The organism is Desulfatitalea tepidiphila (assembly GCF_001293685.1).
GTDB classification, from domain to species: Bacteria; Desulfobacterota; Desulfobacteria; order Desulfobacterales; family Desulfosarcinaceae; genus Desulfatitalea; species Desulfatitalea tepidiphila.
Window position 1 is genome coordinate 2272501 of sequence record NZ_BCAG01000003.1, and the last position, 57671, is coordinate 2330171.

51 protein-coding genes, 1 tRNA gene, 1 rRNA gene and 1 other RNA gene (2 of these 54 only partly in view) are annotated in these 57671 nt (G+C 53.3%); 13 read left to right on the plus strand and 41 right to left on the minus strand.

Going from position 1 to position 57671, the window contains the following annotated elements:
* The 25 genes from DFT_RS14690 to DFT_RS14805 form a co-directional block, all read right to left on the minus strand.
* A 16S ribosomal RNA gene (locus DFT_RS14690) occupies nt 1–367 on the minus strand; it reaches 1197 nt to the left of the window's first position.
* Nucleotides 368–791: 424 nt separating this feature from the next.
* Nucleotides 792–2087, minus strand: coding sequence for a tyrosine--tRNA ligase (gene tyrS / locus DFT_RS14695; protein ID WP_054031905.1), 1296 nt, complete (start codon nt 2085–2087; stop codon nt 792–794).
* Nucleotides 2088–2213: 126 nt separating this feature from the next.
* Nucleotides 2214–3776, minus strand: coding sequence for a ribonuclease Y (gene rny, locus DFT_RS14700; protein WP_054031906.1), 1563 nt, complete (start codon nt 3774–3776; stop codon nt 2214–2216).
* Nucleotides 3777–4106: 330 nt separating this feature from the next.
* Nucleotides 4107–4286, minus strand: a non-coding RNA gene (ssrS, locus tag DFT_RS25140) — 6S RNA.
* A 110-nt stretch (nt 4287–4396) separates the two neighbouring features.
* Nucleotides 4397–4708 (minus strand): cell division protein ZapA, encoded by a 312-nt coding sequence (locus tag DFT_RS14705; protein ID WP_054031907.1) that lies wholly within the window; start codon nt 4706–4708, stop codon nt 4397–4399.
* Between the two features lie 49 nt (nt 4709–4757).
* A complete protein-coding gene (gene zapB / locus DFT_RS14710) occupies nt 4758–4997 on the minus strand; it encodes a cell division protein ZapB (RefSeq protein WP_054031908.1) in 240 nt (79 codons plus the stop codon).
* A gap of 49 nt (nt 4998–5046) precedes the next feature.
* Nucleotides 5047–5802 (minus strand): sugar phosphate nucleotidyltransferase, encoded by a 756-nt coding sequence (locus DFT_RS14715; RefSeq protein ID WP_054031909.1) that lies wholly within the window; start codon nt 5800–5802, stop codon nt 5047–5049.
* Nucleotides 5803–5930: 128 nt separating this feature from the next.
* Nucleotides 5931–6347, minus strand: a complete 417-nt coding sequence (locus DFT_RS14720; protein ID WP_054031910.1) for a F0F1 ATP synthase subunit epsilon — start codon at nt 6345–6347, stop codon at nt 5931–5933.
* Nucleotides 6348–6364: 17 nt separating this feature from the next.
* Complete coding sequence (atpD, locus tag DFT_RS14725) at nt 6365–7786, minus strand: F0F1 ATP synthase subunit beta (protein ID WP_054031911.1); 1422 nt, start codon at nt 7784–7786, stop codon at nt 6365–6367.
* A gap of 38 nt (nt 7787–7824) precedes the next feature.
* Nucleotides 7825–8712 (minus strand): ATP synthase F1 subunit gamma, encoded by an 888-nt coding sequence (atpG, locus tag DFT_RS14730; protein WP_054031912.1) that lies wholly within the window; start codon nt 8710–8712, stop codon nt 7825–7827.
* Between the two features lie 56 nt (nt 8713–8768).
* Nucleotides 8769–10286, minus strand: a complete 1518-nt coding sequence (atpA, locus tag DFT_RS14735) for a F0F1 ATP synthase subunit alpha (protein WP_054031913.1) — start codon at nt 10284–10286, stop codon at nt 8769–8771.
* Nucleotides 10286–10837, minus strand: a complete 552-nt coding sequence (atpH, locus tag DFT_RS14740; protein ID WP_054031914.1) for an ATP synthase F1 subunit delta — start codon at nt 10835–10837, stop codon at nt 10286–10288. The genes atpA and atpH overlap by 1 nt, the downstream gene beginning before the upstream one ends.
* Entirely contained in the window at nt 10837–11451 is a 615-nt protein-coding gene (locus DFT_RS14745; RefSeq protein WP_054031915.1) for a F0F1 ATP synthase subunit B, read from the minus strand. Before DFT_RS14745 ends, atpH begins: the two co-directional genes overlap by 1 nt.
* Entirely contained in the window at nt 11451–11879 is a 429-nt protein-coding gene (locus DFT_RS14750; protein ID WP_054031916.1) for a F0F1 ATP synthase subunit B family protein, read from the minus strand. The genes DFT_RS14745 and DFT_RS14750 overlap by 1 nt, the downstream gene beginning before the upstream one ends.
* Before the next feature lie 150 nt (nt 11880–12029).
* On the minus strand, nt 12030–12467 hold the full coding sequence (locus DFT_RS14755; protein WP_054031917.1) for a bactofilin family protein: 438 nt from the start codon (nt 12465–12467) through the stop codon (nt 12030–12032).
* Between the two features lie 75 nt (nt 12468–12542).
* Nucleotides 12543–13649 (minus strand): rod shape-determining protein RodA, encoded by a 1107-nt coding sequence (gene rodA, locus DFT_RS14760; protein WP_054032480.1) that lies wholly within the window; start codon nt 13647–13649, stop codon nt 12543–12545.
* A complete protein-coding gene (mrdA, locus tag DFT_RS14765; RefSeq protein ID WP_054031918.1) occupies nt 13649–15475 on the minus strand; it encodes a penicillin-binding protein 2 in 1827 nt (608 codons plus the stop codon). The genes rodA and mrdA overlap by 1 nt, the downstream gene beginning before the upstream one ends.
* A 202-nt stretch (nt 15476–15677) precedes the next feature.
* Nucleotides 15678–16190 carry a hypothetical protein gene (locus tag DFT_RS14770; RefSeq protein ID WP_054031919.1) on the minus strand — a complete coding sequence of 171 codons (513 nt, stop codon included), beginning with the start codon at nt 16188–16190 and terminating at the stop codon, nt 15678–15680.
* Nucleotides 16187–16999 carry a rod shape-determining protein MreC gene (mreC, locus tag DFT_RS14775; RefSeq protein ID WP_076750732.1) on the minus strand — a complete coding sequence of 271 codons (813 nt, stop codon included), beginning with the start codon at nt 16997–16999 and terminating at the stop codon, nt 16187–16189. The genes DFT_RS14770 and mreC overlap by 4 nt, the downstream gene beginning before the upstream one ends.
* A 19-nt stretch (nt 17000–17018) precedes the next feature.
* A complete protein-coding gene (locus tag DFT_RS14780; RefSeq protein ID WP_054031921.1) occupies nt 17019–18062 on the minus strand; it encodes a rod shape-determining protein in 1044 nt (347 codons plus the stop codon).
* Between the two features lie 303 nt (nt 18063–18365).
* On the minus strand, nt 18366–19454 hold the full coding sequence (locus tag DFT_RS14785) for a serine hydrolase domain-containing protein (protein ID WP_054031922.1): 1089 nt from the start codon (nt 19452–19454) through the stop codon (nt 18366–18368).
* A 28-nt stretch (nt 19455–19482) separates the two neighbouring features.
* Nucleotides 19483–20418, minus strand: a complete 936-nt coding sequence (locus DFT_RS14790; protein WP_076750577.1) for a S66 peptidase family protein — start codon at nt 20416–20418, stop codon at nt 19483–19485.
* A 243-nt stretch (nt 20419–20661) separates the two neighbouring features.
* Complete coding sequence (locus DFT_RS14795) at nt 20662–22443, minus strand: acyl-CoA dehydrogenase (protein WP_054031924.1); 1782 nt, start codon at nt 22441–22443, stop codon at nt 20662–20664.
* A gap of 343 nt (nt 22444–22786) precedes the next feature.
* Nucleotides 22787–24166, minus strand: a complete 1380-nt coding sequence (locus DFT_RS14800; RefSeq protein ID WP_054031925.1) for a sigma-54 interaction domain-containing protein — start codon at nt 24164–24166, stop codon at nt 22787–22789.
* Between the two features lie 208 nt (nt 24167–24374).
* A complete protein-coding gene (locus DFT_RS14805) occupies nt 24375–24773 on the minus strand; it encodes a hypothetical protein (RefSeq protein ID WP_054031926.1) in 399 nt (132 codons plus the stop codon).
* 365 nt (nt 24774–25138) lie between these two features.
* Here DFT_RS14805 and DFT_RS14810 point away from each other — a divergent pair.
* The 3 genes from DFT_RS14810 to DFT_RS14820 all read left to right on the plus strand — a co-directional run bounded on the left by DFT_RS14810 (nt 25139) and on the right by DFT_RS14820 (nt 27589).
* Nucleotides 25139–25215: transfer RNA gene (locus DFT_RS14810), tRNA-Pro, on the plus strand.
* A 189-nt stretch (nt 25216–25404) separates the two neighbouring features.
* Nucleotides 25405–26412 carry a CsgG/HfaB family protein gene (locus DFT_RS14815; protein ID WP_054031927.1) on the plus strand — a complete coding sequence of 336 codons (1008 nt, stop codon included), beginning with the start codon at nt 25405–25407 and terminating at the stop codon, nt 26410–26412.
* Between the two features lie 52 nt (nt 26413–26464).
* Nucleotides 26465–27589: a hypothetical protein gene (locus DFT_RS14820; protein WP_054031928.1), complete on the plus strand. Its 1125-nt coding sequence runs from the start codon at nt 26465–26467 to the stop codon at nt 27587–27589.
* Between the two features lie 260 nt (nt 27590–27849).
* Here the strand turns inward: DFT_RS14820 and DFT_RS14825 are convergent, their stop codons facing one another.
* The 3 genes from DFT_RS14825 to DFT_RS25910 all read right to left on the minus strand — a co-directional run bounded on the left by DFT_RS14825 (nt 27850) and on the right by DFT_RS25910 (nt 30691).
* A complete protein-coding gene (locus tag DFT_RS14825) occupies nt 27850–28221 on the minus strand; it encodes a CsgG/HfaB family protein (RefSeq protein WP_152972004.1) in 372 nt (123 codons plus the stop codon).
* Nucleotides 28222–28369: 148 nt separating this feature from the next.
* Nucleotides 28370–30334 (minus strand): tetratricopeptide repeat protein, encoded by a 1965-nt coding sequence (locus tag DFT_RS14830; RefSeq protein WP_152972005.1) that lies wholly within the window; start codon nt 30332–30334, stop codon nt 28370–28372.
* 105 nt (nt 30335–30439) lie between these two features.
* Nucleotides 30440–30691 carry a hypothetical protein gene (locus DFT_RS25910; RefSeq protein ID WP_152972006.1) on the minus strand — a complete coding sequence of 84 codons (252 nt, stop codon included), beginning with the start codon at nt 30689–30691 and terminating at the stop codon, nt 30440–30442.
* A 287-nt stretch (nt 30692–30978) separates the two neighbouring features.
* On the opposite strand from DFT_RS25910, the gene DFT_RS14835 reads away from it, so the two are divergent.
* From DFT_RS14835 to DFT_RS14845, 3 genes are read left to right on the plus strand one after another with little or no spacing between them, the layout of a single operon-like run.
* Complete coding sequence (locus tag DFT_RS14835) at nt 30979–32019, plus strand: heterodisulfide reductase-related iron-sulfur binding cluster (RefSeq protein WP_076750734.1); 1041 nt, start codon at nt 30979–30981, stop codon at nt 32017–32019.
* An 11-nt stretch (nt 32020–32030) separates the two neighbouring features.
* Nucleotides 32031–33389 carry an FAD-binding oxidoreductase gene (locus DFT_RS14840; RefSeq protein WP_054031932.1) on the plus strand — a complete coding sequence of 453 codons (1359 nt, stop codon included), beginning with the start codon at nt 32031–32033 and terminating at the stop codon, nt 33387–33389.
* Nucleotides 33389–34567 (plus strand): (Fe-S)-binding protein, encoded by a 1179-nt coding sequence (locus DFT_RS14845; RefSeq protein WP_054031933.1) that lies wholly within the window; start codon nt 33389–33391, stop codon nt 34565–34567. Before DFT_RS14840 ends, DFT_RS14845 begins: the two co-directional genes overlap by 1 nt.
* Before the next feature lie 18 nt (nt 34568–34585).
* On the opposite strand, the gene DFT_RS14850 is transcribed toward DFT_RS14845, so the two are convergent.
* The gene (locus DFT_RS14850) at nt 34586–36055 is read right to left on the minus strand and encodes an adenylate/guanylate cyclase domain-containing protein (protein WP_161807171.1); all 1470 of its coding nucleotides are present in this window, start codon (nt 36053–36055) and stop codon (nt 34586–34588) included.
* A gap of 517 nt (nt 36056–36572) precedes the next feature.
* Here DFT_RS14850 and DFT_RS14855 point away from each other — a divergent pair.
* Both DFT_RS14855 and dtd read left to right on the plus strand, forming a co-directional pair.
* Nucleotides 36573–38885: a Tex family protein gene (locus DFT_RS14855; RefSeq protein WP_054031935.1), complete on the plus strand. Its 2313-nt coding sequence runs from the start codon at nt 36573–36575 to the stop codon at nt 38883–38885.
* A 46-nt stretch (nt 38886–38931) separates the two neighbouring features.
* Nucleotides 38932–39372, plus strand: coding sequence for a D-aminoacyl-tRNA deacylase (dtd, locus tag DFT_RS14860; protein WP_054031936.1), 441 nt, complete (start codon nt 38932–38934; stop codon nt 39370–39372).
* A gap of 47 nt (nt 39373–39419) precedes the next feature.
* Here dtd and DFT_RS14865 read toward each other — a convergent pair whose 3' ends face one another.
* Nucleotides 39420–40793 (minus strand): sigma-54-dependent transcriptional regulator, encoded by a 1374-nt coding sequence (locus DFT_RS14865; protein WP_076750736.1) that lies wholly within the window; start codon nt 40791–40793, stop codon nt 39420–39422.
* Nucleotides 40794–41027: 234 nt separating this feature from the next.
* On the opposite strand from DFT_RS14865, the gene DFT_RS14870 reads away from it, so the two are divergent.
* A complete protein-coding gene (locus DFT_RS14870) occupies nt 41028–42212 on the plus strand; it encodes a D-alanyl-D-alanine carboxypeptidase/D-alanyl-D-alanine-endopeptidase (RefSeq protein WP_161807172.1) in 1185 nt (394 codons plus the stop codon).
* 1 nt (nt 42213) lies between these two features.
* Here DFT_RS14870 and folE2 read toward each other — a convergent pair whose 3' ends face one another.
* The 6 genes from folE2 to lon all read right to left on the minus strand — a co-directional run bounded on the left by folE2 (nt 42214) and on the right by lon (nt 47975).
* Complete coding sequence (folE2, locus tag DFT_RS14875; protein WP_054031939.1) at nt 42214–43002, minus strand: GTP cyclohydrolase FolE2; 789 nt, start codon at nt 43000–43002, stop codon at nt 42214–42216.
* 453 nt (nt 43003–43455) lie between these two features.
* Complete coding sequence (locus DFT_RS26795; protein WP_235506238.1) at nt 43456–43899, minus strand: PP-loop family protein; 444 nt, start codon at nt 43897–43899, stop codon at nt 43456–43458.
* 17 nt (nt 43900–43916) lie between these two features.
* The gene (rpoZ, locus tag DFT_RS14885; RefSeq protein ID WP_054031940.1) at nt 43917–44123 is read right to left on the minus strand and encodes a DNA-directed RNA polymerase subunit omega; all 207 of its coding nucleotides are present in this window, start codon (nt 44121–44123) and stop codon (nt 43917–43919) included.
* 33 nt (nt 44124–44156) lie between these two features.
* Nucleotides 44157–44624: a transcription elongation factor GreA gene (greA, locus tag DFT_RS14890; protein WP_054031941.1), complete on the minus strand. Its 468-nt coding sequence runs from the start codon at nt 44622–44624 to the stop codon at nt 44157–44159.
* 226 nt (nt 44625–44850) lie between these two features.
* Nucleotides 44851–45528: a tRNA (adenosine(37)-N6)-threonylcarbamoyltransferase complex dimerization subunit type 1 TsaB gene (gene tsaB, locus DFT_RS14895; protein ID WP_054031942.1), complete on the minus strand. Its 678-nt coding sequence runs from the start codon at nt 45526–45528 to the stop codon at nt 44851–44853.
* 5 nt (nt 45529–45533) lie between these two features.
* Entirely contained in the window at nt 45534–47975 is a 2442-nt protein-coding gene (lon, locus tag DFT_RS14900; RefSeq protein WP_054031943.1) for an endopeptidase La, read from the minus strand.
* A 408-nt stretch (nt 47976–48383) separates the two neighbouring features.
* Between lon and DFT_RS14905 the strand changes: the two genes are divergently transcribed.
* The 4 genes from DFT_RS14905 (at nt 48384) to DFT_RS25915 (ending at nt 52068) form a co-directional block, all read left to right on the plus strand.
* The gene (locus DFT_RS14905) at nt 48384–49160 is read left to right on the plus strand and encodes a prepilin peptidase (protein ID WP_054032481.1); all 777 of its coding nucleotides are present in this window, start codon (nt 48384–48386) and stop codon (nt 49158–49160) included.
* Nucleotides 49161–49229: 69 nt separating this feature from the next.
* Nucleotides 49230–49958: a metallophosphoesterase family protein gene (locus DFT_RS14910; protein WP_054031944.1), complete on the plus strand. Its 729-nt coding sequence runs from the start codon at nt 49230–49232 to the stop codon at nt 49956–49958.
* A complete protein-coding gene (locus tag DFT_RS14915) occupies nt 49955–51328 on the plus strand; it encodes a protein kinase domain-containing protein (RefSeq protein ID WP_054031945.1) in 1374 nt (457 codons plus the stop codon). Before DFT_RS14910 ends, DFT_RS14915 begins: the two co-directional genes overlap by 4 nt.
* A gap of 332 nt (nt 51329–51660) precedes the next feature.
* Complete coding sequence (locus DFT_RS25915) at nt 51661–52068, plus strand: hypothetical protein (RefSeq protein ID WP_152972008.1); 408 nt, start codon at nt 51661–51663, stop codon at nt 52066–52068.
* A gap of 222 nt (nt 52069–52290) precedes the next feature.
* On the opposite strand, the gene DFT_RS14925 is transcribed toward DFT_RS25915, so the two are convergent.
* The 5 genes from DFT_RS14925 to DFT_RS14945 form a co-directional block, all read right to left on the minus strand.
* Nucleotides 52291–54621 carry a DUF294 nucleotidyltransferase-like domain-containing protein gene (locus DFT_RS14925; RefSeq protein ID WP_054031947.1) on the minus strand — a complete coding sequence of 777 codons (2331 nt, stop codon included), beginning with the start codon at nt 54619–54621 and terminating at the stop codon, nt 52291–52293.
* A 179-nt stretch (nt 54622–54800) separates the two neighbouring features.
* Nucleotides 54801–55592, minus strand: coding sequence for a P-loop NTPase (locus DFT_RS14930; protein ID WP_439950914.1), 792 nt, complete (start codon nt 55590–55592; stop codon nt 54801–54803).
* 412 nt (nt 55593–56004) lie between these two features.
* A complete protein-coding gene (locus DFT_RS14935; protein ID WP_054031948.1) occupies nt 56005–56775 on the minus strand; it encodes a TIGR04219 family outer membrane beta-barrel protein in 771 nt (256 codons plus the stop codon).
* A gap of 48 nt (nt 56776–56823) precedes the next feature.
* Nucleotides 56824–57231, minus strand: coding sequence for a hypothetical protein (locus DFT_RS14940; protein WP_054031949.1), 408 nt, complete (start codon nt 57229–57231; stop codon nt 56824–56826).
* 19 nt (nt 57232–57250) lie between these two features.
* Nucleotides 57251–57671, minus strand: the 3' portion of a protein-coding gene (locus DFT_RS14945; protein WP_054031950.1) for a LysM peptidoglycan-binding domain-containing protein. 245 nt of this gene lie beyond the right edge of the window; 421 of the gene's 666 nt are visible here — the last part of the coding sequence; its start codon lies off the right edge, out of view — the gene reads right to left on this strand; its stop codon occupies nt 57251–57253.

Genomic DNA, 57671 nt, shown 5'->3' on the forward strand with positions numbered 1-57671 from the left:
CCTCCCGTAGGAGTCTGGACCGTGTGTCAGTTCCAGTGTGGCTGATCATCCTCTCAGACCAGCTACCCATCGTAGCCTTGGTAGGCCATTACCCTACCAACGAGCTAATGGGACGCGGGCTCATCTCCAAACAGTAGCTTTCATGAAGAGGCCACCTTTGATCTTTATTACCGAGGCAACAAAGATGTCATTCGGTATTAGCGTCGCTTTCGCAACGTTATCCCCAATTCGGAGGTAGATTACCCACGTGTTACTCACCCGTGCGCCACTTTACTAGCCTCTGCAAGCAGAAGCGTTCTCGTGCGACTTGCATGTGTTAAGCACGCCGCCAGCGTTCACTCTGAGCCAGGATCAAACTCTCCAATTAAACTATGGATTGTTGCCGTAGCAACATCATGTCTAACGAGGTCCCAACTCTTGGCATCGTCACTATTTAGTTTTCAAAGATCGAATCTTTTTTCGGCAATCTGTGTTTTAACGAAAACCTTAATTATATTAAAGAGGCCTTCGTTGTCAAGCACTTTTTTTTAGCCGATTCGCTTTTTTCCAGCTCTCGAAGAAAGTCTCACTGTATACTCAGGATTGGTTTTCATGTCAAACAGAAAATCACATCGATTTTCGAAAACCGATCTTTTTTCACCCAGATTCTCTGATCACAGGAATACGCAGATGAACGGAGGGTACGGCGCGAATTTTGAAAGCTTGGTTAAAAGAGCAACTGTGCGCTCAACATCTGATGGGGCACAGCCAAGAACGAGACGCTATATACGTGCTCTCGTCTGGCATGTCAATTACTTTTTCTCTTTTATTAAAATTTTATGAAATCTTTTTTTGCCTGCCCTTAGCAGAAGCCCCATCTCACTAAAATCTTTGGTAAATATTAATTGGTCAAAGGATTTTAGGCGTCTTCCGTTCACATATCCACCACCTTGTTCGATGAGCCTGCGTGCTTCACCACCCGATTTGGCCAATCCAGTTTCGTGAAACAACTTAAATGCCGCAATGCCTTCCTCGAATTCGTCGGAAAGCATCTCGCTGCAAGGCACATTATCACCTTCGATCAAATCGACCTTCCTTGGAATTCGGCTCGATGGCAGGATGGAATCTGCCACACTTCTCAAGCCGAACATGTCACATGCCGATCGGTATGCCTTTATGGCCTCTTCTTCACCATGCGCCAACCTTGTGGCCTCGAAAGCCAGTACCGATTTAGCGCCATTCAGTTCAGCGCCCTCCAGCGCGCCTACTTTCTCGATCTCCGATAACGGCAAAAAGGTGAATAGAGCAAGAAATCTGGCCACATCGCGATCGTCGGTGTTTACCCAGAATTGGTAGTAATCATAAGTTGATGTACGTTCTGGGTCCAGCCAGACCGCACCAGCAGCGGTTTTGCCCATTTTGGCCCCGGAGCTGGTCGTGATCAATTTAAAGGTGATGCCAAAGGCCTGCTCTCCTAATGTACGGCGGATCAAATCGATTCCAGCCACGATATTGCCCCATTGATCGCTGCCACCCATCTGAAGCCGACACTGGTGCTGTTCGCAAAGCTTGTAGAAATCATAGGCCTGCAACACCATATAGTTGAATTCTATGAAACTGAGCCCCTCCTCCGATTCGAGACGTGCACGGCAGCTTTCGGCCTTGATCATTCGGTTGACTGAGAAATGGCGACCGAAATCTCTCAAGAAAGGAATCAAATAGAGTTGTGTCAACCAGTCGGCATTGTTGAGCAGCAGGGCCTTGTCTTGGGAAAAATCCAAAAAGCGGGCAAGTTGCCGCTTAATGTCCAACACGTTGGCATTCACCTGTTCGACGGTAAGCATTTTACGCATCTCGGTTTTACCACTGGGATCTCCCACCAACCCGGTGCCGCCACCAACGAGGGCAATCGGGCGATGGCCATGCCGTTGCATATGGGCCAGGGCCATGATCGGCACCAAATGTCCCACATGCAGGCTGGAAGCGGTAGGATCGAACCCGATGTAGCAGCTCACCTGACCGGAACCGGCGTATTGGGCCAATTCCTGTTCATGGGTTGTCTGTTCGATGAATCCGCGTTCTTCCAAAACATCTATTACGTTCTGCATGCGATGTAACTCCAATTTTGAGGATATCCCTGGCAGGTCGAATATAGATTCCATCCATACCTGAAATTGTCAGTCAAAAGAGAATGCGATAAGATTTAATGATTAGGTTTCGATACCGGCAATTGATTACTTGTTCGCGTATTCAACAGCCCGGGTTTCGCGAATCACCGTCACTTTGATCTGACCCGGAAAGGTCAGTACCTCTTCAATCTTTTTAACGATGTCACGGCTGACCAAAACAGCTTCATCGTCGTTGATTTTATCGCTTTCGACGATTACCCTGAGCTCTCGTCCCGCCTGGATGGCATAGGCGCTGTCCACTCCTTTAAATGAGTTTGCAATCGCTTCCAACTCCTCTAACCGCTTGATATAATTTTCAAGTAACTCCTTGCGGGCACCTGGTCGGGCACCGGACAAACCGTCAGCGGCCTGAACAAGAACATCATATACAGTGGTTGGTGGCACATCTTCATGGTGTGCGGCGATGGCATTGACGACTTGGGCGGACTCTCCAAATTTCTTGGCCAACCTCGATCCGATTAAGGCGTGTGGCCCCTCGACTTCATGATCGATCCCTTTCCCGATATCATGCAGCAATCCCATTCGCCGAGCCAGCTTTTCCTTTAGTCCCAACTCCGCTGCCATAATGCCACACAGAAAACCGACTTCGATGGAGTGCTGCAAGACATTCTGGGAATAGCTCGTCCGATATTTCAACTGTCCGATATACTTTATCAATTCAGGATTGATGCCATGGACCCCGAGATCGAACGCAGCCTGCTCGCCGGCTTCCTTGATGGCCGTATCGATTTCCAGGGAAACTTTCTTGACCACATCCTCGATTCTGGCCGGGTGGATGCGCCCATCGGCAATGAGTTTCATTAAAGATTGTCGGGCCACTTCCCTTCGAATTGGATTAAAGCCGGATAGAATAACGGCTTCGGGTGTGTCATCAATAATCAAATCAATACCGGTTGCAGCTTCCAGCGCTCGGATATTACGGCCTTCGCGCCCTATGATGCGACCCTTCATTTCATCACTGGGCAACTGCACAACGGTCACCGTCCTTTCTGCCACATAATCTGCCGCGTAGCGCTGAATGGCCGTGGCCAGGATTTTTTTGGCTTTTTTGTCAGCCTCCTCCTTGGCCTCATTCTCAATGCGCTTGATGATCTTGGCGCCCTCGTATCTCGCCTCATTTTCCATAGCTCTCAGCAAGAGTTCTTTCGCCTGCTCGGCCGTTAATGCAGATATCCTTTCAAGCTGTTCTCTCTGTTGAGAGATCAGCGAATGATATTCAGTTTCCTTTCCGGCCAATTCCTCGGAACGCCTTTCAAGGTCTTTTTCAAGCTGACCGATCTCTTTTTCTTTTTGTTCGAACAACTCGATTTTCTTGTCGATGTTCTCTTCTTTTTGGAATAGCCGCTTTTCTTGCTTTTTCAGCTCAGCTCGCGTTTCTTTCGTTTCATTGTCAAATTCACTTTTCATTTTTAGGAGCCTGTCCTTGGCTTCCAGGCTCGCTTCTTTGATCAGTGCATCTGCCTTGGCTTTACTCTCTTGTACAATCAAATCCGCTTCGGTGCGTGCAGCGTCGGCTTTCTGTCGATCAACCATCATCTTAAACCAGAATGCCAGTCCAAAGCCGACTACAAATCCAATGAGCGCTAGCCCAATTGCATATCCATTCATCGTGCCTCCCCGAAAACTACCCCCTCATTTATGTAAATGCAGGCTAACTATCGATAAACAATATTATTATCCTGCGCCATGGTCATCAGTCCGTTTCCTATCGTCCGCCCCCATCAATGGCACATGGCACCGTTGAATGGGGCATTGCATCGACGGGCCGGAACAAGCATGCCTTTCCAGGCAACCTCGTTTTGTAATTCTTTATAATTATCGATCGGTTACCAGTTTTTGTGTCCGATATGGAGATGTGACAATTGATGGGGACAATGCGGGGTTTTCACGAATGTACGGATGAGAAGCGATCTAACGGAAAGCTTCCTTGCGACCAGGTAACCCCCCGCCGAAATGCCGTGTTGGCAGGCCTTTGATCCAAAAAGGCAAGTGGGCGCTTTGCGGCTTTTTTAGGCTTTTCTGTACGAGCAGAACATGCACACCAAAACCGTGCTCAGCTCCCTTGAGAAAAGTGTTGGTTCAAAGCACATCTTCCAATCACGCGCATGGCAGGGGGTATCACCCAGATTTTATAACCATCACACGTACGTTTTTTCGGCTTTATGGAGACCTGTCCGCTGCTGTCATAACAACGCAACAAGTCTGTTTCAGGGGCTTTTCACAACCATTCACAACGGTGTTTTTATACCGGCAAAATGGGATTCAAGTGTTTTTAACAGATCTTCGGATCTTTGGTCTAGATCATGCAGCAGTTGTTGATGCCTCTTTTTTAACTCGAAATACTCATTGGTAATGTTCAAGGCAGTCAAAATGAGTATGGCGCGTTTATCCGGACTCGCTGCTCTGTTGGCGCATTGAGTCCTGGCCCTGTCAACCGATGCAATCACATAATCGGCCACCGCCTTTGCATCCGAAACATCCACATCCGTTTTGAAGGAGAACGGTTGACCGAGTATTTCTAATGTCAGCACTTGATCCACGGATTGGAATTTCCCCGTTATTACCGAAAAAGGTGAAAACCCTTAAAAATTAGTCCTCTACAAATTCCGCAAGTCTGCCAATCATGTTGTCTATCTTCGTTTTGACCAAGGATTTCAGCTCGTCATTATGCTTTTCGGCATCTGTTTTTTCAACCAACTGATAAGCAAGCGTTTCCTTTTCCTGCTTCAGTGCCTCATTTTCATTTTTAAGCTGATGAATGACCTCGATCAGTCGTTCGACCTTATTCTCTAAAAGTTCGAATTTTTGCAATACAATTTCGTGTTCCAAACTTTCACCTCATATTTAAATACACTATAGTCGTTGGTCTTGTGACAAGTCAAGCCCTTTGGATTTTACGATTTTTCATAAATGTTTCCGCAAGTTCAAGCTCTTTTACACTATTGACGCCAATAATCTCGGTGCTGTCATCGCCTATGGTAAAACCGATGGACTTTCCATCGGCATAACCGATTCCGATGATATCGGTAAGATAGATCTCTTTCTGGGCATTATTCGCACCCAGTCTAGGCAAAACCTCTCTCAGGTAGTCGCTACGAACTGCATATATACCTGTATTAATGAGGTTAATTTTTTTTTGGGACGCATCGGCATCCGCCTCTTCGACAATGGCCGAAAGTCGACCGCGATCATCCAGGATAATTCTACCGTAACCCTTGGGGTCGTCGACAGTTACAGCCAATAATGAAACATCATAGTCGCCTTCCTGGTGAACATCAATGAGGTTTAAAATTGTATTGGGACGTATCAGCGGCACATCCCCGCATAAAATGACGACATCTTTAGCCTTTTCAGGAATCAAAGGCTGAGCGCATTGAACGGCATGCCCGGTACCATGCTGCTCTTTTTGCAAGGCATAACTGACGGTTCCTATACGATTGACCGTAATTTTCACCTTCTCGGCCTGATGCCCAACGACGATGATGATGTCCTGCCCGGCAATAACGGCGGCCGTCCTCACGACATATTCGATCATTGGTTTTCCGCAAATTTCGTGCAGGACCTTGGCCTTTTCTGACTTCATACGCGTTCCGAGCCCTGCAGCAAGGATGATGATGCACACATCGTCACGCATTATGTCCCCCTAATATTTTAACTTATACACTTTTGGCGCCGTGAATGGATGTATTGAAATTCCTCCCCAAAAAAAAAGGGCAACCACTTGGGGTCACCCTTTTTCCAAGTTATAGGCACTTGGTTCAATCAGATGCTTCGCGTTTCCGCCAAACGGATTCTGAGGATGGCCCTCATGAGAGCGGCCTTGGCACGTGTGTAGTCGATTTCCTCATCTCTTTCCCTGGCCAGACGCTCTTCCGCTCGTTTTTGGGCGGCTTTGGCGCGATCGATATCGATGTCACGCCTGCGCTCAGCGGATTCAGCCAAAATGGTGACACGATCAGGAAGGGCCTCGGCAAATCCGCCGCTGACAAAGACAAAACGCTCTTTTCCAGAAGTGTCAACATAGCGAACCGCTCCCACCTTGAGGCTGGTCATGAAAGGCGTATGACCGGAAAGCACGCCGAACTCGCCAAGTGTGCCTGGAGCCATGACGATTTTTGCGTCTTCACTCACCACCGACTTTTCCGGGGTAACGATTTCTAAATGAATGTTCTCGGCCATGCTATCCCCTTAGCGTTTTAGGCAGCCTCTGCCATTCTTTTCTTGGCGTCCTCAACCACTTCTTCTATTCCGCCCTTCATCATAAAAGACTGTTCAGGCAGGTCATCGTGTTTGCCTTCTACGATCTCTTTGAAACCACGAATGGTCTCTTCGATCTTGACATATTTACCTGGCGTTCCAGTAAATACCTCCGCGACATGGAACGGCTGCGAGAGGAAGCGTTCAACTTTCCTGGCCCGAGAAACTGTAATCTTATCTTCCTCGGAAAGCTCATCGATACCGAGAATGGCAATAATGTCCTGAAGCTCTTTGTATTTTTGGAGTATCTGCTGAACCTGACGTGCCACTTGATAGTGCTCGTCGCCGATAAAGTTGGCATCTAAAATACGGGAGGAAGAATCCAAAGGATCCACCGCCGGGTAAATGCCTTTCTCGGTAATGGCACGTGATAGAACGACGGTACCGTCCAAGTGGGCAAAGGTCGTGGCCGGTGCAGGGTCTGTCAGGTCGTCGGCAGGCACGTAAACGCATTGAACCGCTGTAATGGAACCCTTGTCTGTCGAGGTGATGCGCTCTTGCAATTCACCGAGGTCAACCGCCAAAGTAGGTTGGTAACCCACCGCTGAGGGAATACGTCCCAACAACGCGGATACCTCCGATCCTGCCTGGGTAAACCGGAAAATGTTGTCGATAAAAATCAGAACGTCCTGGCCCTCGATATCGCGGAAATATTCTGCACAGGTCAGCGCCGACAACGCCACGCGGGCACGAGCTCCCGGCGGCTCTGTCATCTGACCATAGATCAAGGCAGCTTTGGGAAGAACGCCGGACTCTTTCATTTCATGATAAAGGTCGTTGCCTTCACGGGTGCGCTCGCCCACGCCGGCAAACACCGAAATACCACCGTGCTGCATGGCGATGTTGTGAACCATTTCCATCATGATGACGGTTTTACCAACGCCTGCGCCCCCGAACATCCCCATTTTACCGCCACGCGGAAATGGTACCAGCAGGTCGATCACCTTCACTCCGGTTTCCAGAACATTGACCTCTGTGTCCTGCTCGGTAAATTTGGGCGCCTCACGATGAATGGGCATCATTTTTTCCTGGCTGACCGGGCCGAGACCGTCCACAGGACGACCGACCACATTGAGCACCCTGCCCAGGCTGGCTTCGCCCACTGGCATCATGATCGGCTTACCGGTATCTTTGACCGGCATGCCCCGCACCAGACCGTCGGTAACGTCCATGGCGATGGTACGCACGACGTTATCACCCAAGTGCTGGGCCACTTCCACAACAAGGTTGTCCGCCTCGTCGTTGATAGCGGGGTTGCTAATGGTCAGCGCCGTGTAAATGGTCGGCAGCTTGCCCTGCTCGAATTCGACATCAACAACAGGTCCCATAACCTGTGTGATTCTACCAATATTCTCTGCCATCTAAAGACCTCCTATCGAAACGAAATCAGTTAATCGTCTTATCCTTTGAGGGCCTCGGCGCCGCCCACAATATCCATCAGTTCAGCCGTAATTGCTGCCTGCCGTGCTTTGTTATAAGCGATGGTCAAATTACCGATAATGTCGTTACATGCCTTGGAGGCGTTGTCCATGGCCAGCATGCGGGCCGCATGCTCGCTGGTGGACGTTTCCAGCAATGCACGATAGATCTGAACATCGACGCTTTTTGGAAGAATTTCCCCCAGCAATGCCTCAGGAGAGGGTTCACAGATATGCTCAGCCAGGTAGGGTCCTTCCGCATCCGCCGTCTCCTCCTTTTCGACCGGGGGGATCGGCAGTAATTGCTTGACCGTCGGTTTTTGCTTGGCCATGCTCAAAAACTCGGCATAAACGATGAGCACTTCATCGTATTCATTGTCCAGGAAAGCGCTGACCAGTTTCTTTCCAGCCGTGGAGGCCACATTATAGCTGAAACTTGTGCCGACCACACCCAGGTGAAACTCCTTTACGGCCAATTTCTCGCGGCGCCCCCAATCCCTGGCTTTTTTCCCGAAAAACGTAAAGGATACCGATTTCCCTTGATCCGTTTTTTCCTTTGCCAGGTCTTCGGCCTTTTCGATCAAATTGGCATTGAAACCACCGCACAACCCTCGATCCGAGGTGCATACGACGATATGTACCTTTTTGATCTCCTCACGGGGTATCAGTAGCGGATTGGATTCTTCACCAGCACTTTCAGCAAGATTTCCGAGCACCTCTTCGAACTTAGCCGCATAGGGTCGGAATCCTTCCATCCGCACCTGTGCACCGCGCAGTCTGGATGCCGCTACCATGTTCATGGCTTTGGTGATTTGCTTGGTCTTTTTGACCGCGGCGATTTTGAGTTGTACTTCCTTTAGTGTTGCCATAAAGCTAAGCCCCTATCCTTTTTGGTGTCCTAACCTGCTCAAGCCGTATTACGAGCTTACTTAATGGTGTCCTTGAACTCCTCGTCATAAGCTGTGAGCGCCTCTCGCATCAGCTTATCCAATGCTTCATCGATCGCCTTTTTCTCCTTGAGGCCTTCGAACACCTTGGGGAAACGCTCTTCGATGAAGGGATAGAGTCCCGCTTCGTATTTGGTGACGACACTGGAGGGGTATTTGTCCAGGAACCCGCGGGTACCGGCAAAAAGAATGGTCACCTGCTTTTCCATGGGCAGCGGCTGATATTGGGGCTGTTTTAAAATTTGGACCAAACGTTCACCGCGCGTCAATTGCCGCTGGGTGGCAGCGTCCAAATCGCTACCAAAGGCTGCAAATGCTTCGAGCTCTCGGAATTGGGCCATTTCCAAGCGCAGTGTGCCGGCGACCTGTTTCATGGCTTTGACTTGGGCGGACCCACCGACGCGTGAAACCGAAAGCCCGACGTTAATGGCGGGACGCACGCCTGCAAAGAAGAGGCTCGGTTCAAGATAGATTTGACCGTCGGTGATAGAAATCACGTTGGTGGGAATGTAGGCTGACACGTCACCCGCCTGGGTTTCAATGATCGGCAGTGCGGTCAGGGATCCGGCCCCCAATTCATCGCTCAGTTTGGCGGACCGTTCCAGCAACCTGGAGTGGTTATAAAAAATGTCACCGGGGTAGGCTTCACGTCCGGGCGGACGGCGCAGCAACAGCGAGACTTGACGATAGGCGGCCGCCTGCTTGGAAAGATCATCGTATATGATCAATGCATGCTGGCCCTTATCGCGAAAATATTCGCCCATGGCCGTACCCGCATAGGGTGCAATAAACTGAAGGGTTGCAGGGTCGGAGGCGCAAGCAGACACGATGGTGGTGTATTCCATGGCGCCATACTTTTCAAGAATGGCATGCACTTGGGCAACGGTGGACTTTTTCTGGCCGCAGGCGACATAGATACAATAAATGTCGCTATCCTTCTGGGCCAGGATGGCATCGATGGCGCACGCGGTCTTCCCAATCTGGCGGTCACCGATGATCAACTCGCGCTGGCCGCGACCCACCGGAGTCATGGCGTCAACCGCCTTCAAACCGGTGTAACAGGGTTCGTGAACGCTCTTACGGGCGATAACGCCGGGAGCCACCATTTCAACGCGGCGGGTCTCCTTTGCATCGATCGGCCCCTTGCCGTCAATCGGCGCACCCATGGCGTCGACGACCCGCCCCAACACCGCTTCACCTACTGGAACTTGGGCAATCTTACCAGTCCGCTTGACGATATCCCCCTCTTTGATGTGGATATCTTCGCCCATAATAGCGATACCCACATTGTCCTCTTCCAGGTTGAGCACCAGACCCAGAATTTGACCGGGGAACTCGACCAGCTCCAGAGCCATGGCTTTTTCCAGACCGTAGACACGGGCGATGCCGTCACCAACGGACAAAACGACTCCGGTTTCGCTCAGTTCGACCTTTTTGTCATAATCGGTAATCTGCTCTTTGATAATTTGACTGATTTCTTCGGCTCTAAGTTCCATTATGCACGCTCACCCCTTTTTAAAGTTTCCCTCATATTGAGTAATTGTGTTTTAATGCTGCCATCCAAGACGAGATCCCCAATACGGGTAACGATGCCCCCGATAAGACCCGGATCTTGTGTCACCTCCAAAACCACCTCTTTTCCTGTCTTTTTCGACAGAGCGGTGCGGATCTTTTCTATGGTGTCTGCCGTGAGCTCGCTGGCCGACACCAGACTGGCGCGGGCCACGCCTTTAAGTTCATCGGCCATCATCTGATAGAAATCATTGATGCTGCCAATGAAACCAATGCGCCCCTTTTCAAACAACAACAACATGAAGGCGGACATCACCTTGGAAACATTCATCTTTTCAATCACCCGCTGAAGAACTTGCTTGCGCTCGCCATGAATATGGAGGGGATTGGCGATGGTATCGGCCAGACTCTTTTCCTGATCCATCAATTTGGCGATATTCTCAAGCTCTTTCCGGTATTGTTCGGTTTGTCCGTCTTCTTTTCCGATCAATAAGAGTGCCTTGGCATAACGCCGGGCTATTGCCAAATTTTTCACTAGGCCACCACCTTATCTAGATATTCATCCACCAAACGGTTCTGATCCTCGGAAGATATTTTTTCACTAATCAGCTTCTCCGCCCTGGCCAATGCTTTCTCCACGACTTGCGCCTGGAGCGACAGACGCGCCTGCTTGAACTCGTGCTCGATATTCTTTTGAGCCTGCTCTTTCAGTTTTTCGGCAACGCTCTCTGCCTGCTGGAGGATTCGCGCCTTGGCCTCCTCCCCTTGCCTGATGTATTCAACGACAATCTGTTCGGCCTCTTTGTCCAGCTTGGCGAGCCGTTCGTTATAATCGGCAAGCTGTTTTTCCACTTCTGCCTTCCGCGCCTCCAGATCCTTCAGTTCTTCAGAAATTCCCTTTATCCGGTTGTTGAGCGCTTGCCCCGCCGGTTTGCGCAACAGCAAAAAAAGACCGATGGCCAGAACGGCGAAATTCATCACCCGATACCAATCGGTTGCTTGCCACCCCGTACCGCCCCCTTCGCCATGTCCGCCTTCGCTGGAACCCCACGCCGGCGTGCAGACCAAAAAGGCAGCAACGACCAGAATGGCCAGAACGGCGCACAAGCGCTTGCGTTGCTGCTTACCATCATGTCCAGGAATTTTCATCAGGCCGCCCTCCCCAAAATTTTCTCTGTAATCGCATCGGCGAAGGCATCCACCTCCTTTTCCAATGCACTTTTAACAGTATCCATTTCTTTTTTGATTTTGGCCTTCACCTCAGCCAAATCCTCCTTGGCCTTGGCATTGATTTTGGCGACGATGGCACTCTCCTCATCGCTTGCAGCTTGAACCAGTGTCTCTTTCTCTTTCTGTCCTTTGGCGCGGGCCAGGCGGATCCCCTCAATAAACGCCTTATCTTGCTCTTCAGCCTGACGACCGGTCGCAGCAACGCTCTCCTGCAACCCTTGGAACTTTTCTTTACGTTGCTTGAGAATTCCACGAATCGGTTTGTATAGAACAAGATTGAGAACAAAAAGGAGAACTAGAAAATTGGCGATTTGGAGCAATAAGATAGGCAAACTGATACTTACCATAGAGGCGCCTCCAGAACTGAGCAATTAACGGTCTACTTACGGTCTACTTATGGTCTACCAATTTGATATAACTATAAAAATAAAACAAAAAAGAAAGGGGCGAACAAGGGGGGTCTATATCACCGTAAAGTTTAAAATGTCAAAGGTTTTTTAATTTTTTTGGTCGTGCGGGTCACTGGATAATGCATCCTTTGCACGCTTTTCATCAGTTTTGGACAGCTTGCGTGGTTGGCCTTGCATAGCACAGTGACCATTGAAAACAACCCCTGAATCAATGGCGATGCTTGGCGCGCTGATATCGCCCTCAACCTGAGCCGGCGCATATATTTCAATGCGCTGGGTGGCCTCCATCCGGCCGGTCACCTTGCCTCGGATGATGGCCACGCCGACCATGATTTCCGCATCCAATTGGGCATTCTCGCCGACAATAAGCGTCCCATCCTGGCTGATCAGCTTACCCTTGATGCTTCCATCCACACGGATGGTTTCCTTGAACGTCAAAGTCCCCTCGATGGCGGTATCGCGCCCTAAGAGGGTTGAAATGGTCGTTGATTCCCCGACTGAGGATTTTTTATCCTTTTTCAGCATATCACCTCCTGTCACGATCCTTCTGGGGTTAACCTGAAATTCACCCACCGACCGTGCTTAGCAAATTTAAAACAATTATTTCTCAAACATAAACCGGCGCATACTGACATTGAGCAATAAACCCACGCCGGCCATCATGGTGATGACCGATGATCCTCCGTAACTGAAAAATGGCAATGTGACACCGACAACCGGCAACAATCCCATGACCATACCAATGTTTATGAATACCTGCCAGGCGATCATCGTGGTGACACCCACCGCCAGGATGGTACCGAATGGGTCACGATTGCGTTGCGCAGTTTGTAATCCCCACGTGATCAACAACAAGAAAACGAGAAGAACGAAACCGGCCCCTATCAAGCCCCATTCCTCGGCCAAAACCGAAAAGATGAAATCCGTGTGTTGTTCAGGTAAAAAATCGAGGCTGTTTTGCGAGCCTTTTAGAAATCCCTTGCCCGATATCATTCCGGCACCAATGGCGATTTTAGATTGGATCACATGGTAGCCGGCCCCCAAAGGATCCCGATCTGGATTCAAGAAGGTAAGGATACGTTGTTTCTGATACCCCTTAAGAAACATCCAGACCAATGGCACCGCGAGGGTGCCGCTGGCAATCAACCCAATTAGGGTGCCGCGCTTGATTTTGACATACAAGGTCATGGAAGCTGCTATGAGCGCGACGACCATCGCCGTTCCCAAGTCGGGTTGGCGAACGATCAGAACAAACGGAATCGCTATGATGATGACGGGCGTGACCAATTCCCTCAATTGCAAACCGTCTGGCCGCACCACACGGGCATAATACTTGGCCAGCATGATGATAACAGCCAGTTTCACGATCTCGGACGGCTGGATGGACATGGGGCCCATAGCGAGCCAGCGCTTGGAGCCTCCCACATATTTACCGATCAGCAAAACCGCGATTAAAAGTCCGATGCACAGTAAATAGAAAAGATGGCCCCACCGTTCATAGCTTTTATAATTGATAATGAAGGCCGTAATCATGACCATCATGCCCAGTCCATACCATATCAACTGACGCCCAAACAAAGCCGATTGCCCGCCCCCACCGCCGGCATTGACCGCACTGTAAAGGGCGACCAGGCCGGCGGTCACTATCGCAGCGGTAAGCGCCAGCATCCACCAATCGAAATACTCCACCAGGCGTCGATCTATCATCATGGTTGATTATCTCCCAAGTAGGCCTGAATCAATGCACTGGCGACAGGCGCCGCCGCCGAAGAGCCATGTTCGCCGTGTTCGATGATCACTGATATGGCGATCTTCGGATTCTCAGAAGGGGCATATGCGACAAACCAGGCGTGATCCTTTGGGAGTGCATCGATTTCCCCGGATGATCCGTCGCTTGCCTTGGGCATGGAGACCACCTGTGCCGTCCCGGTCTTTCCCGAGAAATGCAACCCTTGAATCCGCGATTGCCAAGCGGTCCCCTTGGGATCATTGACCACCTGCCATAACGCCTGGCGCACGAGTGCAAGGTTTTCCGCATGCAATTTGATTTTTCCATCCTCCCTGGGACTGTTCTGAAAGGTCACCACCCCGTCCGCAGTTTGGATCTTTTCAATCACATACGGCGAATACCGGGTGCCCCCGTTTCCCACGGCGGCCGCTAAGGAGGCCATCTGCAAGGGGGTTACCAAATTGAATCCCTGTCCGATGGCGATGGAAAGGTTTTCACCTCCCTGCCAGGGAACACCAAACCGTTTTTTCTTCCAATCACTGGTGGGTATCAACCCTTTGCCTTCCCGGTCCAGGGAAATCCCGGTAGCTGCACCCAGCCCAAAGGCGCGGGCGTACTTGGCCATACGGTCGACCCCCAACGCCTCACCGACCTGGTAAAAATAGACGTCGCACGATTCGGCCAGAGCTTTGACCAAATCGACCTCACCATGCCCGGATTTTTTCCAGCATCGATACGCGCGGTTGCCATACTTGTAAAAACCGGGACAATAAAAGGTCGTCTTGGCATCGATCACCTTTTCTTCCAAACCGGCAAGGGCGGTCACGATTTTATAGGTCGATGCCGGTGGATATTCGGCTTGGGTGGCTTTGTTCTCGAGCGGCCTGAAGGGATTGGAAACCAATTCATTCCACTGGTCGCGGGTCATGCCGGTTACAAATAGATTGGGATCGAAGGCTGGACTGCTGGCCATGGCCAGAATCCGTCCCGTATCGGGTTCAACGGCAACAGCAGCACCGACGCGGTCTTGCAACAATGCTTCGGCCCTCTTTTGCAGCTCTTCGTCAATGGTCAGGAAAATATTCTGACCCGGTTGAGCCGGTACGGTTTTAAGCACACGCACCACTTGACCGGTGGCGTTGACCTCCACTTGGCGGCCGCCTCGCTTACCTCTCAAATGGGCCTCGTATGCTTTCTCAATTCCAAATTTTCCTATAAAATCTCCTCCCTTGCAATCGTCGAACGGTGACCCCTGCAATTCTTCCTGGCTGATTTCACCCATGTAACCGAGCAGATGGGCCGCATGCGTGTCATAGATATAATGCCGCCGAGGCGACACACGCACCTGGACTCCGGGCAACTCGAATTTATGGACCTCGATGGCGGCCATGGTATCGCGACCGATATCTTCTCGCAGCAGAACAGGTGTGTAACCACCTCGCTTGCGGTTTTCCTGGATAGTGGCCATCAGGGTTTCCGGAGATTCATTCAACAACTGCCCCAAGCGGGCCACCGTCTCATCGATGGGCTTGGCATCCTTGAGGATGATATAGACATTGAAAGCGGGCCGATTGTCCACGACCGTTGTTCCGTTTCGATCGCAAATCATGCCGCGCGGCGCATCGATATCTTGAAGACGGATGCTGTTGATTTCCGATAATCGCCGTAGTTCTCTGCCCTCAAACAATTGGAGGTAAAGAAGCCGAATGGATAATACGGTAAATGCCAACACCACGGCCACGAGGACACCGACCAGGCGCTGGTTGAACCAATCAGTGTCGACGCTTTCAAGATAGTTACGCATTATTAGGGTAAATCTTTATGGTATCGTTCCGCTGTTCGAGCGGCTTTTAGTTCTACTTAGTGCCCATCCACAATGTCCAATTGTCCCGATATCTGCGTTGCGCGAAAAATTTAATCCTCGGAATATCAGCCATATGCCTGCGGTTAAATTTTTCGTGCGCCTTGATCTCGGTCCAATTTGCCTATTTGTGGACAGACACTACTTAAAGATCGACGAATATTTTTGCGTTCCACGAATCCAACTGCTTCTGGGCCCATCCGATAATCACCAAGATGGCCGGTCCTGTGACCAGTGCCCAAAGGATCTGCAACACCACGGTTTCTAATGCATCTACGGGAATACTGGCACTGGGGGCCAGAAATGCCATATAGATCAGCAAAATTGCGTTCTCGAAGGCCACGCCGATGGCCACTGCGAGAGAAAGGAGAAAAACGCTGCCGGTATAAAAAAACCGAGCGGCCCAGCGCATTCCGATATAGATCCACAAATAGATGATTAAGTACAATCCCATGGGACCGCCACAGAGGCTATCTATGATAAAACCGAAGAAAAGAACGATGGGCACGCCCTCGAGTTTAGTCCTGAAAAAACTCAGGTAAATGAGAATGGGAATGAGTAAATCGTAAAACTTTTCAAACAAGGGCATTCCGGGTATCAGGGTCGTTTTAACGAGCACCAGACACAAAGAAACCATGATGTAAAACAAAACGGTCATAGCGGATCGACCAATGTTTTGGTGGGAACAATCAAAACCTCTTCGAGGCGCTCGAAGTCCACAAACGGCGTCACGGTCACATCCTGAAAAATACCCGCCTCTTCCTTCAGGACCTCGGCAACCCGTCCGATAGGCGTTCCTTTGGGGAAGACGCCATCCATGCCGGAAGAAATGATGCTATCTCCAACCTCAACGTCGTATTTTCGCAAGACATAGTTAAATACGCAATACCCGGAGGTACCTCCCTTGATAATGCCTCTGGCCCTGCTCTTTTGCACCACCGCGTCAACGGCACTATTCGGATCGGTGATCAGCATCACTTTGGCGTAATGAGCAGTCGAATCCACGATCAGGCCTACCACCCCCTGGGGGTTGATCACAGGGAAACCAATCTCCACGCCGTCCTCACGCCCTTTGTCCACCAGGATGGTTTGAAACCATGGAGAGGGATCCTTGCCGACCACCTGAGCGGCGACCGTCGGTAGTTGCAGCTCCTCGTCCAGGTTGAGCAGTTGCCTCAGTCGATCGTTGGCCTGCATCAACTCTTCGTTGCGATGGGCAAGGGCAAATGCCGTTTGCGCCTCTTTGTGCAATCGTTCGTTTTCCTCAGCAACGGAGACAAGAAAGAAGTAGTGCTCCCATATGTCACGCAAGAATCTCGACGAATGGCTGATGATCTTTTGAAAAGGGGCGACCAGGGCGATGGCGAACCGCCCGGTGCCGTGTTCGGGGTAAGGCTGTCGACTGCTCAGCGACAACATCGTAAAGCTGAGTGTGACCAATACGATGAAACCGATTATGATCGCCATTTGCTTGGAAAACATTGAGTCAGTAAATCACCACTTGCTTAAGAATTTCAATGCAATCCAAAGCCTTGCCGGAGCCTAAGGCAACGGTGGCCAAAGGGTCGTCAGCGGTCGTAATCGGCAATCCGCTCTCTTCGCGCAACAACTTGTCGAGGTTTTTAAGCAATGCACCGCCACCGGTCAGCACGATGCCGCGGTCAACGATGTCTGCGGCCAATTCAGGCGGTGTCTGTTCAAGCGCAATCTTGACGGTTTCCACAATGGCATCGATCTGTTCGGAGATGGCCATTCTGACCTCCTCAGAGTCGATCGCCAATATTTTGGGAATACCGGAAACCAAGTCACGGCCTTTGACCTCGATGGTTTCGACTTTGTCCGGGTCTGGATAGGCGTTGCCGATGGAGGTCTTGATGATTTCCGCGGTTCGCTCGCCGATCAGCAGGTTATATTTCCGTTTAATGTATTGAATGATGGCTTCGTCCATCTTGTCGCCGGCAACGCGCAGTGACCGGCTGTACACGATCCCGGCCAGGGAGATCACAGCCACCTCCGTGGTTCCGCCACCAATATCCACGACCATGTTGCAGGTAGGCTCGGTAATCGGAAGATTCGCACCGATGGCAGCCGCCATCGGCTCTTCGATCAAAAATACTTCCCTTGCACCGGCCGATTCGGCAGATTCACGGACAGCCCTCTTTTCCACCTGGGTAATGCCAGAGGGAACAGCGATAATCACCCTCGGGCGTACCAGCGATCTACGGTTGTGCACTTTTTGAATGAAGTGCCGCAACATGGCTTCGGTCACCTCGAAATCTGCGATAACGCCATCGCGCATCGGACGGATGGCGACGATGTTGCCTGGGGTGCGCCCCAGCATGTTTTTGGCTTCCAAGCCCACCGCCAGCACCCGGTTTCTCGAACGACTGTCCGTGCGAACCGCAACGACCGATGGTTCGCTCAGAACAATACCTTTTCCCTTCACATAGACCAACGTGTTGGCAGTGCCCAAATCAATAGCCAAATCACTGGAAAAAAAACCTAATATAGAATCCAAGAAAAAGTTCATGCTCCGAATATCCTATTTTAATTAAATTAGAGTCCTGGGTGTCATGTCTACGGCTTCTCCGAACAGGGTGAATTCAACAAGAGATATAACAATCGAAAAATATTACCGTTGCTAACAGAAACGGCAACCCATTTCAAGAATAAATTATGGAAATTGCGTAAGAAATTCACTGCACAACAATTCCCTGCCGTACGAAGTCATTCACTCTGCCAAATCGTCTGCCCGCTGTTGTGACCCGGCCAAAAAATGCTGCCGCTGGCCTTTGAAGGTTGCCCATCCACAGCTGTCATTTTGCCACAGGCACTACACACCACCAATATGCTCCATCACCGCATCGTGCAGCAAGGGCCGAAAAGCCTTGATACGCTCATTATGGCGGCTCGGATGCACCCGGTTGGTCAATAAGACGACAATGATGCCTCTGCGCCGATCCATCCAAAAAGAGGTGCCGGTGAATCCTAAATGTCCCACGCTTTCCGGACTGAAGCAACGACCTGCGCTCGACCCCACCTCCGCCGGCGTGTCGAATCCAAGGCCCCAATCCGTCCCATTTTGCCTATGGAAGAACTTTTTTAGCAGAGATGGCTCAAACGGGCCATTATCGATCACTCCGGTTTCGATGAACAATAGTTTCTGCAGAAGGTTCCAGACCGCATCGGCGCTGCCAAAAAGACCGGCATGTCCACACACACCACCGATGGCATACGCGTTGTCGTCATGAACACGGCCAACAAGCAATCTCCCCCGCCAGGGGCACAACTCAGTGGCAGCGTAATCCGCTTCTACGAGCGGCTGGTTCGCGGGGTTAAAAAAAAGCCCCTGAACCGATAAGGACTTCCAGATCGACGCTTCCAGATAGCGATCCAAAGTCGTTTGCACCACTCTTTCTATCAGGCCTTGCAATACCAGGAACCCGATGTCACTGTAGCATGCCCGCTGTCCTGGTGGCGACAACAATGGTTCCCGAGCCATCCATTCTTCAACGGCCGATTTTCGCCGCTCCTGGCCTCGCATATCCTTCAGGCGCAGATAATAGGGCCGCCAGGCAGGCAGCCCGGAACTGTGACCAAGTAAATGTCGCACCGTAATCGCCGCCTTGTCTCCCTTGAAAAAATCCGGCCAATAGAAGCAACAGGGCTGATCCAGAACCAGGAGACCACGTTGAACCAAATGCATAACGGCAAGGGTTGTCGCCAGGGGTTTGGTCAAAGATGCCAGGTCAAAAACCGTTTCACAAGCCATCGTCCGCCGTCTGAACCAGTCGGCTGAGCCGTATGCGTGCCTTAAAACCACTTTTCCGTGGACGGCCACCAGGATAACGCCCCCCGGAAAGACCCCTTGGAACACCGCCCTTTGCATCAAGCGATCGACCGCATGAAACGGCTTTGTCATAGCGAGTATTTACTCCCCTCGTCATTTTTCAATCGCTTGTGGCACACTCCAAAAGGTCCAGTCGCCGGCCGTCTGCGTCGAGATGAACACGGACCCCCATCGGCAGGGTCAGGTTGCGACGCCCATGACCGAAGGCCATGCCCGCCAGAATCGGCAGATTCGGATCGGCAAATAATTGGCGCACCAGATCGTGAATAACAGCGGGTTTGGCACCATTGCTGAAGGACCCCAGCACCACGCCTTGGATGCCATCGAAACAGCCGGCCAGCTTCATCTGAGTCAGCATCCGATCGATTCGGTAGGCCACCTCACCCGTATCTTCGAGGAACAACACAGCGCCTGTGAGGTTCAAAGCAAAAGGCGTACCAACCAGGTGACACAGTGTGGTCAGATTGCCTCCCAAAAGAATCCCTTCGGCCATGCCCGAACGAATCGTCCTGATTTCCGGCCCCCTGAATGACAGGGCCAGATGAGTGGACAAGGCACGGTGCAGTGACGCCTGTGTCCGCCGGTCACTGGATGGCAGGCTGCAAACCACCGGACCGTGGAAAGTCACCATCCCCGCCTTCTGATAAAAGGCATGATGAAGGGCCGTAATATCACTGAACCCGATAAATGGTTTGGGGTGATGTCGCAACAACTCCCAATCCAGGTACGGCATCATCCTCAATGATCCGAACCCCCCTCGTGCACACATGACTGCATCCACCGCATCATCGATGAACATCTCTTGCAATTGGCGGGCGCGGTGTTCATCCGTGCCGGCCAGGTAGCCTTTGCCGACAAAAAGATCCGGGGGGGTTTTGATGGCGTATCCCATATCCTGCAAAATTTTCAAGCCCTGCATCAAGACTCGCCGCTTAAAGGGACTGGCTGGAGCGACCACGCCAATGACAGCGCCAGGATGGAGTCTGCGTGGCTTTATGGAATCAGGTTTCGCTGATGGCATGGCGCCTTTCCTCATATGGAGCCGACAAAATTTTGCAACTACCGATGAATGACTGGCTGATCTTCGAGCTGATGGGTTGAAAATAAATGGCAGGGATGGCGGAAGCAAGTCATTTTTGGGCTGGAGGCCACGCTATCCGTTTCCGGCTGGCAGGATGGCGGATCGGTTCAGAATCCGACGAATGATCACAGGGGGCAAAAAAACGGCCGGAGAGAAGAACGTTCTCCGGCCGTTTTGGCAAGTAGAAAAACCATACGCTTAAAAAGCGGCATCGGGGATTTCAACGATCTCTCTTCCCGGCCGCAGGCACGTCTCTAGTGTCGCCAGGGTCTGTGGCAGTGTCATATCGGTAAAAAAGGTCGCCTGATAGATCTTGCCCAAGTAAAAATCCGTTTTTTTCTTTTTTATCGCTTCGGCAGCGATAACCGCCATATCCAGAAGGCGCCAACACATGATCACCTCACCAAAGGCGATGAGCCCCGGATAGGTGTACGAGGCCCATTGAAGGGGATCCGACTGCATACGCTGCTTCATCTCATCGGCGACCTCCATAAGTCGCTGAAACACGCCATAGAGCGCACGAACGCGGTCCCCTATCTCGGGATGCTCTCGGTTGGCATCACAAAAATTTTCAATTTCCTTTTTGAAGGCGTTCAAACAGGCCCCGTTGCGCATGCTCATTTTGCGGCCCATGAGATCGATGGATTGAATGCCATTTGTACCCTCATACAGGGACATGATTTTTGCGTCACGCAAATACTGCTCTATGGGATAATCTCTACAGTAGCCATAACCGCCGTAACACTGCATGGCGGTTTCGCACACCCTGAATCCCATATCCGAACAATACGCCTTGATAATCGGGGTCATGAAATCAATCAAATTCTGGTAATGTGTCCGCTCCTCTCCATCCGGCAGTTCGAGGGCCAGGTCCGACCAGAAGGCACCGGTGTAGATCATCGAACGCATGCCATCCACCGTGGCTTTCATCCACAGCAACATACGCCGGACATCGGGATGTTGAATGATCTTCACCTGGCCTGGCGTGCGATCCGCTATATCCCGCCCCTGCTCGCGCTCCTTGGTGTACGCCAGAGCATTTAAATAGGCCGTGCTGGCCATGGCCATACCACTGACCCCAGTGTTGATCCGCGCCTGATTCATCATCTGGAACATGTGGGCCAACCCCTTGTTCTTTTCGCCACACAAATAGCCGATGCAGCCGTCGCGTCCGCCAAAGGTCAATGCGGCGGTAGCCGAAGCATGCAGCCCAAGCTTCTCCTCGATGCCGGTGCAAACGACATCGTTAGGCTCGCCCAGAGAACCGTCCGAATTGACGCGAACCTTGGGCACGACGAACAGGGAGATCCCCTTGATGCCTTCGGGTTCGCCTTCTATACGCGCCAGCACCAGATGAATGATATTGTCGGCCAAGTCGTGCTCACCCCAGGAAATGAAGATTTTATTCCCCTTGATTTTGTAATGATCGTCCTCAGGATAAGCCATGGTTTCCAATGCAGCCAGGTTCGAACCGGCGTTGGGCTCCGTGAGGCACATGGTACCGGCCCAGGTGCCGTCAAACATTTTGGGCACATAGGTTTCCTTGAGCTCCCTGGTACCGAAGCTTTCGACCAGGTGCGCGGCGCCATGCGTAAGGCTCGGCGCCATATTGAAGGATTGGCACGCCCCGTACATGAGGTCGTTGACGACAATACGCATCATGTGAGGAAATCCCTGTCCCCCATATTCCAAATCACGGGCGGCCGCCGTCCAACCATCTTCGCCGTATTGTTTGAATGCTTTTCGAAACTCTGGCGGGCAAATGACCTGATTGTTCTCAAATCGCAACCCTACGGTTTCTCCAATTTCGTTCAGGGGATCGACGACCCCTTTGGCAAACTCAACCGCCTCTTTGACCATCAAATCCAACACCTTCTCACTTTGGTCCTGATAGCGTTCCAGCTCACAAAGCCGGCCGTAATGAAGTTGCTCTTTGAGAATAAACATCAAATCCTTGGTATTGACTTTAAAATGTCCCATAAAAAAACCTCCGCATGGCGTTTGAAATAAATGGGCAAAATGAACGGGATGGACCCGCGGTAAATGACACCTGGGATCGACCATCAGCGTTGCACAATTGGGGCTACTCACCCTTTGACAGCAAGATGTCTGCCAAACATCTTTCGTCGATTCATGATTCTGTATTTATTATATTTATTTTTTATTTCAGGACACTGAAAGGAAAGACCGACACACAGGTCTGTATAGAAGACGCTACAGTACTGACCCTTTATAGGATCAACACCTTGACATTATTGTAGTTTTAAAAACGATAGACGATTCTATACATGCATAGAAAGCTCTACATAACGCCGTAGTCGTCCTATAACATTTTGTATTTTCTCATTTTTTGATATAATCCGGTACGATGGATACCCAATAGATCGGCTGCCTTATTCTTGTTGTGGCCACTTTCGAGAAGGGCCTTTGAAATGGCCTGGCGCTCGACATCGGCAATCAGGATTTTTAGCGGCGTCACCCCCGACCTGCCTACCACGCGGCGCTCCTTATGGCCCCTGAGCATTTCCGGCAAATGATCGACCTCGATCCTGTCGCTTTCGCAAAGGACCAATGCCCGCTCGGCCACATTACGCAGCTCGCGAATGTTTCCCGGCCAGTCATAGGATTTGAGCGCCTCCACGACCTCCGGCGCGACCGACTTTTTTTTGCGTCGCTCCTGCAGGCTCAACTCCTGCAGGATGGCCTCGAAAATGATCGCAATATCCTCGATTATGGTTCTCAACGAAGGCAAAGGGATGGTCATTACATTAATTCGGTAAAACAGGTCCAGACGGAAACCACCTTGTCGAATCATGCTCTCCAGGTCCTGATTGGTCGCACTGATCAGCCTGAAATTGATCTGCCGCGGCTTTCCGCCTCCGATTCGCTCGACCACTTTGTCTTGAAGCACCCGTAGAAGCTTGACCTGCATGCGCAACGGCATCTCGCTCACTTCATCCAAAAAGAGTGTGCCATTGTGCGCCAATTCAATTTTACCCGGCGCTCCTTGCCGCTGGGCGCCAGTAAATGCACCCGGCTCATATCCGAACAGCTCGGATTCAATCAACTCCGCGGGAACGGCGCCGCAATTAATTCGGACAAATGCATGGTGACGCCGTGGACTGGCGGCATGGATGGCGTGCGCGAACATCTCCTTCCCGGTTCCGGATTCACCGGAAATGATTACCGACGAGTCGTTTTGGGCCGCTATGCCCGCCAGGGCCTTTGCTCTTTCGATCCTCGCAGATCGTCCGACGATGTTGTCGAAAGAGAAGTGGGCGCCATGGATTTGCCAGGCTCCCGACTTGTAGTAATCCACCTGCTTTTCCAGGCTCTCGATGCGTTGGTACAGCGCCTTGACCTTCTGCGGACTGGAGAGCAGAAGTTTACCGGCCGCCCCGATCACCCGCCCCTCTTTGACGAGGGGAATTCTGGCGACAATCCGTTCACGATCGTTCAGAATCAGGCTTCGGCCGATTTCCGCACGACCGGTTTCGATCACCCGAACCAGATCGGAATCAGGATTGACATCTGAAATGTGCTTTCCTACAGCGCTGGCCAATGCCGATTTGGGGACACTCTCGTTGGACTCGCTGACAAAGCGGATAACACCGTCGGCATCAACCAGAATCAGACTCTCGTATGGATTGTTCAGCAGCGCGAACAAAAGTGTTCGGGGAATTTGCTCCAAGATATCTTTCATGGACGGTACGAGCTCCTGGATGGAATACATATTGGGCACACTCTAAACAAAGGTGATAATTTGCGTCAATGACCGATAGGTGAAAAAGATAAAAAAAGGGCATCCGAACCCAACGGATGCCCCATGAAGTTATCTGGAAATAGAAGTTTTGAGCTGTACCGAAACCTCAAGACGCGAGTTCAGTACCCAAACCAGGTGTCACCGGCAACTACTCGATCACTGCCACGGATGAAACCGTGACCACAGACCGCCCCTCGGCCTCCTCAACCGTGCCGGTTATCTTTACATTTTTCCCGACCAACCCACCCAGATCCTGGCCGGCCACCTTATAGCTGCCGCGATCGCTGAAAATGACGATACCTTCGTCTGTCTTGACCACTGTCCCCTGTATCTCCTCCTCATCGGACGTAGCCGCCTGCTCCGAAGACATCTCTGCTGCCGGCTGCTGTCCGGCTGGCATAGCAGCGGCCTGCGATTTCGAATCTGCCTGGCTCTGGGCTTCTCGCTTTTCCGCCGCCTGTTCTTGAGAGCCACCTTGCTCCGAGCATGCCACGGCGATCGTCAATGCACAAAAAAGCACAAATACCGCGCCAAGATACCTTTTCATCCTGTCCTCCTCTTTTTTGGTTCACTCCGGCCAGATCAGCATTCTCTGGCCTGTTAGGGGTACAACAAAAGCCCTTTCCCACATCTGAAGCCTTCCGGCCCGTCTGTTCACCTTCAGGATCATTCCACATCGCCGAGGCACCGCCGGGTATCCAGCGATTTTAAAAAGCAATTCCTATGCCCAAACATAACCCATTGTTTTTTATCCTTTTGAAAACTACTTGACACCAAAAGAGGGGGGAACTTGTTTCAATTTTTGCACGCTGCCAGGCCGAAAACGCTAAAACCTGCCTCTTGGGATTTGGACCAAGTCGTCATAGTTTCTTGACATGGGTTACCCGCAATGATAGTGAGGTTGGCTTGTGTCGGGGCGTAGCGCAGTCTGGTAGCGCACTTGAATGGGGTTCAAGGGGTCGGAGGTTCAAATCCTCTCGCCCCGACCAAATCCAACCATAAAGCGGTCTGGCTGACATGCCGAACCGCTTTTCGTTTTTCCGGACACCCTATCCCTTGACAAGGCCCTCCTCACCTTAATTTGGGTTTGAAAACCAGGCTATTTTCCGCTAAATCATCAGCTATCATGTCTTGAACGCGCAATTCATCACAAAACCACAACCCATATCGAGGACGCGATGATTCGTTCAAATCCAACCAAACTGGTGGCCATTATCGGTCTCAGCCTCTTACTGTCGACAGTCTTTGCAAGGGCGGATCAGGTGATCACTCCGGATCAGCGGCAATGGGCTCGCCAGGCGATCCAACAGGAAAAGCAGCTTGCCGCCATGACCAAACCCAACAGCATTGCGATCCTCTATTTCCGCAATCTGTCTGAGGATCGCGCCCTTGATCCACTTCAAAAGGGGCTGGCGATCATGCTGATCTCCGACTTGTCCAAGCTGGATATGATCACCGTCGTCGAACGAACGGAGCTGCAAGCCCTTGTTGAAGAGATCGGTCTTGGGCAATCCGGACTGGTCGATTCCAATACCACTCCTCGGGTCGGCCGTTTGTTGCAGTCCCAATATCTGATCGGTGGCTCTTTTTCAGGCAGTGCGGCAACGACGTTACATGTCGGCGCCCATTTGATCGATGTGGCACCGGGTAAAACCATTGGCCGAGCAGAAGTAAAGGACAAGATGGAACAGCTTTTCACTATTGAAAAGCAATTGCTCAACCAAATCATTTTAGACCTTAAAATCAATTTGACCCAACAGCAGAGACGTGACTTGGGTCGACCATTGAGTCGCAGCCAGGGTGCTTTGTTGGACCTGTTTCGGGGTATCGACGCGGTCGATCACCAGCAATTCGAGTCGGCGGCACAGTTCATGGATCGGGCGATTCAGCAGGACCCGAACCTGACGCTGGCCAAAACGTCGCTGCAGGAGCTGAAGGATAAGGGATTGGTTCCGCCATCCTACGGTGGTGGAGATGGTGCCCCAACGCCAGAAGAGAAAGCGGGTGAAGCAGAAATTCTCGAGCATCGCAGGCAGATGCTACGATCCGTGAGAAAGGAGACCTCCTTTTCGACCCAATTGCCGCCCGCCACCCCCCTGGCCCGCATTCCCCAACCGCCGTCAGTTCAGCCGACATCCCCTCCGCAGGAAGGGGAATCACCTATATTTGAACCTGATGAACCATGATACGCAGGCAAAACCATTCTAAAAAGCAGCGAAGACAGAAAGGAATTTCGTGATGCGAACGACCATGACCTGCATCTTGTTTCTCGCGGTTTCCGTGTTGGCTATTGTTCCGGCAGAGGCAGAAACCTATGGCCGGACAGGATTTCATATCGACTGGTGGAACAGCGATTCTGGAGAAGATGGATTCCAATACCATATCCCCATCGAGGCAGGACTCGACTACCGGAATTTTTATTTTAAGGTGCTCACCGCATACGCCTATAACGAAATCGACCCGGACAACGAAAGCAGTCGATCCTTCGATGGGTTTGTGGACACCAAGGTCAATCTGGCCTATGAAAGCGTGGCGAAATTGCCGGTGGATCTTTTATTTGCCCTGGATTTTAATTTGCCCACCGGAAAAACCGGAATGGATGCGAGAGACACGATCAGCATTGCCGATCCGGACAAGGCGACGATCACCCGCATGGGAGAAGGGTTCAACGTCAACCCGAATATTTCCGTTCTCAAACATTGGGGTGCACTGTATACCGCCGTCGGCGTTGGCTATATCTGGCGAGGCAGCTTCGATGCCGCCGACACCATGGAGGACTACGATCCGGGCAACGCCTTGAACTTGACGGGCGCCGTGGATTATATTTTCAATTCCCAATGGACCGGAAGCCTGTTCGGATCCTGGACGCGATTCGAAACCGACGAACTGGCAGGCGTCGATTATTATGAACCAGGCGATGTCACCATTGTCGGTGCTGGGGTCACCTATGCAAGAGCGACCTGGGAGTTGAACGGTGTGGTGAAAGCGATTTTCAGGGACAAGGATGAACGGCAAAACAACCTCGGGGTGCTGCAACCGGAGCCTGAGAACTATTTCGGTGATGAATGGATTGCCGAGATCAATGGTCGCGTTCAGATCACCGACCGCATGGATGTCAAAGCGTGGATCCAATACTTGATGATCGATGAAAACGATTATCCTACCACCGACCCGTATTACCTGAGCGAACGTGAAAAGACCCTGTTCGGCTGCGAATTGGTCGGACGCCTGACCGCCCGATGGGAGGCCGGCTTGAGACTGCAAGGCTACTTCATGGAGGTGGACAACAACCCGTCGAATTCCGCCGCCGGGTCGGATTTTGACGGCGGCAGCGCGACATTATGGGTATCGGCCCGCTTTTGATTGTTGGCGCTACTTAGTGTCCGTCCACAAACAGGCAAATTTGGTTTAGATCAAGGCGTGCGAAAAATTTTACCGCAGGCATATAGCTGATATTCCGAGGATAAAATTTTGAGCAGAACGCAGATATCGGGCAAATTGGCCATTTGTGGATGGGCACTACTTAAAAAAATCCAGAGGATGTCTGCGCGCTCCCTTCTGAGCTGTTCGCCGGATACTTCTATCCTGCGCACCGGGAACCGGATCGATGGGCCCTGACCAGGTCAGGGCGCCATCAAATCCAAGGCCGCATGATCGGCGGCCGATAGCCATCCATCTATATTTCCCGCCTTTGCCAGAGCGGTGGCTGTTTTGAGAATCTTTCCGCTGGCAACGTCCACCCGGCGCAAATCTAAACGCAAGGATGAACCCGCCACCTGAAAAGCCCCGAACACCATTTGTTGCGCACCGATGATACGGCCGAGTCTGAGCTGCGCCTGGGCATCGGCCACATCCGAACTGCCGATATTCAACTCTTCAATGGCCTTGAGGAGCTCCTGTCGCTCAACTGCCTGGTACGCTTGCATCTCCGTGATCCGTTGTACGATGCGACCAGCCAAAAAACCCCCGATCCCTTCCTGACCATGTGAGATCATGCTCAAGTCCTGTGGTTCCCACACCGCCACGGAAATTTTCAAATCCCCCGCCCCCTTGGGAGACCCGGCTCCGGCACATGCGGCTATCACCATGAAAAGCGTGCCTATTGCGGGCCAAAAGACCTTTCGCTTCGCCGCAGATTTCATCTTATTTGCCCTTCATGGCCATTTCCAGGATCACCTCTTTGACCTGGTCATCTCGCGCCGGTTCACGCTTCTTCTCGATGATACGGGCATAACATAAATCCGGCTCCACCCGGACCACCTCCAGGCGTGCCACCGATTGCGATTCGCTTTTCAACACACGTCCTTTATAGGTGATCTCTTTTCCCATTTCGACAACGTCAAAAGCACTGCCTGGGGTAACGCCCTGGTTGCGGCCCAAGTTGAGCATCACCTCTTTGCCGTCGACCTGAACGACATACCCCTGAAGCGGGTACTGGTCCATGACGGCCTTCAGGATTTCCCGATTCAAATCAAACAACTCGCGTTCCAGATCACCATTGGCCGGCAAACGATGCGTAATGGTCTTTGCAATGGCTGTGGTCTCCGTATCGATCATTCGCAGGTTCAACAAGGTGTTGTCGGGCAGGTAGAGCAATGTACCGGTCCCGATCAACTTGGCCGACAGAACTTTGCCCAATTGCAAGGCTGTCTGTGGGTCTGCGAGTTCCGAAGATCCCAGATTCAGTTCGGAAAGCAACAGTTCCATGACAGCCCGCTCGACCACCTTCACCCGACCCGAGGCATCCAACAATTCACCGAGACGTGCCGTCAGTGCGATGGACAATCCATCCCGGGATGCCAGACCACCGCGCTCTTGAACGTCGACCAGTGTCAACACCATTGGCCGGGAGGTCCACTGGTCTTCGGGCGGCGCCTTATCCGCCTTTTCTTGGCGCCTATACCGCTCGACCAGATTGCTGACCAGTTGGTCCATACGCTTTTTGCTTTCCGTATCCTTTTGCAAGGTCATCATTTGTTCGGCCTTTCTGGCCAACACAGAGGCGATGGTATCGGCTTGATCGAGGGCCAGGACTTGCCGGTATTCAGACAGGGCCCTGCTCCAAAGGCCCTCTTTTTCGTAGGTGACCCCCTTGTTGGAGGTCGGCTCAAGGTAGTAGGGGTCCATCGCAACGGCCTGGTCGAACAGACCGCGAGCCTTGCCATATTGCCCTTCCTGGGCGTAAAGACGTCCCAATTGATTCAATGTTTCCGTTTTTTGAAAGAGCGTCGCGTCGGTTCGGTTGAGTGCTTCCTGGTAGGCCTTCGCAGCACCCCCCCGATCCCCCTTGGCCATCAGAAGGTCTCCTTTGACCTTGTGGGGCACCGCCCTTTGGGGCGCCGCCTTCACCAACTCGTCGGCCAGAGCCATCGCCTTTTCGCTGTTTCCCTGGCGTGCCAGGATGATGGCCTGCCCCTCCTTACCGACGATGGCAGCTTGGCCTGGGGCCGCCGCAATTTCATCGAATACCTGCTTTGCCGCCTCGGTTTTGCCTTGGGACAGAGCCACGTACCCCTGAATCGCCCTGGCTTCCAGGTTGCCTGGATCCCTGCGAACGATGTCGGCACTGATGGCTTTGGCCAGCTCGGGCTCGTTGCGATGGATCTGGCGTTCGGCCAGCCGGATCAGCATCACCTCGGCCGTTTTACCGCCGCCTTGAAAATAGTCCAGGATTTCCAGATCAGGCCCCAATATGCACGCCACCGGCAGGATGACCTGTGCATCATATTGACGGCTGACGTCCATGGTATCGAGAAGAATGGGAAACTTGATATGCGTTTTAAGAATAAATTGTTCAACGGCGCCCGCTTTGGATCGCGTAATCCCCCACACCGTCAACTGTTCATCTCTATACTGCTGCAGCAATCTATCGAGCATCAAGAGGCCACCCTGGCTCGAGGAAGATTGGGCATCAAAGAAAAACAGGACCGTCATCTGCCGACCCTGTGCCTCCCTCAGAGAGCGCTGCTTGCCGGCTATGTCGGTCAAGGTGAATCCAGGCGCCTTTTCTCCGATGGTCATGGCCGAAAAAACGCTTTCGGCAGATAAAAAAGTAAACAGAACGAAGATCATTGCACAGATAACAATAGAGATCCATTTTACCTTCACTGGTTCACCTCCCGCTCGTCGCTGACGGCCATAAGGCACCTTCCTATAAGGCGTTCATCAGATTGCGTGTATAAATAATAGATATGGATCTTTTCTGGCGCGTTTTCAAAATTGATATAATCTGTTGTTTCTATAAAGTAAAGTACAATAGCGACCGGCATAAGGATGGGAAAGCGGGAAACCCGCGATCAGCATGAAGGATTTGATGAGAATCTGAAGATGATTTGGGTGCTCGTCGAGGCGTCTGGCCGGATGCAGCAAAAAGCCAGGGTGGCCCCGATCGACCACCCTGGATTCAACAAGCGCACCCTGCGGGAGCATTAGCAATATATATGCCGCTGCATGAATCGCATCCATCGAAAGGTTGTTCCTATCACCTTTTGCTCAGCAGGCTGATAGATATGCCCCTTTAACGAGATCAATTTTCTCACGCTCAGATCGATCCTCCTGCCACACATCTGAGCAAATACGGAATAAGGCAATTACACTATTTGCGCACATGAGCCGATAGGATCGCGCAGGACAATTTGCGTAATGCGACTTGATCTACTGTCGGATATGGGAGTATGGTATTCTTTGCGGCCAATCACCTGACGTTTACCCGAAACTATCCGCTGATCAACTGTCAAACAGGGGGATGCACGATGTTGACCTTACGCTTTGATGAAAACAAGTGCCTGGCATGCGACACAAGAGACTGCCTGACCAAATGTCAGTATTTGAACATGGACGTGGAGGAGGCCACCCTGGAAATACAAAACATCATCCAGGGGAAAAACTCGCGCGTACTTCACGAGTGCCGGACATGCTATGCCTGCGAAGAGTATTGTCCCATGGGAAACCACCCCTTTTACCTTATTGTCAGCCGCCAGGAAGAGCGGAACATTCCACCGTTGCCCGAGCCCATTATCCAGCAGGGCGTGCAGCTCGGCATTCCATTCCGCGGGGAACCTGAGATCTCGGAGATCAACGGCCCTGTACTGAACATGGGGGTTTTCAGCCAACTATCCCATCTTGCGCAGGGCAAACTGTTCGAAGGGTTAACCCTGATCTCCACCGACAAACGAAAAATGCATCATTACTTCTGCAACCTGATGTATCTTCACTTTGCCAGAATATCGATTATCAACGAACGGGTCCCAGGTATCATTCAAACGATTGCGGCGCATCGTCCCACCGAAGTCGTGCATTTTCACGATGAGTGCTATGGCACTTACAATTCCTACGCACAGGCATTCGGTATCGATGTGCCGTTTAAATCCATTCATCTATTTGAGCATTTGTATAACCGCCTGGTCGAACTTAAGGAAGAAATCCGGCCGCTGGGGTATAAGGTTGCATATCAGCGACCGTGTTCTTCCCGCCTGTCGCCGGACAAGCATCTCTTCGTGAAGAAGATATTCGACCTGATCGGAGTCGAGCATGTGGATCGCGAATACGTGGATGAAAACGCCCTATGTTGCGGTAGCACCATTTTATCCCAGAGGCAGAAAGGCAGTCGTAAATTCTGCCTCGATCTTCAGAATAAAAACATCGCGGATATGAGAAAGGCCGGCGCGCAACTGTGTATCTTCAACTGCCCCGCCTGTATGCAAACCATCGGCAAACAAGTGGCCGAAAGTGGCATCATGCCCATCTGGATGAGCGATCTGTGCCGTATGGCCATTGGTGAAAAACCCGCCTGAGGAGGAGATGGATGGATTCGATCTATGCTGCATTGATGGATATTGTCGGAGAAGACTACGTATCGAACCGAACCGAAGAACTCTTTACCTACTCCAAGGATCTGGGCACCTCCGAGCCCCAGTGGCCCGATTACGTGGCTGCCCCTAAAACCGTTGAACAGGTCAGCCGGATCCTCAAGTTGGCCAATGAACAGAAAGTGGCGGTGGTACCCCTCGGCGGCGGCCTGTCGCTCGCCGGCCTGGCACTCCCGCTCCGTGGGGGGATTACCCTGGATCTCAAACGCATGGACCAGATCCTCGAGCTCAATGAACAGGGCCGCTACATCGTGGTCGAGGCCGGCATCTCCCACGGCAAGGTCACGGCCTATCTTCACAAGCATGCACCGCGTCTGATGCATTCCGAACCCGGGGCGCCGGCGGCGGCCACCATTGGCGGCAACCTGGCGATCCACGGCCAGGGCGATCTGGCCCACCCTTACGGATTCAATTCGGACATGATCAACGGCCTGGAGGTGGTCCTGCCCACCGGAGAAATCTGCCGTTTTGGTTCCTGTGCGCTGGGCAACGACTGGTATACGCTCCACCCCTTGCCCGACTTGCAGCTTTTCCTGGGATGGAGCGGATGCACCGGCATCATCACCAAGGTGTCGCTGAGGCTGTTTCCATGCAAAAAATTCCAGGAGCAGGACATGTTCATTGTCCAGGATGAAAACCTGGTACCAGAAATCATCTATGAAATGACCCACATCGGCATGGCCGAAGACATCATGGCCATCAGCCAGGAGATCCCGCCGCCTTTCAATCGACTTCACTGCATTCTCGTCAATCTTTCGGGCGACTCAAAAGAGGAGCTGGAATTCAAACGACAGCTGATCTTTGACGGCAAGTTGGCCCGGTACATAGAGGACGGGGTCGGCGGCATCGGCGCCGTCGGGCAGAAAATCGATCGCCCTCAGATCAGCAAAACCTCGGACTGGCGCAAGGGCGGAGGATTCGAATATGTCGGCTCGATCGTACCGGTATCGTACTATCCGGAGTGTTACCGGCGCGGCTCTGAAATTTCCGCACGACACGGCATTCCCTATACCGTTCTGGGACGAGTGGTCGGCAGCAGCCATGGCATGATGTTTTCCTGGACATATGCCTTCAACCGGGCCGACGAGAAGACCGTAAGGCATGCCCGGGAAGCCTTGCATGAAACGGACCAAATGGTCTTGGAGTTGGGTGGCACGCTTTGGAAACCAGCGGTGTTCGGACAGAAACTGGTCATGGATCGGATGGATCCCAACACCCTTCAAATGATGAAAAAGGTAAAACATCTGCTGGACCCCAACGGCATCATGAATCCTGGAAACTGGGAGGTGGCCTGATGGCGCAGACACAATACAAATACATGGATGTGATCCACCGCTGTTTTCGATGCGGATACTGCAAGTTTCCCCAGGACTGGGAAGATGTGGACAACTGTCCGGCCTATGCCCGCCATCGCCTGGAAAGCCACTCCAACGGCGGCCGGCTCTGGTTGATCCGGGCGTGGATCAACGGTGAACTCGAGCTGACCGACCACCTGGCCGAAATCATCTATTCCTGCGTGGCCTGTAAGAACTGTGAAGAAAAATGCCCCCTTTCGTTTTCCGATGACATTTTGAACATGGTGATTGCCGCGAGAGCCGAAATGGTGGCCCAGGGGCGTATCCCCTCGCCGGTGAAGACCTATTTGAAAAACATCCAACTGCACGGCAACCCCTATGGGGTCGGCGCCAAAAAGCGCAGCGATTGGATAAAAGAGCTCTCCATCGAACCCTTTGAAAGACAGGAATTTCTCTTCTTTGTAGGCAGCGAAGGGGCCTATGACAGCCGTGCGCAAAGTACGGCCAGGGCGCTCTCGAGGCTGTTTCAAAAAGCGGAACTCTCTTTCGGCGTTCTGGGCAACGATGAAACCGACGACGGCAATGAGGTCGAACTGCTCGGCGAAGAAGGTTTGGTCGAGATGCTGGCCGAAAAAAACATCGCCACCTTCAACGAACGCGGTGTCAAAAACATCATCACCTTGTCGCCGCACGCCTACAATGCCCTAAAAAACATCTATCCGCGCTTTGGCGGCAGTTATCAAGTCTATCACTATACCCAGATCCTGCCGAACCTGATTCAGAGCGGCAGGCTTCATCCTCCCAAATTGGAAAAGACGAAGATCACCTATCATGATCCCTGTTTTCTCGGACGATGGAATCGCGAATACACGGCACCGCGAAGGGTACTGCAGTCCATCGGCGGATCGAAGTTGATCGAAATGGATCGCAACCGTAAAAGCGCATTCTGCTGCGGCGGCGGTTCGGGCAATTACTACACGGATCTATTGGGCGGCAGCGAAGACAGCCCGGCGCGCATCCGGGCGCGCCAGGCCCATGCCACCGGTGCGACTATTCTGGCCGTTGCCTGCCCCAATTGTTTGACCATGCTCGAAGATGGGATCAAGGTAGAGGGGCTGGAGGGCAAAATCCAGGTGAAGGACATCGCCGAATTGATCGATGGTGAATCGGCCTCATAGCGCCGGCCCCATCGGCATTCAGAGTGTATACAAAGAGATAGGACGGGCAATACCCTTCAGGGATGTCTCTGGAAGCGGTGTCAGAGGGAGATCCCCGGTTAGACGATCCCTGGTGGCACCGCTGAGGATGATTTCGGTGCGATGCACCTTGTTCAGCTCCTGCAGTCGGGAGGCAATATTGACCGTGTCTCCGACCAGGGCGTATGAGAGGCGGTTCGGGCTGCCGATATTGGCGGCCAGGGCCTCGCCCGAGTGGATGCCGATGCCATGACGCAACAGCGGGTATCCTGCGGTTCGCAACTCGGCATTGACTTGGTGTATCCGCCGTGACATCTCACGGGCCGCCGCCACCGCCAGGCAGGCATGGTCGTGGCGCGAGACGGGCGCCCCAAAAACCGCCTCGATCTCATCCCCGAGAAACTGCAGCACCAGTCCCTTATGCGCCTGGATGGCTTCTTCCATGCTGCGGAAATAGCGGTTGATGATCCTGACCACCTCCTTGACTTCGCCGTCAAGCGGAATCCGGCCGGAAAGAATTTCGTCCCGTACCTCGTGGGCCACATAGCGGCCGAACGTCTCTTTGATCATGTCCCGCTCTTTGAGCCCTTCGGTCATCTGGTTGATCACCTCGCCTGCATATCCGATCTCGTCGTTGGACGTCACCGGCACTTTGGAGTCAAAGTTGCCTTGCCGCACCTGTTTGAGAACGCCGATCACATGATTCAACTGTCGGGTTAAATTCCCCTTGACCAGCAGGGTGATCCATGAGCCGATAGCGATAAAAACAAGGGAGTTGACGGCGATGGCCATGCCGCATTGGGTCACCGTCGTCGAAGAGGCGATGGCCGACACCTTCATCTGTCGAAGAGTACCGAGGATAGCGATGAAAGGAATGATGTTACAGCCCATAAGCATAGCCGTCAGCCGCACGCCGATACGAATCCGAAGCACGCCGGGCGTCGTAGAAATCCTGCCATCGGGAAAAAACACCGGCGTTACCCATTTGTGTCCCGCATACTCCAAGGTAAAAAAAGCGATGATACTCGTCACCAATCCGGTATAAAGTCCCACTGCGAACATGAATTGAACGACATGGGGCTGTGCGCCCATGGACCACGCCCCGATGCTGAAGTAAAACGACGATGCGATCCAGAGCCCAAAGTCCATGAGAATCAGAAAAAAGGGCTCGTTGAGCGAACGTCGGCGCAATGGCACCGGCAAAGCTTCTTTCAGTGTTTTACCAGGATGAAAATGGGCGTGCAGATATCTTCGCAGCGGACGTTCGTATGCCAGTGTCAGGACAAACCCCGTCATGAAAGCGATGGGGGTGAAATATAAATTGAGCCGGTCCACCTGGGCCCGCATCGCCTCCGGCAGTGGATTCCACACCCCGGTAATCATCTGGGTAATAAGGAAACCGATGAGATTGCTGATCAGATTGGCGATCAACATCCCGTTTTTCAGGCGATAATATTGCCATTTGTTCATCGGAGATGCTCCCGTGGCTTTTTTTGACCCTATAAAACAAATGATCACCCCGAACAAGCTGGTTTCCAGCAGTTCTAACTGAATGTGGTTCATCTTGAAGGGCATGCATTCCAGTTGTTTGATAAAAAAATTCGCAAGGCAATGGAGATGGCAGGCCCGGGTGGGACAGGTGGCCAGGGCCACGTGAGCCTGCGGTCTTAGAGCCAGTTAAATGCAAACGGCGGACAAGCGGCCCAGACTGTTTGAGCGCAGCGAGTTTCTGGGCCGCCCGCAGTGCATTTTACTGGCTCTTGACCGCTTGGCGTGTGGCATCGGCCACCTGCCCCACCCGGGCCGGGTTTAATGAATGGCATTCAGTTAGAATCGCTGGCCGGTTTCATCCACCCTTGACAAGCATGCGGCTCAGCGCATATAGCTCGGGGCACTTTTTCAGCGAACAGGAGCAATCAGGACAACCTCGTCGACATCATCGTCCATCCGCCATATCATCGATCAACGCATGTCCGGAGCTTTTTCCATGAATGTTCAGCATGTCACCACCATCAGCACCGAATTGGGAATTTTACCTCGCCAGATCGAGGCAGTGGCCGCTCTCTTGTCCGAAGGCGCCACCGTACCGTTTATCGCCCGTTACCGTAAAGAGGCGACCGGCAGCCTGGACGAAGTCCAGATCACCTCGGTGCGGGACCGACTGGGCCAGTTGGCCGAATTGGACGGGCGCAAAGAGGCCATCCTGGCCAGCCTGGAAAAACATGGCCATCTCAATGACGAACTGAAGGCCAAAGTCCTTGCCGCAGAAACCATGAGCGTGCTGGAGGACATCTATTTGCCCTACCGTCCCAAGCGGCGCACCAAAGCGACCATCGCCAGGGAAAAAGGCCTCGAGCCGTTGGCCTTGCAGCTCATGGCCCAGGAAGGGGCCGATCCCGTTCAGATGGCGCAGACCTTTGTGGACGCGGAAAAGGGGGTCGTCACCATCGACGAGGCACTGGAAGGGGCCCGCCATATTCTGGCCGAAATGATCAACGAAGATGAAACCGCCCGATCGCTGCTGCGGGCACTCTTTGCCGAACGCGCCGTGATCCATAGCTCAGTGGTCGCGGGCAAGGAGGTCGAGGGGGCCAAGTTCAAGGATTATTTTGACTGGCACGAAACCGCTGCCACCGCGCCCTCTCATCGAATCCTGGCCATGCGACGCGGCGAGCGCGAGGAGGTACTCTCGCTGAGCATACTGCCCGAAGAAACCGAGGCGTTGCTCATTCTGGAAAAGCTCTTCGTCAAGGGCGAGGGCGCGGACAGCCAACAGGTCACAGCCGCCGTCCAGGACAGCTACAAGCGGTTGCTGTCGCGATCCTTGGAGACCGAATTGCGGCTCCACCTCAAGGAACGTGCCGATGCCGAAGCGATCCGGGTATTCGCCGACAACCTGCGCGAACTGTTGCTGGCGCCGCCGTTGGGGGCCAAGCGCGTGATGGGCATCGATCCGGGTTACCGCACGGGCTGCAAGGTGGTTTGCCTGGACCGCCAGGGCAAACTGCTGCACCACACGACCATCTTTCCCCATACTGGGCAGGGTCAGGCGCAACAGGCCGCCGACACTGTTCAAAAATTATGCGCCCAGTTCGATATCGAAGCCGTGGCCATCGGTAACGGCACGGCCGGAAGGGAGACCGAAACCTTCGTTCGCGGCCTGGGACTAGCGTCCAAGGTGATCGTCCTCATGGTGAACGAAAGCGGTGCTTCGGTCTATTCGGCCTCCGAGGTGGCCCGCGATGAATTTCCCGATCAGGATGTGACCGTGCGCGGTTCGGTTTCCATTGCCCGGCGCCTGATGGACCCCTTGGCCGAACTGGTCAAAATCGATCCCAAGGCGATCGGCGTGGGTCAGTATCAGCACGATGTGGATCAAAACGACCTGAAACGCACCCTGGACGATGTGGTGGTGAGCTGCGTCAATGCGGTGGGCGTGGATCTCAACCGCGCCAGCAACCAACTGCTGACCTATGTTTCCGGCCTGGGCCCCCAATTGGCCCGTAACATCGTCAAACAGCGCGACACAACAGGCCCATTCCGCAGCCGCGAAGCGCTCAAGGAGGTGCCTCGCCTGGGTCCCAAAGCCTTCGAACAAGCCGCCGGCTTTTTGCGAATTTCCAATGGCGAGCACCCATTGGATGCCAGCGCCGTACATCCGGAAAGCTACACCATCGTGGATGCCATGGCCGCGGACCTGGGCTGCACGGTGCAAGATTTGATGCAGGATGCTCAGCTGCGAAACCGCATCGACATTCAACGTTACGTCAACGACAAGGTGGGACTGCCGACCTTGACCGATATCATGGAAGAACTGGCCAAACCCGGCCGCGATCCGCGCCAAAATTTCGAGGCATTCGCCTTTGCCGGCCATGTCACTGAAATGAAAGACTTGCAGGTCGGCATGCAGCTGCCGGGCATCGTGACCAACGTGACCCGGTTCGGCGCCTTTGTCGACATCGGCGTACATCAGGACGGTTTGGTGCATGTCAGTGAGCTGGCCGACCGTTTCGTCAAGGATCCGACCGAGGTGGTCAAGGTGCAGCAGAAGGTGACAGTGACCGTTCTTGAGGTCGATCTGGAACGCAAGCGCATCGGCCTTTCCATGCGCACCGGTCGCAAGCCCGAGGCGACGGCCAGGCCGACCGCAAAAGCGGATAGGACCAGACCGAAAGCCAACGCCAAATCCAAACCGGCCGCCAGGCATACGGGACAAAAGCCCAGGCCCGAGGTCAAACAACCGTTCCACAACCCCTTGGCCGAAGCATTGGCGGATCTCACCCACCGGAAACGCGAATGAACCGGGCTTCGCAAACCAACGCCAAGTCAATTCGAGGAGTCGATGGATGCGCGCCTTGATTCAACGAGTCACCAGGTGTTCGGTCACCGTGGAGAACCGGGTCATCGGTGAAACTGGAGCCGGCCTACTGGTGCTGTTGGGCGTCGCCTATGACGATACCGAGAAGGATGCCGTTTACCTGGCAGAAAAAATTGTCCACTTGAGGATTTTCGAGGATGAATCCGGCAGGATGAATCGTTCCCTGGGGGAAAGCGGCGGTGCCATGATGGTCGTTTCCCAGTTCACCCTACTGGGGGATTGCCGCAAAGGCCGACGCCCCTCTTTCGTGGCCGCTGCGCCGCCGGAAAAGGCCGAACAGCTTTATGAATACTTCATCGAACAGGTCCGTGGCAAAGGTATCCACACGGCTACAGGCCGATTCAGGGCGATGATGCAAGTGGCGCTGGTCAACGATGGGCCGGTGACCCTCGTGGTGGAAAGCCGATAGCGCACCGTTCCTTCGAGGCGTCCAGGTCCGCCATGGGGCACAACCGCCTATAGCTCGTACTTTTTCAACTTTCGATAGAGCGTTGCCTCGCCGATTTTCAACATCGAAGCGGCGCGTTTGCGATTTCCATCTGCTTTTTCCAGAGCCCGACGAATGGCGACCAACTCGTAGGCTTCCAGCGAATCTCCGTCCACCAAAACAGGTTCGGCAGAAGAGGGTTCGACACGACTCGTTTTGAGGAAAAAGCTCTCGGGCAGGTCACGCGGGGTAATTGCGTCGCCATGCCCTATGGCCACTGCCCGCCTGATCACATTTTCCAGTTCACGCACATTGCCCGGCCAGTCATAGGCCATGAGACAAGCCAGCGCGTCGGCATCAATCGTTTTGGCCTGGCCGGCAGATGTTCGAAACCGGTCGCAGAAGTGATTGGCCACCAGGGGAATGTCATCCCGTCGGTCGCGTAACGGCGGGACGGTCAGAACGATCACATTCAATCGATAAAACAGATCCTGACGAAACCGTCCCTGGGCGACCTCCTCTTCCAGATCGCGATTGGTCGCGGCCAGGAATCGTACGTCAACCGAGGCGTTTTGGTTTCCACCCACCGGACGCACCTCTTTCTCCTGGATCGTCCGTAACAGCTTGGCCTGCATGGACAGCGGCAGTTCGCCCACTTCGTCGAGAAACAAGGTTCCATTATGTGCAGTTCTGATGAGGCCGGGCGTTGATTCATAGGCGCCGGTAAAGGCCCCCTTGGTATGACCAAAAAGTTCACTTCCCATTACCGACTCATTGATACCGGCGCAATCGACCGGTACGAAGGGCTGCGTTTTGCGAGGGCTGTGGTAATGAATGGCCCGCGCCACCAGCTCTTTGCCGGTACCGGTCTCCCCCTGCACCAAAACCGAGGCATCCGATAGGGCGATCTGCAATATCATCTGCTTCAGCTTGATCATGACGCCGGCATTGCCGACCAGCTGATCGAAACCGAACTGGAATTGGAATTGCGCCCTGAGCCGTCGGTTCTCCTGCTCCAGTTGCCACATGTGATGCAGTTGATCCAATCGGGCAAGGAGCGTTTCGTTCTCGAACGGCTTTTCTATAAAATCGACGGCCCCCATCTGGATGGCCTCGACGGCTTCCCGCACGCCGCCGCAACCTGTCAAGATGACGACCTTGATTGTCGGCCACTTTTCACGAATATGGCCCAGCAGCGTCATCCCGTTCATTTCGGGCATCATCAGATCCACGAGGGCGACATCGATGGCCGTGCACCGCAAAATCTCCATGGCGGCCGTTCCGTCCTGAGCCGTGTGCAGATCATACGGGAGCGTGCGAAACAGCCGCCTCAACGCAGATAGAATCGTGGCTTCATCGTCCACCAGCAGCAGTGCAAATTTTCGATTTTCCTTTGATTCCATGAAGCCGCAATCCCCCTGGCGCATCCCTTGCCGCCTGCACATCAGCTGGAACGGCAGACTGCACGCCGCGTTCCCTCAACCATGGGTAAATATCGGTCCATTCCAGAGAAGCTTGAAAATTATCTATCCTCATGGCACAAACATGATTATCCGCCATGCTGTAAATAGGAGTATCACCAGCGAATGATCCCATGTCCCTTGATCCGCCGCACTATCGTGTTTTCGATAGGCCTTTTGTTCATATTTAACAGTTTACCCGACGGGCGGGCAACGGCCGGCCTGACATCGGTCAGTCCTGCCCTGGCCGATCAGCTTTCCCCGCTTTTAGGGCCAAACGATGCCGTGGCCGTCATCGACCCGGAAGGAGGGCAGCTCGTTTCCATCCATGCCGATCGATTGCTGGTGCCGGCCTCCATATTGAAAACCCTGACGGCTCTGGCCGCGCTCCACTATCTGGGAAAAGATTATCGGTTTTCCACCGATTTTTACATCACCCCAGACAACTACCTGATCATCAAGGGGTATGGCGACCCCTTGATGGTGTCCGAACGGATCGGGGATATCGCCGGCCACCTCGCCACCCGGATCACGAGGATCGCGGGTTTGATTCTGGATGACAGCTACTTTTCCTATCCCATTGTCATCCCTGGGCGAAACAACACCTTGCAACCCTATGACGCGCCCAACGGGGCCCTGTGCGTGAACTTCAACACCGTCAATTTCAGGCAAAACAGTGGGCACTGGGAGAGTGCCGAGCCGCAAACGCCCCTGCTTCCGTTCGCCATAACAAAAATCCGGGCATCCGGGCAGAAAGAGGGGCGCATCACACTGGCCGCAGACCGAAGGGAAATCTTGCAGTACAGCGGAGAGATGTTCTTATTTTTCCTCGGCAAAACGGGTATCGACATACCCGAGGAGATCGTATGGGATGCCATTCCAAGCGGGGAGAAAACGCTGCTATGGCGTTACACCGCACCCAATTCACTGCAGGACGTGGTTGCGGCTCTGCTCGAGTTTTCCAATAACTTCATTGCCAACCAACTGATGCTCGCCATGGGGGCCGCCCGATTTGGGCCGCCGGGAACCATGGATAAGGGCCTGCAGGCCCTGCGGTCCTATTACACAACGGTGTTGGGCGCCCAGACAGGACACATCGCCGAGGCGTCGGGCCTGTCACGCGACAATCGGATCTCGGCGAATACCATGCTTCATATTCTGCAACACTTTCAACCCTATCATGGGCTGATGCGGCGGGAGGGTCGTCAATGGTACAAAACCGGAACGCTCAACGGGGTAAGCACCCGGGCCGGCTATTTGAGCAGTGCCGATGGCGGGCATTATCGATTCGTCGTGATGATCAACACACCCGGAAAAAGGAGCGATCGCGTCTTGCGGTTATTGGAACGCGCCTTAAAATAGATCAATGCCTCGCAGGCGGCTGACCGCTTACGATGTGGGCGTAGGCACTGTGGTTGTGGATCGATTCGAAATTTTCGGCGCTCACCGAGAACCAGGTGATGTTGTCGTCTTCGAGAAGTCGCGCCGCGATATCCCTCACGATATCTTCGACAAACTTGGGATTGCCGTAACTCTTCTCGGTCACTTCCTTTTCGTCGACCCGCTTGAGTACCGAATAGACGTCGCAGGACGCGCAGGATTCGACCAGTTCGATCATGTCTTCCAGCCAGATGAACCGTTTGAAGCGGGTTTGCAGCTTCACCTGCCCCCGTTGATTATGGGCGCCTTCATCACTGATCGCTTTGGAGCAGGGGCAGACCGAAGTGACCGGAACGTTCACTTCGGTCATCAAATCGACCCGGTCCCTGGAATCGCTGGACCCGGTGATGCGGCAGGTGTAGTCCATGAGCCCCGGTGCGCCGCTGATGGGCGCCTTTTTCTCGATGAAATAGGGAAACGTGATCTCGATATGGGCCGATGCGGCATTGAGATGCTTTTTCATCTGGTCGAGCAACTCGGCGAACCGCTTGAGGGAGATTTCGGCTTTGAGCAGGTGGAGCATCTCCACGAACCGGCTCATGTGGGTGCCTTTGTAGTTGTGCGGCAAGTCCACATACATATTGATCGTCGCGACAGTGGCCTGCCGCCCCTCCCGCCGATCGAGCACCGTGATGGGATAGCGCAAATTTTTAATGCCGACTTCATCGATGGGGATATTGCGGGTATCGGGCTGGCTTTGTACGTCTTGCATGTCGTATCTCCTCCAGGCGCCGTGTCAACCAGGCAGAAGTTCCGGTGACCCTGGAGAAGCCAGAAGTGATATACGGGTTTATCCAGAGTTTAGATCAATAGCACATGCCAGGCGATTGCAGTCGACGGTTGCGTCGGCCCGGCTTGGGCCGGACGCCCGACATGCATCACCTGAGCAGATACTCTGGCCTGATATGTCGCATCGCTCTGAAAATGTTTCCCTTTATCTTATCGTTGGAACAATAGAGTCTTTCGAGCACGGATTTCACGGCAGCTCTTCTGGAGCGCCCCGCACTCGGGCATGGATTTTCGACAATCGGCCACTCCATCTTCCGCGAAAAACGCTTCAAATCGGCCTCCTCGGTGTAAGCCAAGGGGCGGATCACTGTCAAGCGTCCTTGAAAAAAAGATTGACTGGGCCGCATGGTGCTCATCTCGCCAGCATACAACATATTCAAAAAAAAGTCTCGATGATATCGTCTTTGTTGTGACCCAGCGCCACCTTGTTGCAGCCCAAGGCCTCCGCCGTTTCGAAAAGCCGCTGCCGTCTTCTGCGGGCACAGAGGAAACAGGGATTTTCCCGGTTCACATCGCTGTGGGCCACCCGGCCGAAATCGGTGAACTCGATCCGAACCGGCCAACCCATCTGGCGGCCGTAACGTTCGATTCGCACGGCGCCGTCTCCACCGAATCCCAGATCGACATGAATCGGAAAAAGACTGTAATTGACAGGTACGCGGGGTTGCCGCTCCGTGAGAAGCCAGAGAAGCGCCCAGCTATCCTTGCCACCGGAAAGACCCACCGCGATTCGATCGTCGTCCGCGATCATGTCGTAGGCATGCAAGGCCTTTCCCATGGATCTGTTGAGGATCTTGAATATGTTGCTGGATTTAGGCAAGTGCGATCAATTGATGGCTATTCCAACTCCAGTTGTTTCTTCTTTTCCATCACCTTACCCGCTGCAAGCTCACGCAACGCCACCACGATATCCTCATTCTTGGGTGAACTGACGAGATATTCGGAACCTTCCCGAATCTGGCGCACCCGCGAGGCAGCCATGTGGACCAACTTAAAACGATTGCCTACTCTTTTTAAACAATCCTCAATGGTGATTCTTGCCACAACCGACCTCCAATATGAAAAACGTCATGCGTTTTATAAGATTTCCACCAACTCGTAAACTCTTTTTCCGCCAGGCGCCTGGAGCACGATTTCATCCCCCGGCTTTTTGCCGATGATGGCCTGGCCTAACGGTGAAGCGACCGAAATGCGCCCTTCGCGAATGTCCGACTCATCCGGCCCCACCAATTGATACTCCACATCTTCCCCGGTTTCCACGTTGGACAGCAGGACCCGACTGGCAAAGACGGCACGGTCCTTGGGCAAAGCCTCTGGATTGATGATCTGAGCGTTCCCCAGCTTGTAGTTCAGCTCGTTGACCCGTGCCTCTATAAAAGCCTGGCGCTCTTTGGCCGCCTCGAACTCGGCGTTTTCCGACAGGTCGCCGTGGGCACGTGCCTCCTCGATCGCCTTGATGACCCGGGGGCGCTCAACCGACATCAGGTGGCTTAATTCCTTTTTTAGCACCTCGTATCCTTGAGGGGTAATGGGGATTTTTTCCAACGCTGTCTCCTTTTGATTCACGAAATAGCCGCGACCCGACAAGGGTCAACGTTTTGCACCAATGAAAACATAAACCAATGAGCACCCTCAACACCGCCAACAGGGGCCATTGGTTTATATCTTAATGCAATTTATTTTGTGCAAATAACCATTTTCTATGGATCTGTCAATAAAAACAGCCGCAGCCACCATCGGTGACCGGCCAATCCTATCCTAGCTCAGAATGTCACCTGTTTATTTCGGCATCCGACTTTCGCAGGTAGACGGGGCGAAAACCATGAATGTCTTCTATGGTCCCTTTTGCCATTTGCATGGCGGCCAACCTGGCAAGGACGGCCGGACGGGGCACAGTGAGTTCGGTCGCCCCGGCAACGTCGGCATCGGGGCATCGTGCTTTCAGCTCTTTCGCGTACAAGAGGGCGCCGTTTCCGATAAAAAGACATCGGCCGGCCACTCGACCGGCCACATCGGCAGCCGCACCAACCCGCTCTTCACACACCCGCTGCAATCCATGATCGGTTCGATGAAACAGCGACCAGTAGACCTCTTTGCGTCGTGCGTCGATCATCGGGCAGACCGACGGGTATCCTTCAGTCGCCTGATGGGCCAATACCTCCAGCGATGAAACGCCGATCAAGGGTTTCCCCAAGGCAAAAGCGAGGCCCTTAACGGCACTGATCCCGATGCGCAGCCCGGTGAAACTGCCCGGCCCACGCGTCACAGCCACCGCATCCAATTCCGTCGGTTCCCAGCGCAGGATCGCTATCCCCGTTCGGATACCCTCCATCAAGACCCTGGTGTGGGTCAGCCCGGGGTTAAGTATCATTTCCAACTGGCAACGCCCATCCACCGCCAGCCCAATACCGCACACCTCGGTCGACGTATCCACGCAGAGCATTCGCATGGCCGTCAGGATGACTTCTTGACCGCTTTACGGCGTTTGCTCGCCACACCAAAGGTGACGGCTTTTCCGATGGGTGCCTGCAATGCGATGTCCAACACCTCGTCCATGTTCTGAACCGTGACGAACTTGAGTTTACGTTTGATGGCGGCGGGGATTTCCACCAGCTCCCGATTGTTTTTGGCCGGTATGATCACGGTTTTGATACCCGCCCGCAGGGCACCCAGGGACTTTTCTTTCAGGCCGCCGATGGGCAGCACCCGGCCTCGCAGTGTAATTTCACCGGTCATGGCCACATCCTTGTCAACCGGCCGTTGGGTAACGGCGGAGATCAGTGCAGTGGCCATGGCGATGCCGGCGGAAGGACCGTCCTTGGGAATGGCGCCGGCCGGCACATGCAGATGAATGTCGAGATTTTCGAAGGTGTTGGCTTTCACCCCGACCTTGTCGAGATAGGAGCGGGCATAACTCAGGGCGGCGCGTGCCGATTCCTGCATGACTTCGCCGATCTGCCCGGTGATGATCAGCTCACCCTTGCCCCGCATCAGGCTCGCCTCCACGTAGAGGACTTCCCCGCCGGCCTGGGTCCAGGCCAGGCCCGTTGAAAGGCCGACCTGGCTGGCCTCCTGGTCGAGTTCAGGATAAAATTTGGGCACCCCGAGATATTTTTCCAGATTCCCGCGAGTGATATTAAAAGGCCCTTTTTCACCTTCGGCGATGCGCCGGGCCACTTTTCGGCAGACCGTGGCAATCTCACGCTCCAGGTTCCGGAGCCCCGCTTCTGAGGTGTACTCGTTGATCATTGCGGTCATGGCCTGGGGGCTGATGGTGAGCTGATTATTCCGTTTGAAGCCGTTTTCCTTGAGCTGACGCGGCAGAAGATACTTTTCGGCAATCGACCTTTTCTCGTCCTCGGTGTATCCGGAGAGGTTGATTACCTCCATCCGATCCAAAAGGGCCGAAGGTATCGTGTCGGTGACATTGGCCGTGAGGACGAACATGACCTGGGACAGATCGAACGGCAGATTCAGGTAGTGGTCCGAAAATTCCACATTCTGCTCGGGATCCAGCGCCTCGAGCAATGCAGAAGAGGGATCTCCACGGAAATCGGCCCCTAACTTGTCGATTTCGTCCATCATGAACACCGGATTGCTCGATCCGGCGGTCTTCAGGCCCTGCAGGATGCGTCCGGGCATAGCCCCGATATAGGTGCGTCGATGGCCTCGTATTTCGGCTTCGTCGCGTATTCCCCCCAGAGAAATCCGAACGAACTTGCGTTGCATGGCCCGGGCAATGGCTTTGCCCAAAGAGGTCTTGCCCACACCCGGAGGGCCAACGAAGCAGAGAATGGATCCTTTAATCTTTGGATTGAGTTTTCGGACGCTTAAATATTCCAGAATACGGTCCTTGATCTTATCCAGGCCGAAATGGTCCCGATCGAGAATCTCTTTGGCTTTTTTGATATCGATCACGTCCTTGGTGGCCTTTTGCCAGGGCAAGTCCGTCAACCAATCCAAATAGGTCCGGACCACCGATGATTCGGCGGCATCCGGGTGCATCTGTTCCAGGCGGCGCAATTGTTTACGCGCCTCCTCGAGGGCCTCCTTGGGCATGCGCGCTCGCTTGATGCGCCTTTGGTACTCCTCGATCTCCTGGCCCTTTTCATCCAGTTCACCCAGCTCTTTATGGATGGCACGCATCTGTTCGCGCAGGAAATAGTCCCGTTGACTCTTGGAAATCTCATCTTTGACATCCGATTGGATCTTGGCCTGCATGGCCGACAACTCGACTTCCCGTGAAAGCAATTCGTGAACTTTGTGCAAACGATCCACCGGATTGACCAGTTCGATGATCTGCTGGGCCTCTTCGATTTTCAACCGAAGATTGGAGGCGACCAGATCGGCCAGCTTACCGGGTTCATCGATACTTTCGAGAATGCTGGTCACATCCCCGGAAAACTCACCGCGCAGAGCCAGAATCTTTTCGGAATTCTCCCGGATGTTGCGCATGAGCGCTTCGATCTCCAGATCGGCTTCCACATTTTCCGGCTCTTCCAGTATCTCAACCGATACCCGGAAATACGTTCTTTTTTGAAGGTACCTCAGGATCCGCGCCTTGGCGAAACCCTGCACCAATGCCTTGACGCGTCCATCCGGCAGCTTGAGGATCCGCAGAATCCGGCTGATGGTACCCACCCGATAAATATCTCCCTCCTTTGGATTCTCGATTGCCGGGTCCTTTTGGGTGGCCACGAACAAGAAACGGTCTTTTGAAACAGCCGCTTCAACGGCGCGCACGGATTTTTCGCGACCGACGAAAAGGGGTAACAGCATATCGGTAAAAATCACCACATCGCGCACCGGCAGCAGCGGCAGCGTGGTTGGCATCTGGAGGTCTCCGGCGTCCTCTTCTATAACACTTATTAAATCATCCTTGTCCGTCTCAGCCATCTAAGTTCCTATCTCCATCCACAACTTTTTATCTTGGGCCATCCAACCCGATGGACCGGTTTTAGTAAAAATTCCGGCTGGATGCCGGAATTGTTACGCAACGCAATATTTTTAAATAAACTCAATAACATATTATAAAGCAAAAGTCCATTTTGACAATATCTATCTTGATGAACTCGTAAAAAGTCGTTTTCGGAAGGCGTCGTCTATCTTGATTTTTTCACTAAAGGTCCGTATCAATACAGCCGATTTCGACACTATCGGCCACAGAGAACCCGCTTTGACTGCTCATTGCGCCCCGTCGATCAGAATCCACAAGATTCGGGGCGATGGCTCCGGACGTGATCCTGCGTGCTGAAATACGTTGCGGAAGTGTTCAGCGACTTCTCGCCGGCAATCGACGAAGGAATGGGTGTGACCCCTCTGCTGCTCCATTTATACGCATTTGTCATAGGGCTCTGTATCGGCAGTTTCTTGAATGTCTGCATCTATCGGATTCCTGCCGAACTTTCCATCGTTCGTCCGGCATCGGCATGCCCGGGGTGCGGGATGCCTATCCGATGGTATGACAACATTCCTGTGATCAGTTATCTGTTGCTGCGCGGCCGGTGTCGGACATGCAACAATTCGATTTCCCCGCGCTATCCCATGGTGGAACTGCTCTGTGGTCTGTTTGCTCTGGCCGTTACGTTGCGATTTGGCTGGCATCTGCAAAGTCTCATCTACTTCCTCTTTATTGCCGCCTTGCTGGTCATAACTTTTATTGATATCGACCACCGTATCATACCGGATGTCATTTCCCTGCCCGGCATCCCGATCGGTTTTGCCGCCAGCTTTCTTTTGCCGCAGGTGACATGGCAGGCGTCGCTGCTGGGAATTATCATCGGCGGCGGTTGCCTCTATGCCGTCGCATGGGGTTATCGACTGGTCACCGGCAAGGATGGCATGGGCGGGGGTGACATTAAACTATTGGCCATGATCGGGGCGTTTATCGGATGGCAAGGCGTGCTTTTTACCATTATGGCCTCTTCGTTCGCCGGAACGGTGGTGGGTTTGATCATGATGATACAACAGCGAAAAGGGATGAAACTCGCCGTACCTTTCGGTCCGTTCCTGGCGGTCGGTGCGATTTTATACCTTTTTTGGGGACCCCGGTTAATCCAATGGTACTTGGGGCTATTGTAGCAACTGCCTGACCAAACCCCATCGACCAAACAGCTTCGACCAAATACCTTCGATTAGATCGAGCGACACATGCGCATCGCCATTTTATCTGATATCCACGGCAACTACGACGCCCTGCAAAAGGTCCTCGCAGATGCGACACTTGCGCATGTCGACAGCCTGATTTGCCTTGGCGACTGCATCGGTTACGGACCGGAACCAGAAGCGGTCATCCAGGAGGTCCGTAGACTGGAAATCCCATCCATTCTGGGCAATCATGAGATGGCGGCACTCGATCCATCGCACCTGGATTGGTTCAATCCTTTGGCACGACGCTCCCTGGAACAGACCATTCGCATGCTCAGCGAGGATTCACTGAATTATATTCGTCAGTTGCCCTTTTACCGGATTGTCTCGCAGGCGCGATTTGTCCATGGCTATCCGCCCGACTCGGCCCAAACCTACATTTTCCAGAAATCTGCCCCCGAACTGAGAAAGACATTCGAAACCATGGCGGAGCGTCTCTGCTTCGTCGGACACACCCACACCCTTGAGATCATTCGCTACGATGGCCGCCAAGTCGACCGTACCCTTCTGGGCCAGGGAAAAACAAATATGGCGGACGACCTCAGCTACATCATAAATGTCGGCAGTGTCGGTCAGCCCCGGGATGGCACCCATCATGCCAAATACGTCATCTGGGATCTCTCCGAAAAAAGTATTGAAGTGCGATTCGTTGCGTACGATATCGCCAGCACCGTGGCCAAGATCAAGGCTGCTGGGCTTCCCGAGAGCCACGCCAATCGGTTGTGGAAATGAAACGTATTGGAAGATACATTATCCGCGGACTGATCGGCCGTGGCGGCATGGCCAAAATTTTCAAGGTCGAACTTCCGGGCATCGGAAAAATCAGCGCCCTGAAATACTTCGATCCTGATCCCCTGACCGAGAAACTATTGGGCGAAAACAGACTCCGCGACCTTTTTGTTACCGAAGCCCGTACCATGGCCGGACTAAATCACCCGAATATCGTTGCCATCCAGGATTTCGATGAACATGAAGAGAAGCCTTTTTATGTCATGGAATTCTTCGCCAACAATCTGGGCACCATGATCGGCGAGTCGTATCGCACCGAAAAGCCTTCACGGCGCATTGCCGTCCACAAAGCCCTGGAGTATACACGTCAGACGCTCAACGGCTTGGCCTGTATGCACGATGCCGGCATCTACCACCGGGACATCAAACCGTTCAACCTGCTCGTTACAGCCTGGGACACCATCCGAATTTGCGATTTCGGCTTGTCCAAATTACGAGGCGAAAGCTTTGACGGACCTGCCAACCTGAACGTGGGTTCTCCCTACTATGCCGCCCCCGAGCAGGAAAAAAATCCTGATGCCGCGGATCAAAGGGCCGATCTATACGCCGTCGGCATGATGTTTTACCGCATGCTCACCGGGGTGCTGCCCCTGCATGCGCCGGGTCATAAAAGTTACCGCCCCCCCAGCAGGCTGAACAGCGACCTGGACAACCACTGGGACCATTTTATCGACCGGTCGATATCCGTAGACCCCGGTGACCGGTTCCCGGACAGCCCATCCATGCTGCAGGCATTGGATAAGCTGGCGCGCCATTGGCAAGATCAAATGGAAATAGCGTGCCGCCTGCCTTCCCCTGATCCGCCTCCGCCATCCGACGCGGTGGACAAGGTCCGATTACCCCTTCGGCACGCACCGCTCAAGGTTTACCCGCGCCAAGCAGGCCGGGTCTTCGGACTCGACCGTCTCTGGCGTCCCAAAACATACTTACGCCCCGATTATAATATGAAGCCTGACGGTCAAATCGTCGAAGATCGTTCGACGGGTCTGATCTGGCAGCGCTCGGGAAGCAAGACTTGTCTGGGATGGCAACAGGCCGCCGGCTACGTCGACCATTTGAACCGGGAAGCATTCGGCGGACGTCGCGATTGGCGGTTGCCGACGGTCGACGAACTGATCTCCCTTTTGCGTCCACCCCAAGAGACCCAACAACTGTGCATTGCTCCCCTGTTCGACACCCACCAACGCTGGATCTGGAGTTCGGACCGGCGCTCCTTTATCGCCGCCTACTATGTGGATATCGAACTGGGTTTCGTCGGTTGGCAGGATTTCAGCGCCCCTTTCTATGTCCGGGCGGTTTGCTCGGTCGAATAAAGACAAGGCGCGATTCCAGGTATCGGTCGTTGTTACCAACCCAGCCAGAAAAATGGCCGTCGAAAAAAGACGTGCCCCCATAACCGTGTGAAGGCGATGCGGACCCTCCTAATGGGCCGATGCGCCGTTGACACCGGGGTGCAAAAAGTGATGATGCACTGTTCGGGTTTCTGATCGGCAGGAAAAAGGCATGGCCCCACGCCGTCGATCAGGAAAGGGCAATCCGCTGAATAAAGGCCCACACGCTCTGCGCATTCAATGAGGTCGGGGAAAAGGTCTCGATTCAAAGCGAGGATAAAAAGACAGTCCAGCCGACTGATGATGCTGTCGATGTGTATGTTTTTACAGCATTTCCCCTGGCACTGGGCACCGCAGTACGCAAACGCCGCCTCCAATGCCTGGTTCAGTTGACTCTGGGCCGCCTGAATATCGCGACAGCATCCGACGAGCGCGTGACGCTCGGATTCCGTCAATTGTTCGAGAAAGTGATGTGCGGAGCGGATGTGGCGTGCAAGCCCCATGATGAAGACATCCGTTACTGGGGGTTTACTCGATCCAGGGATGCCCGGCACCCCCCATTTGATTCCATAGCCATCCGCTCCCGATCGCCGGATGCGGGATGGACTAATATTACACGGTCTGATGATCAGGCAGGAATTCTAAATGAATTCTATTCATTGGATCTGGCGTGGGTGGAACAGGTGGCCGATGCCACACGCCAAGCGGTCAAGTGCCGCTAAGAATGCACGGCGGGCGGCCCAGAAACTCGCTGCGCTCAAACAGTCTGGGCCGCTTGTCCGCCGTTCGCATTCGAGCGGCACTAAGACCGCAGGCGTACGTGGCCCTGGCCACCTGCTCCACCCACGCCTGCCATCTCCTTTGCAATGCGAATTTTATTATCAAACTCCTTTTGTAATGCATGCCCTTCAGGGTGAGTCACATTCGGTTGGAGCCGCTGATGATCAGGCGATACCGACAAAATCAAAATTCATCTTGGCCTGGAATTTTTCGATGCGTTTAAAGATCTCTTTGAGCATGGTCTGCTCGATGCGCGTCAGGCGCTTGGGGTTGATGAAATTGTCCGGCGGCACCTTCTGGTCGATCACGGCCGTCACCTGACGCCCGAAGCGCAATTGCATCAGGAAGCTGTAAGCTTTTTGAAGCTCCTCGTACTCCTCTTGGGTCAACACCTCCTGCCGATGGAGCTGCTGTAAACGTTCCAGGGTGCTGGTGGCCTCGATGCCGTGCTTGAGTGCATAGATCCGGGCAAAATCCACGACGGGCATCATGGCGCTCTTGATGTCGAAGGCATTGCGATGTTCGCCCTTGGACTCGACCACAAATCCGCCGAAAAAGCCCAGGGGGGGTTTGAAGTGCAGGGCGTTTTCGGTCATGTATCGCAAGAATCCGGACCATCGCCCGATGGCGTCATGCAAGTGCCGGCGGAGCTCATCGATGAGCTGCCGGTCACCATAGCCATAACTGAAGTCGAAAAAAATACTGGCCTGAAGCAGGTCTTCGGCCTGTGCGGCGTGAATCCATTTTAAAAAATAGGCCTTCCATTGGGCCAGCGGCTGGCACCATTGGGGATTCTGAGCCATGACATCCCCCTTGCAAAGCGAATAGCCCGCGCTGTCCAGCATCTGGCAGACCTTTTTGCCCAACGTCAAAAAGTAGGGCCGCACTTCGGCGATGCGTTCGTCATCGCCATCCTCGAAGACGATGGCGTTGTCCTGATCGGTCTTCAGCGTCTGTTCGCCCCGTCCCTCACTGCCCATGACCATGAAGGCGAATGCACAAGGCGGCGGCCCCATCTCCTGCAGCACGAACCCCAGAATCTTTTTCAGAATCGTATCGGAAACCGTGGAAATCAATCGGTTCACATGGCGAGCTTCGGCGCCGCTGCTGATCAGGTTCTTGACCAGATCGGGCAATCGCCGCTGCTGCTTGATAATCTCCTCCAAATTCTCGGCCCTGGAGATATTGCGCAGCAAAAAGAGCGGAGACTGCCCCTGGGACAACACCAGCTCGCGATGGGACAGGATTCCGACCAGGCGAGATTCCGCGTTGGTGACCGCCAGGTGTTTGATGTCGGACTGCATCATGCTCATCAGGGCTTCGAACACCATGGCCTGGTCGGAGATCGTGCGCAAGGGGGTGGACATGACTTCAACTGCTTTGCGCTGGATATCGTAACCGCTGGCGATCACCTTGAAGGCAAGGTCGCTGTCCGTGATAATGCCGGCCGCATGACGCTTGGATTCCGGGATGATGATATAGGTGCTCTTTTCCAAACGCATGCGCTGGGCCGCTTCCTTGATCGTCATATCCGGTGTTCCGAAGACCGGCGCGGCATTGTATAGTTGGCCGACAGCCTGTTGAAACAGTTGCAGGTCCTCATCCGGTGGCGCCGTAGAACGGGCGATGATAGCTGAATATGATTTGTCCAGCATGCGTTTACCGAAGGTATCGGTGAAAAACTCGCTGAACTCCGGAAACTCGGCACACAGCTTCATAAAAATGGATTTGGGCAACAGATAGAAATAGCTGTCTTCGATCACCTCCAGCGTCCGCACGGACATGCCGTCATTGACCAGCATGGAGATGCCGCCATAGATATCGCCTTCCGAAAGGATTTCATGGATCGTCTTTTTGCCGTCGCGCTCGTAGTACCTTTCCGCACTTCCCCGCTGCAGGATGTAAAGATATCCCAAACGGGTCGTCCCCTGACTGAAAAGAACCGTCCCTTTGGCCTGAAAGACCAACGACAAATGAGGCACGACCCGATCCAACTCCTCGTCCGGCAAAAACGAAAAAGGAGCGACCTCGGACAGAAAATATTTGGCCTGCCCCGATGCGATCAGGGCATCCAGGGAGGGATCGAAAATGTGCTTGCTGAAATTTTCGACGAAATAGTCGTAAAAAGGCTTATATCGCGCGGATAAATCGAGGAATATCTCTTTGGGAATCAGGTAGGATTCTGTGTCCTGATCTACGCGTACGGTTCGCAAAGAGACCCCGCCGTTCATCAGCAGGGTAATGCCCCCGAATACCTCACCACTTTTGATATAACCGACCAGTTGGGTATCGCCGGCCTGCTCCTTGTGAAGCGAAATTTGGCCCTGTTTGATCAAATAGATGTGCTGGATCGGCGTCTTGCCTTGTTCGGCAAGCAACATACCGGCACTGAGCGTTTTGGGAATGGCATTTTCTGCAAGGCGATCTTGTTCGGCAGGCGGCAGCATGCCGAAGTGGGGCAACGTTTGCACGTATTCTTTTATCTCTTGATGCACCGCCGACCTCCAGTCGAAGGATAAGCGCTTCAAGCAGACACCACCCTAACATACCCTCTGAATTTTGACCACCATGATACGTTTCATGCACCCCACACGGGCCGGCCAGGCGGTCTGCGCCACACGCAGCATCTGGAAATATCTGCGTGTCGTGATCCTGAAAAGCGGGTCGATGCGCATCATGCCGGGTTGATGGAATATTTTTCAATCATACCCTGGGCAATGCGTTCATAAGCCTGGGTCACCGGGGAATCGGGAAACGCTTCCTGAAAACCTTTTCCAGTGTCACCGCACGAAACCATCTGAGGTTCAAAAGGGATGCGTCCCAAGAAGGGGATCCCCATCTCCGAAGCGGTACGTTCACCTCCGCCGCTGCCGAACAGATCCAGGACACAGTCGCAATGGGGACAATGGAAACCGCTCATATTTTCGATCAGCCCATAAATATCCATCTTCACGGTCCTGCAGAAATTGATCGATTTTCGAACGTCGGCCAATGCCACCTCCTGTGGTGTCGTTACGATGATCGCACGGGCATCTCGAATCGATTGCGCCACAGTGAGAGGTTCGTCACCGGTTCCCGGAGGGGCATCGACCACCAAAAAGTCCAGGTCCCCCCAGGCCACCTGACCGATGAATTGCTGTATCACGGAGTGTTTTACCGGCCCACGCCAGATGATGGCGTCGTCTTTGCGCTCCACCAGAGATTCAATGGAAACGGCGCTGAGGCGGTCGCTATAGCGCATCGGAATGATTTTGTTGGTGTCGCCGACCTCTAAAATACCATCGAATCCCAACATACGGGGCACGTCCGGACCATGCAAATCGACATCGATCAACCCTACCTTCGCGCCTTTTCGGGCCAATGCAATGGCCAGATTCACAGCCGTGCTGGTTTTGCCGACCCCCCCCTTTCCACTCATCACGATGAATTTGTACTTGATACGGCCGAGGGATTCACCCACTGCCATTTCCAAGGCATCTTTAGGATTGCTCTTTTTACGAGCGGTATCCATGCTTTCATGAATCTGTGTCATTTTCCATGCTCCTTATTCCGATCCGATGCGCAACGCAGGGATGCAAGTGACAGATCGGGAGTCTTTCGGTCGATCGTTTGCAGAGGACTCCAAATAGAACCTGAACCGATTCAACCTATTGATTTCCATAAAGCTTGTCAATGAGAATGGACGGGGATCGGCGATTCTGACTGAATGCCATTCATAAGACCCGGCGTGGATAGAGTTGTTGGCAGGTCACGATCCGGACCGAAGGCGCGCCGTCGACTCAAGGGGATTGCATGGTGTCTTGGCATGACGCCAAAACGCCGGTAGCCCCGCTGACCACCGGCGCGTCGCTTGCATGGCCAAAGGACCCTATGCATTGTTAAAAGTTGATGCCGACTTCGGCAAATGGGCCCTGGAGGGTGAATTCCGCATCCAGGTCGTCTTCGTCCACATCGATCTTGTCATAACGATAACCGGCCGCCACGAAAGCCGGCCCGAACATGTTGAATCGTAATCGCCCAATGACGCTGTACATGGAGCTGTCGCTGATGGAAATACCGCGCCCTTCAGCCTCCACGGTCAGCCAGTCGAGTAACTCCAATTGGGCACCCAAATAGATCTGGGGAACAGCCAGGGTTTCACTGAAATCTTCACGCAATCCGGAAGCGTCCTGACGAATCTCGGCCTCCAGATCCACTATGCGCACGTTGAGGCCGATATCCACATTGAGCCTGTCCAGGGTCGCGGTTCGCAAAAATGGCAGGCCATAAAACAGGGCGACATCGTACTGATCGAAGGTCATCTTGGAGTAGAAGGGAATGTTGGCATCGAAATCCTCGTCACCGAACGAAAAAGCGACATCCTTTTCACCGGTACCGTCGAATTCCGTCGGTGATCCCACCAGGTAGATGTTGGGGAAAAAAAGCGGCATATCGATCTTGACGCGGCCATGAATGCGCAATTCGTCGCCATAGTCCAGATCGTCTTCAACATCCAGATAATCGTTGTTGTTCGTCGCCTCATAGGCCAGGTCGCCGCTGGGGTTCTGCTGCCAGCCGCCCAGCGCCGCCTCGACCCCGTATGCATGGGCCGTCGACAGACTCAACGCCCATACCAGCAGGACCACCCCTATCGTTCTTTGTTTCAACATGCTCGCCTCCTTCCAGATTTCGGTGAATAGACTCGTGGAACCGCCTCTTTATCGGCTCGAATCCGCATCTTCTTTAGGGTCAGAGGAAGTGTGCGATTTAAAAAACCGAGCGGTGGTCTTGCTGATCAGGAAGTGGAGGCTCAAGGTGAAGGCAATCAAGCTTGCGGCGGAAAAAAACAGCAGGAGAGTTTGATGTCTCACGGCATATACGAGAATGGCGGAGAAGAGCAGGGCCATGGCGCTGGCCATCATTCCGATCATCCGCGACCAGTTCTGGGCTCTAAGCATGAAGAAAGTGAGCAATCCGATGGCGATCGCCATTTTTCCGAGCCAGCTTTTGTCGGCGGTCCAGAGATAATAATCTGTAAGCAGACAACCCCAGCCAAGCAACCAGAACGCAATCGCCTTTTTTGCCGTGACCGGCATCTGTTCAAGGCTGAGCAGCCCTAAATTCATCGGCAGACTCCTTTTCCCCTTAATCGCCACTGCGCACGATCAGCCTTTGCCCGGGCTGAAGGATATCGTCTTTTTTCATTCGGTTCATTTCAAGCAATTTGTCGATTCCGATATTGTAGCGTTTGCTGATACTGTAAAACGTATCCCCGGCGGCAATGGTGTGGTAGCCGATGTTGCCCGTGGCAGCTCCATTCGATTTCGTTTCCGGGTTGGCTTCGGTAGCTGCCTTGAGCGGTGCCCGTTGGTTTTTGCTGACTTGCTTCTGTAAAGTTTCAAGGCTCATGGTCAGATGGTCCATGCGCAGAGACATGGATGCTTCGGTGCGATCAAAGCGATCCTTGAATTTTTCAAATGATTTTGCCTGTTCCCAGATACGGGTAACCTTCTCGTCGATGGCTTCATATTTATCCAAACGTTCTTCCAGACGCTGCACCTTCTCT

Excerpts from the sequence above, each read along its gene's own strand:
- tyrS (WP_054031905.1), bottom strand. The coding sequence starts at position 2,087 with ATGCAGAACGTAATAGATGTTTTGGAAGAACGCGGATTCATCGAACAG.
- rny (WP_054031906.1), bottom strand. The coding sequence starts at position 3,776 with ATGAATGGATATGCAATTGGGCTAGCGCTCATTGGATTTGTAGTCGGC.
- DFT_RS14715 (WP_054031909.1), bottom strand. The coding sequence starts at position 5,802 with ATGCGTGACGATGTGTGCATCATCATCCTTGCTGCAGGGCTCGGAACG.
- DFT_RS14720 (WP_054031910.1), bottom strand. The coding sequence starts at position 6,347 with ATGGCCGAGAACATTCATTTAGAAATCGTTACCCCGGAAAAGTCGGTG.
- atpD (WP_054031911.1), bottom strand. The coding sequence starts at position 7,786 with ATGGCAGAGAATATTGGTAGAATCACACAGGTTATGGGACCTGTTGTT.
- atpG (WP_054031912.1), bottom strand. The coding sequence starts at position 8,712 with ATGGCAACACTAAAGGAAGTACAACTCAAAATCGCCGCGGTCAAAAAG.
- atpA (WP_054031913.1), bottom strand. The coding sequence starts at position 10,286 with ATGGAACTTAGAGCCGAAGAAATCAGTCAAATTATCAAAGAGCAGATT.
- DFT_RS14745 (WP_054031915.1), bottom strand. The coding sequence starts at position 11,451 with ATGAAAATTCCTGGACATGATGGTAAGCAGCAACGCAAGCGCTTGTGC.
- DFT_RS14750 (WP_054031916.1), bottom strand. The coding sequence starts at position 11,879 with ATGGTAAGTATCAGTTTGCCTATCTTATTGCTCCAAATCGCCAATTTT.
- DFT_RS14755 (WP_054031917.1), bottom strand. The coding sequence starts at position 12,467 with ATGCTGAAAAAGGATAAAAAATCCTCAGTCGGGGAATCAACGACCATT.
- rodA (WP_054032480.1), bottom strand. The coding sequence starts at position 13,649 with ATGATAGATCGACGCCTGGTGGAGTATTTCGATTGGTGGATGCTGGCG.
- mrdA (WP_054031918.1), bottom strand. The coding sequence starts at position 15,475 with ATGCGTAACTATCTTGAAAGCGTCGACACTGATTGGTTCAACCAGCGC.
- DFT_RS14770 (WP_054031919.1), bottom strand. The coding sequence starts at position 16,190 with ATGACCGTTTTGTTTTACATCATGGTTTCTTTGTGTCTGGTGCTCGTT.
- mreC (WP_076750732.1), bottom strand. The coding sequence starts at position 16,999 with ATGGCGATCATAATCGGTTTCATCGTATTGGTCACACTCAGCTTTACG.
- DFT_RS14780 (WP_054031921.1), bottom strand. The coding sequence starts at position 18,062 with ATGAACTTTTTCTTGGATTCTATATTAGGTTTTTTTTCCAGTGATTTG.
- DFT_RS14785 (WP_054031922.1), bottom strand. The coding sequence starts at position 19,454 with ATGACAAAGCCGTTTCATGCGGTCGATCGCTTGATGCAAAGGGCGGTG.
- DFT_RS14790 (WP_076750577.1), bottom strand. The coding sequence starts at position 20,418 with ATGAGGAAAGGCGCCATGCCATCAGCGAAACCTGATTCCATAAAGCCA.
- DFT_RS14795 (WP_054031924.1), bottom strand. The coding sequence starts at position 22,443 with ATGGGACATTTTAAAGTCAATACCAAGGATTTGATGTTTATTCTCAAA.
- DFT_RS14800 (WP_054031925.1), bottom strand. The coding sequence starts at position 24,166 with ATGAAAGATATCTTGGAGCAAATTCCCCGAACACTTTTGTTCGCGCTG.
- DFT_RS14805 (WP_054031926.1), bottom strand. The coding sequence starts at position 24,773 with ATGAAAAGGTATCTTGGCGCGGTATTTGTGCTTTTTTGTGCATTGACG.
- DFT_RS14815 (WP_054031927.1), top strand. The coding sequence starts at position 25,405 with ATGATTCGTTCAAATCCAACCAAACTGGTGGCCATTATCGGTCTCAGC.
- DFT_RS14820 (WP_054031928.1), top strand. The coding sequence starts at position 26,465 with ATGCGAACGACCATGACCTGCATCTTGTTTCTCGCGGTTTCCGTGTTG.
- DFT_RS14825 (WP_152972004.1), bottom strand. The coding sequence starts at position 28,221 with ATGATCTCACATGGTCAGGAAGGGATCGGGGGTTTTTTGGCTGGTCGC.
- DFT_RS25910 (WP_152972006.1), bottom strand. The coding sequence starts at position 30,691 with ATGGATGCGATTCATGCAGCGGCATATATATTGCTAATGCTCCCGCAG.
- DFT_RS14835 (WP_076750734.1), top strand. The coding sequence starts at position 30,979 with ATGTTGACCTTACGCTTTGATGAAAACAAGTGCCTGGCATGCGACACA.
- DFT_RS14840 (WP_054031932.1), top strand. The coding sequence starts at position 32,031 with ATGGATTCGATCTATGCTGCATTGATGGATATTGTCGGAGAAGACTAC.
- DFT_RS14845 (WP_054031933.1), top strand. The coding sequence starts at position 33,389 with ATGGCGCAGACACAATACAAATACATGGATGTGATCCACCGCTGTTTT.
- DFT_RS14850 (WP_161807171.1), bottom strand. The coding sequence starts at position 36,055 with ATGAACAAATGGCAATATTATCGCCTGAAAAACGGGATGTTGATCGCC.
- DFT_RS14855 (WP_054031935.1), top strand. The coding sequence starts at position 36,573 with ATGAATGTTCAGCATGTCACCACCATCAGCACCGAATTGGGAATTTTA.
- dtd (WP_054031936.1), top strand. The coding sequence starts at position 38,932 with ATGCGCGCCTTGATTCAACGAGTCACCAGGTGTTCGGTCACCGTGGAG.
- DFT_RS14865 (WP_076750736.1), bottom strand. The coding sequence starts at position 40,793 with ATGGAATCAAAGGAAAATCGAAAATTTGCACTGCTGCTGGTGGACGAT.
- folE2 (WP_054031939.1), bottom strand. The coding sequence starts at position 43,002 with ATGCAAGACGTACAAAGCCAGCCCGATACCCGCAATATCCCCATCGAT.
- tsaB (WP_054031942.1), bottom strand. The coding sequence starts at position 45,528 with ATGCGAATGCTCTGCGTGGATACGTCGACCGAGGTGTGCGGTATTGGG.
- lon (WP_054031943.1), bottom strand. The coding sequence starts at position 47,975 with ATGGCTGAGACGGACAAGGATGATTTAATAAGTGTTATAGAAGAGGAC.
- DFT_RS14905 (WP_054032481.1), top strand. The coding sequence starts at position 48,384 with ATGGGTGTGACCCCTCTGCTGCTCCATTTATACGCATTTGTCATAGGG.
- DFT_RS14910 (WP_054031944.1), top strand. The coding sequence starts at position 49,230 with ATGCGCATCGCCATTTTATCTGATATCCACGGCAACTACGACGCCCTG.
- DFT_RS14915 (WP_054031945.1), top strand. The coding sequence starts at position 49,955 with ATGAAACGTATTGGAAGATACATTATCCGCGGACTGATCGGCCGTGGC.
- DFT_RS14930 (WP_439950914.1), bottom strand. The coding sequence starts at position 55,592 with ATGGCAGTGGGTGAATCCCTCGGCCGTATCAAGTACAAATTCATCGTG.
- DFT_RS14935 (WP_054031948.1), bottom strand. The coding sequence starts at position 56,775 with ATGTTGAAACAAAGAACGATAGGGGTGGTCCTGCTGGTATGGGCGTTG.
- DFT_RS14940 (WP_054031949.1), bottom strand. The coding sequence starts at position 57,231 with ATGAATTTAGGGCTGCTCAGCCTTGAACAGATGCCGGTCACGGCAAAA.